Source organism: Mitsuaria sp. BK037 (genome assembly GCF_014193045.1).
In the GTDB taxonomy this organism is placed as follows: domain Bacteria; phylum Pseudomonadota; class Gammaproteobacteria; order Burkholderiales; family Burkholderiaceae_C; genus Roseateles.
The window spans coordinates 964,005-1,019,968 of sequence record NZ_JACHYS010000002.1 but is presented as its reverse complement, the minus strand read 5'-3'; the positions used below and the strand labels follow the sequence as shown (position 1 = coordinate 1,019,968).

The window sequence follows — 55,964 nt, the reverse complement described above, 5'->3', positions numbered from 1 at the left end:
GCCTGCACGCCGGCTACGGGCGCGCGGAGGTGCTCACCGGGCTGGACCTGCGGCTGCGCCAGGGCGAGGTGGTCACGGTGATCGGCCCCAACGGCGCCGGCAAGAGCACCACGCTCAATGCGCTGATGGGCGTGCTGCCCGCGCGCGGCCAGGTGCTGTTCGACGGCGAGGACGTCAACGCCCTGGGCCTGGAGGAGCGCGTGATGAAGGGCCTCGCGCTGGTGCCGGAGAAGCGCGAGCTGTTCACGACGATGTCGGTCGAGGACAACCTGGTGCTCGGTGGCTTCCGGCCGATGCGCCTGGGCCTGAAGGACTGGCGCGATGAACTGGAGCGCGTCTACGCGCTGTTCCCGCGCCTGAAGGAACGCCGCGCGCAGCTGGCGGGCACGCTGTCCGGCGGCGAGCGGCAGATGCTGGCCGTCGGGCGCGCGCTGATGGCGCGGCCCAAGCTGCTGATGCTCGACGAGCCCAGCCTCGGCCTGGCGCCGCTGATCGTCAAGGAGGTGTTCCGCATCGTCGCGCAGCTGCGCGAGGCCGGCGTGTCCATCCTCCTCATCGAGCAGAACGCCCGCGCGGCGCTCGAGGTCGCCGACTACGGGTACGTGCTGGAGACCGGCGAGATCGCGCTCGAAGGCAAGGCTGCGGACCTGGCCAAGGATCCGCGGGTCATCGAGACCTACCTGGGCGCGAGCCGCCAGGCGCACTGAGCCCGCCGCACTGAGCCCGCCGCACCTGGCCGGCACCGCGCGAGGCCGGTCGCGGCGCACGCCGGCGGGGCGTCAGCCCGGCTGGCCCTCGGCGAACATCCGGGCCATGCGCGCCTTGAGCTCGGCCTCGGAGACATCCTCCTTGTGGGTGGCGACCATCCACTTGTGGCCGAACGGATCCGCGATCACGCCCATGCGGTCGCCCCAGAACTGGTCGGCCACCGGCATCTCCACCTTGGCGCCGGCGCCCTCGGCGGTCTTCACCGTCGCGTCGACGTCGGGCACGTAGATCACCACCGTCGTGGCGCTGCCGTTCAGGCTCAAGGGGCTGAGCGCGCCGCAGTGCGAGCGCTCCTCGGTCAACATGAACTTCGCGCCGCCCACGCTCAGCTCGGCATGCATCACGCCGTCCGGCGCGTCGAGCCGCAACTCGAGCTTGGCGCCGAAGGCGCGCTGGTAGAAATCGATCGCGGCGGCGGCGCCACGGATGGTGAGGTAGGGCGTCGCGCCGGTCGCGGCGGGGACGGCGGATACGGAAGCAGTCATCGCAATCTCCTTCGGTCGAGGGTGGGTCACCTGCAGACGACGAACGGCGCCAGCCGGAATCGACACGCGTCGCGAAAGCCGTCGTCACCGCCGCGCCCACCCCGAATCGGGGGAGTGACGCGGGCTGGCCGGAACGCGCGCGGGCGGTGCCCACCATAATCCGCCGACTTCCCACCATGGCGCTCCTGTCCTCCCTCCGCAAACTGCTGTCCGGCTCCGGCGATGCCGCGTCGGCCGGCCGGCCTGCTTCCTCCGCTGACTCGACCGCGCGGCCGGCGGCCCCGTCCGCCGCACCGGCGGGACCGGGCGCGGCCGCCTCACCGCCGTCGCAGCCGTTCGCGTCGGCGCACTCGCACGGGCCCAGCCAGGTGTCGACCCAGACGGCGGTCTACACCGGCGGCGAGATCGTCTTCCCCGCGCTCGAGGCCTCGCCGGAGTGGTTGCAGTTCAGCGCGCGGCTGCTGGGGCTGTCGCGGCTCAAGGACGTGCCGCCGTCCGCCGGCGAGCAGGGGCTGATGCAGCGCCTGCAGGGGCAGCGCGGCTCGCAGTGGGCCGACCAGCTGCCGCGCCTGCCGGCGGTGCTGCCGCAGCTGATGCGGCTGGCGCGCCGGCCGGATGTCGCGCGGGCGGAGCTGGTGCAGCTGCTGTCGCGTGATCCCAGCCTGGTCGGCGAGCTGATGCGGCTGGCCAACTCGCCGCGCTACCGGCCCGAGCGCGAGATCACCGACCTGTCGGGCGCGGTGACGGTGCTGGGTCAGCAGGGCCTGGATCAACTGGTGATGGGCGCCGCGATGCGGCCGATCTTCCATCAGGGCAAGGGCCGCTACGGCAGTCGGGCCGGCACGCTGCTCTGGGACCTGAGCGAACGCACCGCCTTCGCCACGCGGCGGCTGGCCAACGCCGGGGACGATGAGTTCGCCGCCTACCTGGCCGGGCTCAGCTCGCAGCTCGGCCTGATGGCCCTGCTGCGCGTGCTGGATGCGATGTCGGCGCCCTCGGTGCCGCCGCTGGATCGGGAGGGTCTGCATCGCCAGCTGCTGCCGCTGACGGCCACCTGGTCCGCGCAGATCGTCGAGCACTGGGGCTTCCCGCCGCAGGTCGCCGAGGCGCTCGCGCCTCGCCCCGGGCGCGGCGCGGCGTCGGCGGTCCTGGCGGTGCTGGTGCGGCAGGCCCAGGCCGTCGCGCTGCGCCAGCTGATGCAGCCGGGGCTGCAGCCCGCGCAGCTGGGCGACTGGTCCGCCGCGCAGCAGCGCTGTTATGCGGCCATGGACAGCGAATTCGGCGCCGGCTCACCCACCTGAGCGCTCGGCCTCCAGGCCATGCCGCCGACGGCGTCAGCCGCGCCGGCGTCTCGCCAGCCACCAGCCCATCACGCCGAACGCGGCCTCGAGCACCAGCGCCAGCGCCGCCGCGGGCAGCGCGCCGGCGAGCAGCAGCGCCTGGTCGTTCAGCGCCAGGCCGGTGACGATGCGCTCGCCGTAGCCGCCAGCACCGATGAAGGCGGCCATCGTCGCGGTACCGACGGAGAGGCTGGTGGCCGTGCGCAGGCCCGCCAGCATGACGGGCAGCGCGAGCGGCAGCTGGATCGAGCGCAGCACCTGGCCGCGAGTGAGGCCGAGCGCTCGCCCCGCGGTGGTGAGCCCCTGCGGCACCTCGCTGAGCCCGACGGTGCAATTGCGCAGCACCGGCAGCAGCGCGTAGAGCGTCAGCGCGACCAGCGCCGGCACCGGCCCGATCCGGTCCATCGCCCAGATCAGCAGCGCGAGCATCGCCAGCGACGGCACCGTCTGCAGCAGCGCGCAGGCGGCCAGCAGCGCCTCGCGCCAGCGCGGCCATGGATGCAGCGCGACGGCGAGCGGCACGCCGACCAGCGCGGCCAGCCCGACGGCGCCCAGCACCAGCGTCAGATGCTGCGCGGTGAGCCGGCCGAGGTCGGGTCCCGCGATGCGAGCCCACAGGCCGGACGTCGAGCGCCCGACGCCCGGCTCGAGCCTGGGCGAGGACGCCGATGCGGGCGTTGATGCCGATGCCGACGCAGCGGCAAGCGCGCCGCCCGCCTGACTGCGCGGTTTGGCGAGGAAAGCTCGCGCGATCGCGTCGAACGGCTGCCGCTGGATTTCCGCTTGCGCGTTCATCGCGATCATCGCGGCCTCGTCGATGCGCCCGCGCAGCGTCTGCAGCGCTGCCCAGGCGCGCGGGTGCCGGCGCGGCAGGTCGACGCGATACAGCAGCACGGCGTCGTAGCGAGGGAAGAAACCGGCATCGTCGGCGAGCACCGTCAGGTCGAGCGCCGCGATCTGCGCATCGGTCGTGTAGACGTCGGTGACATCGATCTGGTCGTCGGCGAGCGCGCGGTACGCCAGCCCGTGATCGAGTCCGGTCGGCGTCTGCGGCAACGCATAGCGCCGCGAGAGCCCCGGCCAGCCGTCGGCACGCCCCAGGAACTCGTTGCTGAGCCCCAGCCGCAGCGCCGGCTGCCCCTTCAGCTGCGACACCGCCGTGAGCCCGAGCGCACGCGCCCGTGCCGACCGCATCGCCAGCGCGTAGCCGTTGTTGAAGCCCAGCGGCACGTCGATCGCCAACCCCAGCGGCCGCAGCTCGGCCTGCAACTGCGCCAGCGGCGCGCCGGTCGTCGCATGACCGAGGATCTCGCGCTCGATCGTGCCGAGGTATTCGGCGTAGACATCGATGCTGCCGGCCTTCAGCGCCGCATGGACGATGGCCGTGTTGCCCAGCCCCTGCTTCAGCTCGACCGCGGCGGCGGGGTCGCCGGCCCGCGCCGTCTGGGCGAGGATCTCGGCCAGGATGTAGCTTTCGGTGAAACGCTTCGAGCCGATCCTCAGCGGCTCGGCGGCCCAGGCGTGAGTCCCGGTCGCCAGCGCGACGCCGGCCAGCAGCAGGAGGAGGAGCGGCCGCAGCCCGCGGAGCAGCATCATCGGCGCAGCATAGTCGAGCCGCTGCGGCTGCGCGCCAGCGTGCGCAAGACCTGGCCCGCGAAGGCGTCCGCCGCCGCCGACCCGGCCGAGGCCTTGCTCCGCATCAGCACCACCGACATCGCCGGCAGCGAGGTGGCCGGCGGCATGCCATGGCGCTCGTCCAGCAGCTCCATGCCGTCCGGCACGCTGCAGCGCGTGAACAGCGCGATCGCCAGACCGCTTTCGACCGCCGCCAGCATGCCGGCGGGGCTCGCGCTGTCGCAGACGATGCGGTAGGGCCGCTTCAACGCGGCCAGCGCCGCCAGGGCCGCCTTGCGCGCGAGGCTGCCCGATTCGTAGACGGCCACTGGCAGCGGCGTCTGGCGCCAGGCCTCGAAACGCGGAGCGCCGAACCACGCGAGCGGCTCCTCGAACAGCGGCTGCCCGCGTCCGGCGCGATCGCGCGTGACCACGGCGACATCGACTTCGCCACGCGCGAGCCGCGGGATCAGCACCGTCGACTGCTGGCAGACCAGCGTCAGTTCCACCGCGGTGTGGCGCCCGGCGAAGTCGCGCAGCACCGGCGTGAGGTAGGGCACCGCGTAGTCCTCCGGCACGCCGATGGTGAGCCGCCCGTGCAGCGTCTCGCGCCGCAGCGCCTGCACCGCCTCGTCGTGCTGCGCGATCAGGCGCCGCGCATGGCCGAGCAGCTCGCGGCCCGCGGGCGTGAGGTCGAGCCGGCGCGGCGTGCGCACCAGCACGGGCTGTCCGACCGCGCGCTCCAGCTTCGCGATCTGCATGCTGAGCGCCGACTGCGAGCGATGCACCCACTGCCCGGCCGCCGTCAGCGAGCCCGCATCCACCGCGGCGACGAAGGCGCGCAGCCAGTCCAGTTGAAGGTCGGTCGACGACATCCCATCCTCCGCCGCCCGGGCGAGCATTCGAATCCGTGATGCTAAGCGTGAAAAGGATTCGCTTTGCTGCCGGTCGTCCTAGCCGCAGACTCGCCGCATGACTTCATTCGTCCCATCCCGTGTCGCCGTGACACCGGCCGGTGCCGACGCCGCCAGGCCCCTGTACGACTCCACGCCCGGCGTGACGCCGACGCCTACCGTGGCGTCCGCGATGGCACCTGCGATGACGCCTGCGATGGCGCTCGCAATGGAGTCCGCGATGACGCCCGGCACTGTCGCGAACCCCGGACTGGGCGCGCCCGTCAGACGGTTGCGCGAAGGCCAACTGCTCATGATCGGCGGCGGCCTGCTGCTCGGCACCATCGGCGTCTTCGTCGAAGAGGCGGCGCAGGACCCGGCCACGACCGTGTGGTTCCGCTGCGTGTTCGGGCTGGCCGCGTTGCTGCTCTGGGGCGCCGCGCGCGGCCGGCTGGGGGAGCTCTTCCGGCTGCGGGGGCGGCCGCTGGTCGCGGTGATCGCCGTCGGCGCGCTGACGGTGCTGAACTGGGGCTTGTTCTTCGCGGCCATTCCGCGCTGCTCGATCGCCGTGTCCACCGTGGTCTTCCACGTGCAGCCCTTCTGGCTGATGGCGATGGGCGCGTTCTGGCTGCGCGAGCGCGTGGACCGCGCCCAGTGGCTCGCCGCGGCGGTGGCGCTGTGCGGGCTGGCGTTGGCCACCGGCATCGCGGACGAGGCCTTCGGCGCCACCGCCGGCGGGCGCGCGAGCGAGCTGCCCGGCTACGTCTCCGGCGTGCTGATGTGCCTGCTCGGATCGATCAGCTATGCGGCCGCCAGCTTCATCGCCAAGGTCGAGGCCGATCGCGCCGGCTCCTTCGCCTTGTCGGCGGGGCAGTGCGTCGTCGGCGCGCTGGTGCTGCTGCCCTGGCCGCTGATGCACGGCTGGCCGGCCTGGGGCGCCGCCTGGGGGTGGCTGGCGGGGCTGGGCGTGCTTCACACCGGGCTGGCCTACGTCATGCTCTACGCCGGCATGGCGCGCCTGGGCACCGGCCGCATCGCGGTGCTGCAGTTCGTCTATCCGGGCACGGCGGTGCTGGTCGACTGGCTCGTCTACGGCCGCGCGCTGGGGCCGGCGCAGCTGGCGGGCGTCGGACTCATCGCCGCGGCGCTGTGGACGCTGCGCCGGCGCGGCTGAGTTCAGGCGGCTTGACGCGGGCCTCGCGTGGGCCTCGCATGGGTCTCACGGGGACCTCATGTGGACTTCATGCGGGCTTTCCTTCACGGCTGCGCTTCGTCCCGCCGGTCATGCAGTCCGTCGCCGCGGGGAGGCCGCGCGTCGCGTCGGTTCGTAGAGTGCGCCGCATTCAGCGAACCACGGAGCGCCCGATGTCCACCTCTTCCGACCGCCATACTGCGACCGGCCCCGCCGGCCGGCATCGTCGCAACGCGCTGCTGCTGTCGGCGATCACGCTGGCGCTCGGCGCCTGCGCTCAACCGGCGCCGCCACCGCCGCCGCCCTCGGAGGGCTTCAGCGCCGGCATCACCTTCGACGCGAAGGAGGCCGATGGCGTCGACCTCGAGACGCCGCTGTATCCGGGCGCCGTGCCCTACAAGGATCGCGACGAGGACAAGTCCGGCGTCCGGATGAGCCTGTGGGGCGGCCTCTTCGGCATGCGCCTGGCAGCGGGCAAGTTCCAGAGCCAGGACGACGTCGACCGCGTCGGCCGCTTCTACCGCCGCGCGCTCGCGCGCTACGGCACGCCACTCGACTGCGGCGCGGCCGATGCGCCTCGCGGCAAGCCCAGGGACGGCGGTCCGCTCACCTGCGACGACGACAAGCCCGACGCCGGCGGCCGGCTCTACAAGGTCGGCCTGCCGAAGGACTTCCGCGTCGTGGCGGTGAAGCCGCTGCCCGATGGCACGACGCAGATCAGCGTCGCCCGGGTGAGCCTGCGATGAGCCGCCCCGGCAAGACCGCCATCCGTCGCGGCCCGGGCCAGCTGTCCCACCGGATCCGCCCGCGGCCGGTTCAATCGCCGCCGACCGCGGCCGCGCCCGGCGATGCCGCCGCCGGCGCGCCCCAGGCCAGCGGGTCGTCCGGCTCCGCGACCAGGGTGCCGTCGAAGAGGATGTGACCGCGGCCCTCGGGCGCCTGGAGCGCCGGATCGTCGAAGCGCACGCTGCCGTCCAGCGCGAAGCTCGCGGCGATCGTGCCCTCGGGCGTGTCCAGCCGCACCGGGCCCGGCCGCAGGCGTCCCACGTGCGCCAGCGCGGCGAGCACCGCGACCAGGCCGTCCGGCGTCGGCGCCACCGGGCCGGTGGCCGCCAGGAACAGCACGCCCACCAGGCTGCCGGGCCGCTCGGGCTCGGTCAGCAGCGCGGCCTGCGTGCCGGGCGCGCTGCGCGGCGCACCGGTCAGCGCGCGCCGCCAGGCATCGTGGCCGGCGTTGAAGGTCGCCAGCCGCTCGGTCATCGACGTGCCGGCCAGCGCGGGACCGCCGCTGACGACGATGCGGGTCAGCACGCCGCCGACATGCGCGTCGACGAGCCGGGCCGGGGTGGGCAGGACATTCATGCGATCACCTGTTGCGTGAAGTTGCGCAAGTGCGCCATCAGGGCGTCGGAGGCCTCGGCGGCGGCCTCGCCGTCCCCACTGGCGATGGTCTCGGCCAGGCGCTGGTGGGCCCGGGCGCCGCTGGCGACGTCACCCAGGTGCCGGTACGCGTACCAGAAGCGCCGGCACTGGATGATCATGGGCAGCACCGCCGCCACCGCGTAGCGGTTGCGGCAGGCCGCATGGTTGACGCGGTCGAGCTGCTGGTCGACCCGCATGTAGGCCTCCAGGTCCTGGCGCTCGGCCGCCTCGGCCATGCGCCCGGCGCAGGCCAGCAGCGCCGAGCGCTGTGCCGGCGAGGCCCGTCGCGCCGAACAGCACGCGATCAGCCGCTCCAGCGGCCGGCGTGCCTCCAGCAGGTCCAGGTGCTCGGCCAGCGGGATGTCGCTCACCAGCAGGCCGCGGCGCGGCTGCTGCGCGATCAGGCCGCTGGCGACCAGCCGCATCAGCGCCTCGCGCGTGGGCGTGCGCCCCAGGCCGATGCGGGCGATCAGCTCCGACTCCACCACCGGCGCCCCCGGGCGCAACTGCAGCGTCGCGATCAGGGTCTCGATCGCGTCATAGGCCTGGTCCGCCTGGCGGCGTTTCTCGACGTCCTGCAGTTCGAGGGTGTCCGAAGTCATGGGTGCGGATCATCGCAGGTCCACCCGGCGGGCTTCCCGGGACGGTATTGGATTGACTTTGCGCAGGTCAACCCCAGTTAAATCCGCGTCCGGCGGGCGCCGGGCCGGCCGGACGGGCCGCATACAATCACCGGTTCTTCCGTACGTCCGGGCCTCGCGCCCGGCGGCGCTCCGGCTTCCGGGCTCGCGCCAACGCCTTTCCTGAGGGATATCGACGTGTTTATTTCCAACGCTTTTGCCCAGACCGCGGGCGCCGCCTCGGCCGACCCGACCAGCGGCTTCCTGCAGATGCTGCCCCTGGTGGCCGTGTTCGTCGTCATGTACTTCGTGATGATCCGTCCCCAGATGAAGCGCCAGAAGGAGCACAAGGCGATGGTCGAGGCCCTGTCCAAGGGCGACGAGGTCATCACCGCGGGCGGCATGCTCGGCAAGGTCAGCAAGATCGGCGAGCAGTACCTGACCGTCGAGATCGCCTCCGGCGTCGAGATCCAGGTCCAGCGCACCTCGGTCGTGCAGGTCCTGCCCAAGGGCACCGTCTCGAAGTAATCCGACAACCCGACCCGGGGCGGCCCGCGCGATCCGCTCGATCCGCGTGACCGCTCCCTGACGACCCGGCCCGTGCCCCGCACCGGCCGGGTCCGCTTTCAGTGGCGCCCGCCGGCCCGACGCCGAGCGCGGAAGGGCGAGGCGCCTGGTTTTCAGAGGATCTCCTCATGAACCGTTATCCGCTGTGGAAGTACGCGCTGCTCGTCGTGGCGCTGCTCGTGGGCCTGATCTACACGCTGCCCAACCTGTTCGGCGAAGCGCCGGCGGTGCAGGTGTCCAGCGCCAAGGTCACCGTCAAGGTCGACGACGCCGTCCGGCAGCGCGTCGAGCAGGCGATCCAGCAGGTCGGCGTCACGCCCGACTTCGTGCATCTGGAAGCCGGCTCCGTGCGCGCCCGCTTCCATGACACCGACGCCCAGATCAAGGCCAAGGACGCGATCGCCAAGGCCCTCAACGGCAACGAGACCTCCGACCCGACCTTCATCGTCGCGCTCAACCTGGTCTCGCGCAGCCCCGACTGGCTGACCGCGCTGCATGCATTCCCGATGTACCTGGGCCTGGACCTGCGCGGCGGCGTCCACTTCCTGATGCAGGTCGACATGAAGGCCGCGCTGACGAAGAAGGCCGAGTCGATGGCCTCCGACGTCCGCACCATGCTGCGCGACAAGAACATCCGCCACGCCGGCATCACCCGCGAAGGCAACGACGTCGCCATCAACTTCCGCGACGAGGCCACCCGCACGCAGGCGCTGAACCTGCTGCGCGAGCAGGTGCCCGACTTCGCCTGGACCGCCACCGGCGCCGGCACCGAGCTGCGCCTGAGCGGCTCGCTCACGCCCAAGGCCGAGATCGCCGTCCAGGACGCCGCGATCAAGCAGAACATCACCACGCTGCACAACCGGGTCAACGAACTGGGCGTGGCCGAGCCGGTGATCCTGCAGCAGGGCCGCGACCGCGTCGTCGTGCAGCTGCCGGGCGTGCAGGACACGGCCAAGGCCAAGGACATCATCGGCCGCACCGCGACGCTGGAGCTGCGCATGGTCGACGACAGTGCCGAGGCGCAGGCCGCGCTGGCGGGCACCGGCCCGGTGCCCTTCGGCACCGAGCGCTTCACCGAAAGAGATGGCGCCCCGATCATCGTCAAGCGCCAGGTGGTGCTGACCGGTGACAACCTCAACGACGCCCAGCCCGGCTTCGACGAGAACCACCAGCCCTCCGTCAACCTGAAGGTCGACGCCAAGGGCGCCCGCATCATGAAGGACGTGTCGCGCGAGAGCATCGGCAAACGCATGGCCATCATCCTGTTCGAGAAGGGCAAGGGCCAGGTCGTGACCGCGCCGGTCATCCGCGGCGAGCTGGGCAACAGCTTCTCGATCACCGGCGGCAACATGTCCGCGCAGGAAGCCAGCGACAGCGCGCTGCTCCTGCGCGCCGGCTCGCTGGCCGCGCCGATGGAGATCATCGAGGAACGCACCATCGGCCCGTCGCTGGGCAAGGACAACATCGACAAGGGCATCGCGTCGGTCACCTGGGGCTTCGTCGCCGTGGCGATCTTCATGTGCCTGTACTACATGATGTTCGGCGTGTTCTCGGCGGTGGCGCTGGGCTTCAACCTGCTGCTGCTGCTGGCGGTGCTGTCGATGCTGCAGGCTACGCTGAGCCTGCCCGGCATCGCGGCCATCGCGTTGGTGCTGGGCATGGCCATCGACGCCAACGTGCTGATCAACGAGCGGGTGCGCGAGGAACTGCGCGCCGGCATGGCGCCGCAGCAGGCGATCCACGCCGGTTACGAGCGCGCCTGGGCCACCATCCTGGACTCCAACGTCACGACGCTGATCGCAGGCCTGGCGCTGCTGGCCTTCGGCTCCGGCCCGATCAAGGGCTTCGCGGTCGTGCACTGCCTGGGCATCATCACCTCGATGATCTCGTCGGTGATGTTCTCGCGCGCGCTGGTCAACCTCTGGTACGGGCGTCGCAAGCGCCTGAAGTCCGTGTCCATCGGCACCGTCTGGAAGCCGGACGCCACCCCCGGCACGCCGGACGGCGACGCCCCGGCCGCCGAGGCGCGCTGAGCGCCCCGGCCCCCCGCAGAGAAGAGAGCGCACAACGCCATGGAATTCTTCCGAATCAAACGGGACATCCCGTTCATGAAGCACGCGTTGATCCTCAACGCCGTGTCCTTCCTCACCTTCGTCGCCGCGGTGTTCTTCCTGGTCACCAAGGGGCTGCACTTCTCGATCGAGTTCACCGGCGGCACGGTGATCCAGGTCCAGTACGCGCAGGCGGCGGACGTCAACCGGACCCGTCACATCGTCGAGCAGATGGGCTTCGGCGAGATCCAGGTGACCAACTTCGGCACCTCGCGCGACGTGCTGATCCGCCTGCCGGTGAAGCCCGACGTCAAGCAGACCGAGCTGGTCGACCGCGTCTTCGGCGAGCTGTGCAAGGCGGAGCAGGGCAAGGTCGTGGCCCACCAGGAAGTCACCCCGCAAGGGGAGTCGGTGAGCAAGCAGGCCTGCGCGGTCAACGGCGCCGAGCCGCTGAAGCTGACCAGCAGCGAGGTCGTCGGCCCGTCCGTCGGCGCGGAGCTGGCCCACGACGCCGCGATGGCGCTGGGCTTCACCGTGATCGGCATCATGCTGTACCTGGCCTTCCGCTTCGAGTGGAAGTTCGCCGTGGCCGGCATCATCGCCAACCTGCACGACGTGGTGATCATCCTGGGCTTCTTCGCCTACTTCCAGTGGGAGTTCTCGCTGGCGGTGCTGGCGGCGATCCTGGCGGTGCTGGGTTACTCGGTGAACGAGTCGGTGGTCATCTTCGACCGGATCCGCGAGGCCTTCCGCAAGTACCGCAAGCTCAACACGCACGAGGTCATCGACCACGCGATCACGTCCACGATCAGCCGCACGATCATCACGCACGGCTCGACGCAGATGATGGTGCTGTCGATGCTGCTGTTCGGCGGCCCGACGCTGCACTACTTCGCGGTCGCGCTGACCATCGGCATCCTGTTCGGCATCTACTCGTCGGTCTTCGTCGCGGCGGCGATCGCGATGTGGCTGGGCGTCAAGCGCGAGGACCTGGTCAAGGCCGGCCCCGCCAAGCAGGGCGATCCGGACGACCCCAACGCCGGCGCGGTCGTGTAGTAGAGTCGTCCGCACTCCTCAACCTCACGCTCGATGACCGCCGCCGACGCAAGATCCCAGGCCCTGGCTTCGCAAGCGCGGCGCGTCCACACGGAGGTGCTGCTGCGAGGGCTGCCCGCCATGGTGGCGGTCCTGACCACGGCGGTGCAGGACCTGCTCTCGCAGCCGGCCGAGCACTCGCTGCAGATGGCCCGCCGCGATGCCTACGACGCCTGGCAGCGCGCCTCGACGCCCTGGCATGCGCGGCTGGGCAAGTCGCTGCGGCATGCGTACCACCACGGCACCGGCGATTCGCGCTCGGCGTCGCTCTCCTCCCGCCCCCAGAACCTGTCCCTGGTCAGCGACGACACGATCGAGCGCGAGATCATCGCCTCGCGACTCGCGCTGGCCATGATGGACAAGGCCAGCTGGGAGTTCAGCGACCTGCGCAACCGCATGCAGTCGCTGGAGCGCGTCGAGGACCTGGCCCAGCAGGACCTGCTGCGCGCGCAGGTGCTGTCACGGCTGGTGCTCGATGCCTGGTTCGAGGCGGGGCTGAGCAGTTCCGTCTGGCAGATGCTGCAGCGCTGGCTGCACCACGAGTTCTCCCAGCTGCTGAACGAGGCCTATCACGAAGCCAACCACTGGCTGATCCAGCAGGGCGTGATGCCCGAGGTGGACCTGCGCCCCTTCATCCGGCGCAACGCGCCGGCCGGCGGGATGACGCAGGCCGCGCCGCTGGGGCCGGCCACCGCGCATGGCGGCATCGCGCCGCAGGCGACGGCCCATGGCGCCCCGCTGGGTGCGCAGGCCGGCGGCCCGGCGGTGCCTGTCGGCACCCCGGCCAGCCAGTCGGCCCAGCAGGTGATGGCGCAGCTGCAGCGGGTGCTCGCGCGCCACGTGCCGGAGCTCGCGCAGGCGCCGGCGCGGTCCGGCATGCCCATGCCGGGACCGGCGACCCGCAGCGGCCTGCCGGCGGCGCCGGTCGGTGCGTCGGGCATGTCGGGCGCCGGCCCGGTCACTCGGGGCGGTTCACCGCGCCTGAGCGCCGCAATCAATCATGCCCAGGAAGCGGTGCAGCGCCGCGCCGACCAGGTCGCCACGGTGGACCAGCAACTGACGGCGCCGCAGGCGCTCGACGAGATCCGCCATCGCAACCAGGCGCTGAAGCAGGTCCTCAAGAGCGCCGCCGACACGCCGGCCGAGCGCGCGACCATCGAGCTGGTCGCCTTGCTCTTCCAGGCCATCCTGCAGGAAGAGCGCATCCCGCCGGCGATCCGGGTCTGGTTCGCGCGGCTGCAGATGCCGGTGCTGCGGGTGGCCGTGGGCGAGCCCGACTTCTTCGCCACCGACGACCACCCCGCGCGGCGCCTGATTGACCGGATGGGCTCCTGCGTCATGGGCTTCAGCACGTCCACCGCCGAGATCGGCGACGCGCTGGAGCGCGAGATCAAGCGCGTCGTGCAGGTCGTCGAGGCCTATCCCGACACCGGCCGGCGCGTGTTCCAGACGGTGCTGACCGAGTTCGAGAAATTCCTCGACCACTACTTCGAGCAGGAGAACGAGGTCTCGAAGAAGGGCGTGTCGCTGGCGCAGCAGGTGGAGCAGCGCGAGACGCTGGCGATCCAGTACACGATCGAGCTGCGCAAGATGCTGTCCGAGGTGCCGGTGCAGGACGGCGTGCGCGACTTCCTGTTCCAGGTCTGGGCCGACGTGCTGGCGGTGACCGGCGTGCGCTACGGGCCGCAGGCCGAACAGACCAAGGCGATGAAGCGCGCCGCGGCCGACCTGATCTGGTCGGCCAGCGCGAAGGTGTCGCGCGAGGACCGGGCCGAGGTGATCCGGCGCCTGCCGCCGCTGCTCAAGACGCTGCGCGACGGCATGGGCCACGCGGGCATGGGCCATGAGCGCCAGGATGAGCACATCCGTTCGCTGAACAATGCGCTGGCGGCGGCCTTCACCGCCAAGACCGCCGCGATCCCGCGCGAGCGCCTGGACGACCTGATGAGCCAACTCGAGACGCTGGAGGCGATGCTGCCGTCGCCCGAGGCGGGCGAGATCAACGAGACGCTGGTGCGCGACCTGTCCAGCCACGAGTGCGACGGACTGGAAGTGGTGGCCGAAGGCGGCGCCGCGCCGACGCCGGCGATGCTGGCCTGGGCGCGCGAGCTGCAGGTGGGCAGCTGGTACATGCTGGACTACCGGGGCCGGGTGGAGCCGGTCCAGCTGGTCTGGCGCGGGCTGCGGCACCACCTGATCCTGTTCGTCTCGCCGCAGGGGCGGGGCGTGCTGTTCCAGCTGAGCCGCCTGGCGGCTTTCCTGCAGGCCGGGCTGATGCTGCCCGCCCAGGATGAATCGCTGACCGTCAAGGCGACGCGCAACGCGCTGGCCAAGCTCGAGGTCGATCCGAGCCGGCTGCTCGCCTGAGGGCGGGTGAGGGCGGGGTGGGGGCGGGGCGCTGTTGCCGGCGCCCTAATGAAAAAAACCGGCGCCGCGAGATGCGGGGCTGGTTTCTTTTTTGAGCGCTGGCGCCCGGTTCAGTGGATCAGGCGCTCTTCGGGCGCGACGAACAGTTCGTCGAGGATCAGCGCGTCGGGCTCCTCGCCCAGGCTCCAGAACACCATCAGCACGATGATCTTCAGGTCCTCGAGGTCCAGCGGGCCGCCGGGGATCGCCATCGCGCGGTCGATCACCATTTCCCGCATCGCGGTCGGCAGCACGCCGGCCGAGGCCAGGAAGCTGATGAAGCCGACGGAGCTTTCGCCCAGGTGCTCCTGCTCCTCGCGGGTATAGATGCGCAGGCTGCGCTCGCCGGGCTCGCCGTGGTGCGACTGGGCCGAGGCGGCCAGGCCGTCCAGCCAGGACAGCGCGTCGCGGATTTCGTCATCCTCGAAGCCGACTGCCGACAATTTCCGGGTCAGCTGGGCGTGATCCGGGCAGGCGTCGGGCCGCCAGTAGGTTTCGTACAGATAGACGAGCACGTCGAACATGGCGGGCACTATAACCGACCGCCCGAAAGCCCTTCCGGCCGAAATGAGCCCCGGCGGAGGTCGACATCCACGGATGCTTCAGGCCCGGCGACGGCGCTGGAACAGCGCGCCGGGGAGGCGGGCGACGAGGCCCTCGAGCTCCAGGTCCAGCAGGGTGGCGTTCAGCTCGTCCTGCGGCCAGCCGCTGCGCTGCGACAGCTGCTCGAGCGAGACGGTGTCCCGGCCGATGGCCCGGAGCAGCGGGTGGTCGTCCTGGACTGCGGAGGGTTCTGGCGTTGCCTCGGCGTCCGCTTCCGGCTCGGGGTCAATCGCCGCCTCGCGTGGCGAACCCCGCGCCGGCAGCTCGGCGAGCAGGTCGTCCAGCTCCTGGACCAGGCAGGCGCCCTGCTTGAGCAGGTGGTGGCAGCCCTTGGACTGGGGAGCATGGATCGGTCCGGGGATCGCGAACACCTCGCGGCCCGCTTCCGAGGCCTGCCGCGCGGTGATCAGCGAGCCGGACTTCAGCGCCGCCTCCACGACCAGGCAGCCCTCAGACAGGCCCGCGATGATGCGATTGCGTTGCGGAAAGTTCGGCGCCATTGGCGGCGTGCCGACGAAATACTCGCTGACCAGCAGTCCGCGGCGGGCGATGTGGCGGGAAAGTTCGGCGTGACCGAGCGGGTAGACCTGGTCCGGCCCGGTGCCGAGCACGGCGATCGTCCCGCCGGGCGTGTGCAGCGCCGCCTCATGGGCCGCGCCATCGATGCCTTGCGCGAGGCCGGACACAACGCAGAACCCGGCTTCTCCCAGGCCCGCGGCGAAGTGGCGCGCGTTTTCGTCGCCCTGGGGGCTGGGCCGGCGGCTCCCGACCACGGCGACGCAGCGCTGCCCCAGCAGCTCGCGTCGGCCGTCGAGGTACAGCATCAGCGGCGGGTCGGCCGTGTTGAGCAGCGCGAACGGGTAATCGGTGTCGCTGAGCAGCAGGATCGAGCGCCGCTCGCTGCCGGAGAGCCACGCCTGGGTCCGGCGCACGAGGCGGTCCAGCTCGGTGGGCGGGCTGCGCAGCCGCTCAGCTTCCTCGGCCGAGAGCGCCTGCCCCCAGCCGGCCTGACCGGCCGCCAGGGCGGCGCCTGGACCGCCATGGCGCGCCAGCAGCCGGCGAGCGGCGCCGCGTGAGACGCAGGACAGCAGCCGGAGCCAGTCGCGCAGATCGTCTGGGCTCATCCGTTCGGTCCTGACTGCGACCTGGTCCGGAGAGCCGCACGATCACGGCTGGGTGAAGCGGTCGCCCGGGACGACCGGTTCCTGGACCGACAGGATCAGCGCGTACGACACCCGGTCGAAGACCTGGAAGACGAACAGCTGGCCGTGACGCTCGTCGGGGAGCTTCACTTCCTCGCGGCGGGGCGTCGTCGGATCGCGCACGACACGGCCGCTGTGCCAGAGCGCCAGCACATGGCCGCGCTCCAGGCCATCGCGGCTGCCCTTGTTGAGCGCGACGATCTGGTTCTGGCCCGCGGTGATCGCGTCGCCGTAGATGGACACGATGTAGCCATCGATCGCGCCAGCCGGCGCGTGCGGCACATAGCTCGTGTAGGAGCGCGGCGGAATCGGCGCGATCCGGTCGCCGGGCTGCGCTTCCAGGCGGTTCAGCGTCAGCGTGAGCGTCGCGGGGACTTCCTTGGTGCTGGCCGTCGCGGGCGCGCCGGCGCGGGTCAGGTCCGCGGTGCCGACGTAGACGGCCTCGTAGCCCAGCACTTCCTTGGACACCGGGTCGCGCAGCGGGCGCGGCTCGCGGAACACGCGGTAGGCATCGATGTCGGGCGTCAGGTTGCCGCGCACATAGGCCCGGTCGCCCTTGGTCATCCAGACGCGGTTTTCCTGCGCCGAGACGATGCGGGGGGCCGTCGCCAGTTCGTTGCCGTTCAGGACGACCGCCTCGTTGAGGAAGGGCTCGATCAGGTGCTGCGGGATCGCGGCGATGGAGCCGTCGTACAGCGACTCGGCGCGCACGCGCGGCGAGAGCTTGACCGTGCCGCCGGCCGCGCCGCCGACATCGCGACCCACCTGCAGCCGCGCGCGGCCGTCGGACTTGATCAGCATCAGCACCTGGCCCGGGTAGATCAGGTGGGGGTTGCGGATCTGGTCGGTGTTCATGCCCCAGAGCTCAGGCCAGCGCCACGGGCTCTTCAGGAACAGGCCGGAGATGGCCCAGAGCGTGTCGCCCGACTTGACGGTGTAGGTGTCGGGCGCGTTCGGCGCCAGCTCCGACAACGGCACACCGGCCTGCGCGACCTGCTGGGCGGTCTGGCGCTGGTCGGGCGTGATGGGGTAGTTGCCTGCCGCGAAGGACGTCGTGGCGGCAGAGGCCGCCAGCAGGGCTGCAAAAATCGTCGTCAAGCCCAGCGGCCGCCTTTGCGTCATTACTTGTTCTCCCGCGCCGAGATCGAAGGCCCCTCGTGGCCAATGGCGCTTTTGTGACGAGGGCCGTGCAGTCCGCCAAATCGGCGAAAATCGACCTTCTCGCTGGCGGCGATTCTGCCCCGGTTCAGGGGCACCCGCAATGAAGGTGCCCGCCGTCCCTTGCAAGCCCTTACAAACAGGCGTTGTGCGCCGTCCACAGCGGTCCACCACCCTCCGCGTCCCCACCATGGCGAAACTTTCCATTCTTCGATACCCCGATCCGCGCCTGCACACCGTCGCCAAGCCGATCACCGCCGTCGACGACCGCATCCGCGCGCTGGCTGACGACATGCTGGAGACGATGTACGACGCTGACGGCGTCGGCCTCGCCGCCACGCAGGTGGACGTGCACGAGCGCCTGCTGGTGATGGACGTCTCCGAGGAACGCAACCAGCCGCTGGTGCTGATCAACCCGGAACTGGTCGCGCGCAGCGAGGAAATGATGGAAGGCGAGGAGGGCTGCCTCTCGGTGCCGACCATCTACGACAAGGTCATGCGTCACAAGAAGGTCACCGTGCAGGCGCTGGACCGCGACGGCCACACCTTCCAGTTCGACGCCGAGGGCCTGCTGGCCGTCTGCGTGCAGCACGAGATGGACCACCTGGCCGGCAAGGTGTTCGTCGAATACCTGAGCCCGCTCAAGCGCGAGCGCATCAAGACCAAGCTGGTGAAGAAGGCCCGCGAGGACGCCAAGCGCTGATGGCCGACGCCCCGACCCCCGGCGGCCTGCGCGTCGCCTTCGCCGGCACGCCCGAGTTCGCGGCCGTCGCGCTGCAGGCGCTGCTCGACGCCCGCTTCGAGGTGCCGCTGGTGCTGAGCCAGCCCGACCGCCCCGCCGGTCGCGGCATGAAGCTGCAGGCCTCGCCGGTGAAGCAGCTTGCGGTGGCGCACGGCCTGGCGGTCGCGCAGCCGCGCAGCCTGCGGCTGGACGGCAAGTTCCCGGGCGAAGCCCAGGCCGGCCGCGAGGCCTTGCTGGCGGCCCGGCCCGACGTGCTGGTGGTGGCCGCCTACGGGCTCATCCTGCCGCGGTGGGTGCTGGACCTGCCGCGCCTGGGCTGCCTGAACATCCACGGCTCGATCCTGCCGCGCTGGCGCGGCGCGGCGCCCATCCACCGCGCGATCGAGGCCGGCGACACCGAGACCGGCATCACCATCATGCAGATGGACGAGGGCCTGGATACCGGCGACATGCTGCTGATCGAGCGGCTGCCGATCGCCGCGGCGGACACGACCGCCACGCTGCACGACAAGCTGGCGACGCTCGGCGGCCGCATGATCGTCGAGGCGCTGGAACTCGCCGCCTGCGGCGGTTTCCACCCGGTGAAGCAGCCCGAGGCCGGCGTCACCTACGCCCACAAGATCGAGAAGGCCGAGAGCCAGATCCGCTGGTCCGACGACGCCGCGCAGATCGCGCGGCGGCTGCGCGCCTTCGATCCGTTCCCCGGCGGCGTCGCCCAGCTGGACAGTGAGCCGCTCAAGGTCTGGCGCGCCGAGGTCGTCGACACCGACGGCGTGCGCGGCGAACCGGGGCGGGTGCTGGCGGTGTCGGTCGATGGGCCGGTCGTGGCGTGTGGGAGCGGCAGCGTTCGCTTGACGGAGCTCCAGCGCGCCGGCGGCAAGCGGCTGCCCGCGGCAGCCTTCCTCCAGGCGCGGCCGCTCCAGGTGGGTGAATCGCTCGGGTGAGCTTCGCCCCTGCGGCGACCGAGCAGCTCGCGGGCAATGCCCATGCCCCTTTCCGCTCAATCGCCTCCGCACGCTCGGCATTCGCTTCAAGGGGCATGGGCATCGCCCGCGAGCGAGACACCGAGTCGGGGCTGGCGGTGGGGTGGGGCAGTTCGCTTATTTCTGGCTGAAGGCGTGGGGAAACCGGCTTGAATGCGCCGACCCCGCCGTCAGGTGGGACGACCTGGACGGTGTACCGTTCAGACTGATTTCCGATCGCGGCTCCGGCCGCAGTTCTCCGAGGAGTGATTGCATGTTCAACCTGATGAAGACCGCCATCCTGATGGCCGCCATCACCGCGCTGTTCATGGCGATCGGCTCCGTGCTGGGCGGCCAGACGGGCATGCTGATCGCGCTGGTGATCGCGGTGGGCATGAACTTCTTCAGCTACTGGTTCTCCGACAAGCTGGTGCTGAAGATGTACAACGCCCAGGAAGTCGACGAGCGCAGCGCGCCGCAGTTCTACAACATGGTCAAGGAGCTGGCCCAGCGCGCCCAGCTGCCCATGCCCAAGGTCTACCTGATCCAGGAAGACGCACCCAACGCCTTCGCCACCGGCCGCAACCCGGACCACGCCGCGGTCGCCGCGACGACCGGCATCCTGCGCGTGCTGTCGGAACGCGAGCTGCGCGGCGTGATGGCCCACGAGCTGGCCCACGTGAAGCACCGCGACATCCTGATCTCCACGATCAGCGCGACGATGGCCGGCGCGATCTCGATGCTGGCCAACTTCGCGATGTTCTTCAGCCCGCGCGACAGCGAAGGCCGGCCCGCCAACCCGATCGTCGGACTGCTGGTGGCGATCCTGGCGCCGATCGCGGCCTCGCTGATCCAGATGGCGATCAGCCGCGCCCGTGAATTCGAGGCGGACCGCGGCGGCGCGGAGATCTCCGGCGACCCGCAGGCATTGGCCTCGGCGCTGGACAAGATCCACCGCTACGCCCAGGGCATCCCGCTGGAGACGGCGGAGCGCCATCCGGAGACGGCCCAGATGATGATCATGAATCCGCTGTCCGGCGGCGGCCTGCGCGGCCTGTTCAGCACCCATCCGTCGACCGAGGAACGCATTGAGCGCCTGATGGCGATGTCCCGCCGCTGAACGCGGGACCCGCGGCCCGGCCGGGCGATCCGGCGCGCCGGCCAGACGAAACACCGCCTCCGGGCGGTGTTTTTCATTCGACCGGGGCGGGCGGAGGCGACGGCACAATGGCCCGTTCCGCCGGCCTGCCTGATTCAAGCGTTCGCCCCGGCGGCCGATAAAGGACAGCATGAAGGCTTCCCTCCGCTCCCTGACCGCCTCGGCGGCGCTGCTCGGCGCCGTCGCGCTGCTGGCCGGCTGCGACCAACTCGGCATCGAGGACCCCGCCAAGGTGGCGGCGGCCAAGCAGGCCGAGGGCAAGGCCATCGGCGGCGCCTGCCGCAACGCGCTGCGCGCCATCGAGGACTGCTACGCCCTGAACCCCAAGGCCCAGAAGGCCGCGGTGTACGACGGCTGGCGCGAGATGGACGAGTACATGCGCGAGAACAAGCTCGAGGGCACCCGCCCGCTGGTGGCGAATCCGCAGGCCAGCCGGCCGGCCGCCGAGGAGGAGGAACCGTCGCCGCGCTCCGCCAAGGGGCAGGTGGGCACGTCGGACAAGGCGGCGGAGAAGAGCTCGGAGAAGGGTTCCGAGAAGGGCTCGGACAAGGACAAGGCCGGCGAGAAGGGTGGCCACTGAGCCCGGCTCGGTTCGGTCGGGCCATCGGACCGCCGCGCAGTTGATCCCCCGGAGGGTGCAGTTCGTCTTGCCCCGGTCGCCGGCGCGGGTCGTCGCGACGAAGATGCGATCATCCGAAAGATCAGGAGATCGTCCATGACCACTTCGTCCTTCCGTGCTTCCCGTCGTCTGTTCGCCGTCGCCGCGCTGGGCCTGGCCGCCGCCGCGACGGTCGGCACCGCCCATGCCTGGTCGCTGAGCTTCGGCAGCTCGCAGCGCATCGAGGGCAACGGCGAGGTCGCCGCCGAGGCGCGCGACGTCGGCGCCTTCGACGCGGTGGCGCTGTCGGGCGATTTCAAGGTCTTCGTGCGGTCGGGCGCGTCCGACAAGGTCGAGGTGAAGACCGACCGCAACCTGCTCGCCTACATCGAGACCAAGGTCGTCGACGGCAGCAAGGGCCGCACGCTGGAGATCTCGCCCAAGCGCGGTTACAGCCTGAACGCCAAGGGCTCGCCGGTGATCACGCTGGACATGCGCCAGCTGCGCGGCCTGTCGATCGCCGGCTCTGGCGACATCCGCGTCGAGCCGATGAAGACGAGCAACCTGGAAGCCAGCATCGCCGGCAGCGGCGACCTGCGCATGCAGGGCCTGGAGGCCGACCATGTGACGCTGCGCGTGGCCGGCAGCGGCGACATGCAGGTCCACGGCAAGGCCAATGCGCTGTCCGTGACGGTGGCCGGCAGCGGCGACGTCAAGACCCGCGAGCTGGTCGTGGACGAGGCCAAGGTCAGCATCTCCGGCAGCGGCGACGTCACCGTGGCGCCGACCCGCAAGCTGGACGTGCGGATCGCCGGCTCCGGCGACGTCGGCTACGTCGGCAGCCCCGAGATCAGCCTGTCCAACGCCGGATCGGGCTCGGTCCGCAAGCTGAAGTAAGCCCCCCGGGCGCCGGCTGCGCCGGGCGCTCTGTGGACGCCCCTCGCCGCGGCAGCGGCCGAGGGGCGCTTCGTTTCCGGACCACGCCGACGACAATCGCGGCCATGGTGGAAGGACTCGCGGCGCTGGTGCGCCATCCGGAATTCAAGCGCGGCTCGCGCGACATGCTCGGCATCACGCTGGGCATCTCGGCCTGGGGGCTGGTGACCGGCGTGGCCATGGTCAAGAGCGGCCTGGGCGTGGGGCTGTCGCTGCTGATGAGCCTGGTGGTCTTCGCAGGCAGCTCGCAGCTGGCGTCGCTGCCGCTGCTGGCCAGCGGCGCGCCGCTGTGGGTGCTGTGGGCCACCGCCTTCTGCGTGAACCTGCGCTTCGTCATCTTCAGCGCCCAGTGGCGCCTGTACTTCGAGCCGCTGCCGCGCGCGCAGCGGCTGTTCATCGGCTACTTCGCGGCCGATCTGAACTACGTCGCCTTCCTCAAGCGCTTCCCGGACCTAAAACCTGATCCCGCGAACCAGTTGCCGTACTTCTGGGGCGGCGTCGCGACCAACTGGGTCGCCTGGCAGGCGCCGGCCATCGCCGGCATCCTGCTGGCCGACACCATTCCCACCACCTGGGGCCTGGGTTTCGCCGGCGTGCTGGCGCTGCTGGGGCTGAGCTACTCGCTGCTGAAGGACCGCAACACCTGGGTCTCGGGCGCGGTGGCCGGCTGCGCGGCCGTGGCCGCGTATGCGCTGCCGCTGCGGCTCAACATCCTGGTGGCGATCGCCGCCGCGGTGGCCGTGGGCCTGCTGATGGAGAAATGGCTGCCGCCTCCGACCCCGGCCGCCGGCGGGAGGTCGGCATGAGCCTCTGGGAAGCGGTGCTGGGCATCCTTGGCATGGGCGCGATCACGGTGGTCACGCGCAGCTTCTTCATGATCCCGGACCGCGAGATCCCGCTGCCCCAGTGGGTGCGCGACGGCCTGCGCTACGCGCCGCTGGCCGCGCTCGCGGCGGTGATCGTGCCGGAGATCGTCATGACGCAGGGCGAGCTGATCCACACCTGGAAGGACGCCCGGCTGTATGCGACGGCCGTCGGCACCGCCTATTTCTTCTGGCGGCGCGGCATCCTGGGCACCATCGTCAGCGGCACGGCGGTGATGCTGGCGCTGCGGGTCGGCCTGGGCTGGTAGACCCGGCCGGGCCCGTCCTGACGCCGGTTCCAGCGGCGTTTCGTAACCGTCCCGGACAGGGCCGCGCCCGGCCGGCTGGTAAGCTGCGCCCCGATTCGCCGGGCCCGCCCGCAGTGCCCGGACACCCGCTTTCCAACTACTCGAAGCTCATCCCATGAACGTCCTGCGATTCGCCGATCTGATCGCCGCCGGCAAGGTGGCCGACCAGCGCGTGTTCATCCGCGCCGACCTGAACGTGCCGCTCAACGACGCCGGCCAGATCACCGAGGACACGCGCGTGCGCGCCTCCATCCCCGCGATCGAGATGGCGCTGAAGGCCGGTGCCGCGGTGATGGTGACCTCGCACCTGGGCCGCCCGACCGAGGGCGAGTTCAAGCCCGAGGATTCGCTCGCGCCGGTCGCCAAGCGCATGGGCGAGCTGCTGGGCCGCGAAGTGCCGCTGGTGGCGAACTGGGTCGATGGCGTCGACGTGAAGCCGGGCCAGGTGGTGCTGCTCGAGAACTGCCGCGTCAACAAGGGCGAGAAGAAGAACAGCGAGGAGCTGGCGAAGAAGATGGCCGCGCTGTGCGACATCTTCGTGCACGACGCCTTCGGCACCGCGCACCGGGCCGAGGCCTCGACCTATGGCATCGCGCAGTTCGCCAAGGTCGCCTGCGCCGGTCCGCTGCTGGCGGCCGAGATCGATGCCATCAGCAAGGCGCTGGCCAACCCGAAGCGCCCGCTGGTGGCGATCGTGGCGGGCTCCAAGGTGTCGACCAAGCTGACCATCCTGCAGTCGCTCTCCAGGAACGTCGATGGCCTGATCGTCGGCGGCGGCATTGCCAACACCTTCATGCTGGCGGCCGGCCTGAAGATCGGCAAGTCGCTGGCGGAGCCGGACCTGCTCGGCGAAGCCAAGGCGGTGATCGAGTCGATGAAGGCGCGCGGCGCCGCGGTGCCGATCCCGGTGGACGTGGTGACGGCCAAGGCCTTCGCGGCCGACGCGCCGGCGACGGTGAAGGCCGCCACCGAGGTGGCCGATGACGACCTGATCCTGGACATCGGCCCGAAGACCGCGGCGCTGCTGGCCGAGCAGCTGAAGGCGGCCGGCACCATCGTCTGGAACGGCCCGGTGGGCGTGTTCGAGTTCGACGCCTTCGCGCACGGCACCGAGACCATCGCCCGCGCGATCGCGGCGTCGGACGCGTTCTCGATCGCCGGCGGCGGCGACACGCTGGCCGCGATCGCCAAGTACGGCATCGAGCAGGACGTGGGCTACATCTCCACCGGCGGCGGCGCCTTCCTGGAAGTGTTGGAAGGCAAGACCCTGCCGGCCTTCGAGATCCTGTCCAAGCGCGCGCAGGGCTGAGCGCGGCAAGGCGAGGAGCGGTGGCGACGAAAGCCGCCGCGTGACGCAAGGGGCGCCTCGGCGCCCTTTTTCATGCTGATGACAGCGACCGCCACGCAGCGGTCGCACGGTGAGGACCGGCCGACGGCGCGCAGACCGCCGCGGCGACACAGGGGGATGGATGGACACCCAGGCTCAAGCGCAGTCGGACCGGCAATCGGACCGGCAGGGGACGGTACACGCGGAGGGAGCGGCAGCCGTGGCGCTGGACCGGCCGTCGTCCGCGACGAGAGAGGACCAACGGACGCTCGACGATCCCGCGCCACCGCGCTGGTTGCTGGCGACGGCTGCGGTGGCCGCTGCCGCCTTCTTCCAGCTGATGCTGCTGCTGCCCTGCGCGGTGGTGATGGCCGTCCCGATCTTCTTCTATGGCGCCAACACGACGGTGCTGGTCTGGGGCGGCCTGGGCTTCCTGATCCTGGCCTGGCTGGTCCAGCCGGACTGGCGGAGTGCGCTGAAGACGCTCCCCCGCGACCAGGCGAGTGCGCTCTACGCGAAGGTGGACGCGCTGACCGATGCCCTGCAGGCGCCGCGTGTCCACGAGATCGCGCTGGACGACTCGATCAACGCCGGTGCGTTCGAGCGCCATCGGGGCCTGTCGCTGCGACCGACGCGGCGCGTGCTGGTGCTGGGCCTGCCCTTGCTGCGCCTGCTGGACACCGCCGCGGCCGAGGCCGTCATCGCGCATGAGCTGGGCCACTTCTCGCGGCGTCACGGCCGGCTCGGTCACTGGATCTATCGAACGCGCGCCGCCTGGATGAGCTGGGCGAGCGCCGAGGGCCTGGGCGGGCACGACGACGTCGAGAGCACCTCGCCGTGGGAGCGCGCGGGCCGCAACTTCGCGGCGATGTTCCTGCCGTGGTTCCGGCGCGCCAGCGAGGCCCATTCGCGCCGCTGCGAGTTCGAGGCCGACGCGCAGGCCGCCCGGCACGCCTCGCCGGCGGCCCTGGGCCGCGCGCTGTTGCTGATCGAGCGGGCATCGCAACGCCAGGAGGAATCGCTGGCGGCGATGGTGCGCGAGCGCTTGGCGCTGGACGCCGAGCCGCCGTCCGACTGGGTCGAATGGACACCGAGCCTGCTGGCGCAGTCGCCGGTGACCGAGGCCGAGCGCGAGGCGCTGCTGCGCCACCGTCAGCCGCGTGGCAGCCATCCGCCCCACGCGGCGCGGCTCGAGGCGCTGGGGTGCGATGCATCGCGCCTGGCGCTGACGCCCGCGGCCTTCGAAGATTGCGCCGCGGCGCGCTGGTTGAGCCCGGCGCAATGGCAGGCGCTATGCCGCGAGCACTCGCCGTGGGCCGGGGCATCGCAAAGGCTGCGCTGGGCGATGGGGCATGCGGCGCTGGCCGGCACGGATCCGGCGCAATGGCCGGTGGCCGCGATGGCGCCGCCGCGGCGCGACGAGGCCTCGCGGCGGCGTCGCCAGCGGCGGCTGTGGGCCGCGGGCGAGGCCCTGGAGCACGGGCGGGTGCGTCCACACACGCTGACGTCCTGGCAACGGGACGCGCTGGTGCAGGCGCTGACGGCGAATCCGCTGATCGGCCAGGCCTGGGCCTTCGACGCGACGCTGCCCGAGTCGGACGGCGGTGGCGCGATGCTGTGCCTGGTGATGCGTATCGACCCGGTGGGCCTGCGCGAACGTCACCTGACCGAGGACGACGTGCTGGATCAGGTCCAGTCGACGGCGGACCTGCTGTGGCCCGCGGGCATCGAGTGGGGCGCGCGCCTCAGCTACCTGACCGAGGGGCTGCCGCCGGAGTTGCAGGCGCGCGTCGACGCGACGCCGCGCCTGAAGGGCTGAGCGCTCGGACGCCCGGTCCGACGCCCAGCGCAGACGGCTCGCTCACCGGTCCAGCTCAGACGCCCAGATAAGCCGGCAGCTTCCCGTCCGCCGGCTTGACCGCCGCGAAGCGCGGCCAGCTTGGGCTGCAGCGTCACCGGCAGCGGCGCGAAGCCGATGCCGCGGGTCAGGACGTCGTTGCCTTCGGCGGCCTCGATGTCGCCGGGCCACTTCGGCTGCGAGCTGGCGCCGACCTCTTTCTAGTGAGCGCGTTCCTCGCACGCCGTGAGCGCGGCAACCTGAAGTGCAATTGGGCACGGTTCTCGGGTGAAGGCTCTAACTTGCGGGCAAATCCCGATGCGGACCTTCATGGCGCGCATGAGCGATTGCCATCTTTGCATGGCAGTTAAAGCTGAATTCATCGCGCCGCGCGAGCCGGAGGATTAAGCTTTGCGCCCCCCGGGCCCCTGTTACCGGGCGATTACGGCACCGGTTCGTCGCCGCGATCGCATGCCGGAAATGGCGCCGGGCCCCCTTCATCGCGACGGAGATTTGCATGACCGACAAGAACGACGGCCTCGGCCTGAGCCCCGCCGAAGCCGCCCTGCGCGAGGCGGCGCTGGACTATCACCGCACCCCGACGCGCGGCAAGATCGCCGTCACCCCGACCAAGCCGCTGGCCAACCAGCGCGACCTGTCGCTGGCCTACTCCCCGGGCGTCGCCTATCCCTGCCTCGACATCGAGAAGGACCCGACGCTGGCCGCCGAGTACACCTCGCGCGGCAACCTGGTCGGCGTGGTCACCAACGGCACCGCGGTGCTGGGCCTGGGCGACATCGGCCCGCTGGCCGCCAAGCCGGTGATGGAAGGCAAGGGCTGCCTGTTCAAGAAGTTCGCCGGCATCGACGTCTTCGACATCGAGCTGGCCGAGCGCGACCCCGACAAGCTGGTCGAGATCATCGCGGCGATGGAGCCCACGCTGGGCGGCGTGAACCTCGAGGACATCAAGGCGCCCGAGTGCTTCTACATCGAGAAGCAGCTCAGCGCGCGGATGAACATCCCCGTCTTCCACGACGACCAGCACGGCACCGCGATCATCTCCAGCGCCGCGCTGCTGAACGGGCTGGAACTGGTCGGCAAGGACATCGGCGCGGTGAAGGTCGCCGTGTCGGGCGCCGGCGCCGCCGCCATCGCCTGCCTGGACGTGATGGTCGGCCTGGGCGTGAAGCGCGAGAACGTCTTCGTCGTCGACTCCAAGGGCGTGGTCCAGAGCGAGCGCGCCGATGCCGCCAAGCTCGACGAGTCCAAGCGCCGCTATTGCCAGATCACTCCGGCTCGCACGCTGGCCGACGTGGTCAAGGACGCGGACGTGTTCCTGGGTTGCTCCGCCGCCGGCGTGCTGACCGGTGAGATGGTCAAGACCATGGCGCGCCAGCCCATCATCCTGGCGCTGGCCAACCCCGAGCCGGAGATCCGTCCCGAGCTCGCAAAGGAAGCGCGCCCGGACTGCATCGTCGCCACCGGCCGCTCGGACTATCCGAACCAGGTCAACAACGTCCTGTGCTTCCCCTACATCTTCCGCGGCGCGCTGGACTGCGGCGCGACCAAGATCACCGAGGCGATGAAGCTGGCCTGCGTGCGCGAGATCGCCGCGCTGGCCAAGGCCGAGACGCCGCCGGAAGTCGCCGCGGCCTATCCGGGCCAGGACCTGGCCTTCGGCCCGGACTACCTGATCCCCAAGCCCTTCGACAACCGGCTGATCCTGCGCATCGCGCCCGCGGTCGCAAAGGCGGCGGAGGACTCCGGCGTCGCGACGCGTCCGATCACCGACATGGCCGCGTACCGCGAGCAGCTCTCGCGTTTCGTCTACCAGACCGGCATGTTCATGCGCCCGGTCTTCGCCGAGGCCAAGGCCCATCCGGCCCGCGTGATCTACGCCGAGGGCGAGGACGAGCGCGTGCTGCGCGCGGTGCAGGTGGCGCTCGATGAAGGCCTGGCCAAGCCCACGCTGATCGGCCGCCCCGAGGTCATCGCGATGCGCCTGAAGCGCGCCGGCCTGCGGCTGAAGCTGGGCGAGGACGTGGCCGTCATCGACCCCGAGAACGACCACCGCTTCCGCCAGTACTGGGAGGCCTACCACCAGGCGATGGGCCGCAACGGCTTCACGCCGGAGATGGCCAAGTCGGCGGTGCGCCGCTCCAACACGACGATCGGCGCGCTCGCGATCCAGCTCGGCGACGCCGACGCGATGATCTGCGGCATGGTCGGCCGCTTCGACTCCCACCTGGAGCACATCCAGAACCTCATCGGCCTGAAGGCGAACGTCTCCAACTTCGCGACGATGAACGCGCTGATGCTGGAGCAGCGCACGCTGTTCATCGCCGACACCTTCGTCAACGAAGACCCCAGCGCCGAACAGCTCGCCGACATCGCCTGGCAGGCCGCCGAGGAACTGCAGCGCTTCGGCCTGCCGCCGAAGGTGGCCTTCCTCTCGCACTCGATGTTCGGCAGCAGCAAGCGGGCCTCGGCGGTCAAGATGCGCAAGGCGCGCGACCTCTTCGCGGCCGCCCATCCCGAGGTCGAATGCGACGGCGAGATGCATGGCGACGCGGCGTTGTCGGAGGACGTGCGCAACAACTTCCTGCCCGACTCGACGCTGTCCGGCTCCGCCAACCTGCTGGTGCTGCCGACGCTGGATGCCGCCAACATCCTCTTCAACGTGCTGAAGGTCGTGGGCGGGCAGGGCGTGACCGTGGGACCGATCCTGCTGGGCGCCCAGCGGCCGGTGCACATCCTCACGCCGTCGGCGACCGTGCGCCGCATCGTCAACATGACGGCGCTCGCCAGCGCGGACGTGAAGGCCTCGCAAGGCTGATCGGACGCTCCGGGAGTCGCGGCGTTGGAAACTTCGCCGTAACTCCCGGAAACTGTGCCGAGGCCCCGAGAGCCCCTCATAATCGGCGGCTGTAACTAAATTTCAGACAGAGACAAGTCATGTCCCGTGCCACCAAGATCGTCGCCACCCTCGGTCCCGCTTCTTCGTCGCCGGAGGTGCTGGAACAGATGATCCAGGCCGGCGTCGACGTGGTGCGGTTGAACTTCTCGCACGGCAAGGCGCAGGATCACATCGACCGGGCCCGCATGGTCCGCGAGGCCGCGGCCCGCGCCGGCAAGCAGGTGGCCATCATGGCCGACCTGCAGGGCCCCAAGATCCGCGTTGGCAAGTTCGAGAACGGCAAGATCGAACTGGTGAACGGCACGCCCTTCGTGCTGGACGCCGACCGCACCGAGCCCGGCAACGAGATGGTCGTGGGCCTGGACTACAAGGAACTGCCCCGTGACGTGAAGCCCGGCGACACGCTGCTGCTCAACGACGGCCTGCTGGTGCTGACGGTCGAGGCGGTGCGCGGCTCGCAGGTCCACACGATCGTGAAGCAGGGCGGTGAGCTGTCCAACAACAAGGGCATCAACAAGCAGGGCGGCGGCCTGACCGCCCCCGCGCTGACCGGCAAGGACATGGAGGACATCAAGACCGCGATGTCCTTCCAGTGCGAATACCTGGCGGTGAGCTTCCCCAAGAACGCCACCGACATGGAGATGGCCCGCCAGCTGGCCAACGTCGCCGGCGAGCCCTACCGCCACAAGCCGGGGATGATCGCCAAGATCGAGCGCTACGAGGCGATCCCCCACCTGGAGGCCATCCTCAAGGCCTCCGACGGCATCATGGTCGCCCGCGGCGACCTGGCCGTCGAAGTCGGCAACGCGGCGGTGCCCGCGCTGCAGAAGCGCATGATCAAGATGGCGCTGGAGCTCGACAAGGTCTGCATCACCGCGACGCAGATGATGGAGTCGATGATCGTGAACCCGGTGCCGACCCGTGCCGAGGTCTCCGACGTCGCCAACGCGGTGCTCGACGGCACCGACGCGGTGATGCTGAGCGCCGAGACCGCCGCGGGCCGCTTCCCGGTCGAGACCATCCAGCAGATGGCCGCGATCGCACGGGAGGCCGAGAACGCCGAGTTCGTGACGCTGGACACTGACTTCGCCAACCGCCAGTTCGGCCGCATCGACCAGTCGATCGCGATGGGCGCGCTGTTCACCGCGCATCACCTGGGCTGCAAGGCGATCGTCGCGCTGACCGAATCCGGCTCCACCGCGCTGTGGATGAGCCGCCACCGCATCCATGTGCCGATCTTCGCGCTGACCTCGCAGACGCTGACGCACCGCAAGATGGCGCTGTATCGCAACGTCACGCCGCTGCTGATGCCCAACTTCAGCGATCGCGACCAGGCGCTGCAGGCCGCCGAGGACCTGTTGATCGAGCGCGGCGTGCTGATGCCGGGCGACACCTACGCCATCACCTGCGGCGAGCCGATGGGCTACCCGGGCGGCACCAACATGCTGAAGGTCTGCCGGGTCGCCTGAACCCCGGTCCGTTCGCATGAAGCCGCTGCGCCGCCGTGAGTTGCTGATGGGCGTGACGGGCGGCGTGGGCCTGGCGACGGTCGCCGGCGGCGCGCTGGCCAAGCCCGACGCGGCCGCGGTCGGTGCGCCGGGGCCGATCCGGCTGGCCATCAGCGAACAGACGCACAAGCCCTTCATCCTGCCGCTGCTGCGGCTGATCGCCGAGGCAGCCGGCCTGCAGTGGCAACTGCAGCTGCTGCCCTGGCCGCGCGCGCTGCTGGGCGCGGAACTCGGCCAGCACCTGACCTTCGGGCTGTCGCGCAACCCGGCGCGGGACAAGGTCTTCGCCTACAGCCAGCCGGCCTTCGTCAGCCGCGGTTGGCTGGTGGTGCCCAAGGCGCGGCCGATCGCCTTCGAGCGGCTCGAGGACCTGCGCGGCCTGACGTTGTGCGTGTCGCGCGGTGCGACCTATGGCGCCGCCTTCGAGGACGCCCGCCGGCGGCTGTTCCGCGTCGAGCACGGCGGCAATGACCTCGAGGGCCGCGCGCGCATGCTGGTGGCGGGACGCTGCGATGCGATGCTCGCCACCCACCGCGGCAGCGCTGCCGCCCTGGAGCGGCGCCTGCGCCCGCTGCGGGATGGCGCCCAGCTGCAGGTGCTGCCCCGGCCGCTGGTGGAGGAGGGCATCCTGTTCGCCGCCGCCAAGGGCAGCGAGCCCGCCTCGCTGCTGCCACGGCTGGACGAGGCCATCCAGCGCAGCCGCGCCGCAATCCAGGCGCTGGTCGACAGCGATCTCTGACGGTCACCGGCCACGGGCCGGGCCTCAGGCGTTGCGCGCGGCCTGCACCAGCGCGGCGATGCGCGGCGTCATGTTCAGGGGCACGAGTTCCACGTCCTGGTGCGCCCGCGCGAAGACCCGGAACAGCTCGTCGGCAAAGGCATGGCCGACATCGGTGACGCCGGCGAAATCGACTTCCGCCCGCTTGAACTGCGGCAGGCGCGCCGCCACCCGACGCGCCTGCGCCCGCGAGTCCAGCATCTGCCCCGCGCCGACGACCAGGTTGAGCATCACCCGCGTCTGGTCGAAGGCAATGCCGCTGCCGTCCACGCTCCACTGCTCCAGCACCTGTTCCAGCGTGCGGGTGCTTTCCAGCGCCATGGCCATGTAGATCGAGCTGCCCTGGCGCGGCAGGCCCTTGCCGTCCTTCCACGCATTGCCTTCCCAGGCCCGGCGCTGGAAGGCCTTGCCGTTGGCGTGGATGTCGAACACGTCCGCCAGCTGCGAGCTGAAGAACAGCCCGCGTCCGGTGTGGGCCTGCGGCTGCGTCGTCAGCCGGCCTTTGCTCAGCTCCAGCATCGCGTGGCGGGCGTCGGTCAGTTCGTAGGTGTCGCAGATCTTGTCGAAGACGCCGCAGCCGTCGTCGGAGACCAGCAGCTGCGCGTGGGTCGGCGTCTGGCGCAGCGACACGGTGACGCTGGTGCCGCCGCTGTGGTCGATGGCGTTGTTCACCAGCTCGGTGAAGCCGTGCTGGACCATGCGCGCGACATGCCGCGGCAGCTGGAAGTGGGGTGCGAAGTCGCGTTGCCAGACCACGTCCTCCATCAGCCCGTGCAGCGTGTAGCTGCGCGCCACCTGCCGCAGCGCGCCCGGCCCGAAGACCGGCCGGCGCGTGGTGCCCGACCGGGTCAGCCACTGGGCGTCGACCAGCCGGCGCAGCGCCGCCAGCGTCGCGCGATGGCTGGCGCCGGTGCGTTCCTCGACGTAGGCGGGCAGGTCCAGCGAATGCTCGTTGGCGGCGGCGGTGATCCACAGCGTCAGCTGGTCGATCGCGAGACGGGTCATGAAGGTCCTGGCGGGCGCGACGCGTCGCGCGAAGGGAAGTCGCGGGCGATCCGCGCCGGTGGCGACCGGACAAGGCACGAGGCTTGCTCCCACCGGAGCCGGGCCGCCCGGGCAAGAGCCTACCGGCCGCTTCCGCCGCCGCGCAAGCGCATTCACCCCTGTCCGAGTGGGCGAGGCGGCCTGCCCGGGTTCCGGCGGGGCCGTCCCTCCGACGGGTGCTGGTATGGCACCAGTTCGGGGGGAGCCCCAGGTTGGTTACAGAGCCGGTCATGGGGGCTGGCTAGAATCCCGCCAAGTTACGGCGCGGTTACGGCATGGTGTTGGCGCCGGTCCGCGGCCCAAGGATTTTTCACTTCCTCGGAGAACTCTCATGGCACTCGTCTCGATGCGCCAGCTGCTGGACCACGCGGCCGAACAGGGCTACGGCATTCCAGCGTTCAACGTCAACAACCTGGAGCAGGTGCAGGCCGTGATGGCCGCGGCCGACGAGGTCGGCGCCCCGGTCATCCTGCAGGCCAGCGCCGGCGCCCGGAAATACGCCGGCGAACCCTTCATCAAGCACCTGATCCAGGCCGCGGTCGAGGCCTACCCGCACATCCCGCTGGTGATGCACCAGGACCACGGCACCAGCCCCAAGGTCTGCGAGGGCGCGATCAACCTGGGCTTCGGCTCGGTGATGATGGACGGCTCGCTGATGGACGACGGCAAGACGCCCGCCAGCTTCGACTACAACGTGGACGTGACCCGCCGCGTCGTCGAGATGGCGCACAAGGTCGGCGTCACCGTCGAGGGCGAACTGGGCTGCCTGGGCAACCTGGAAACCGGTGACGCGGGCGAGGAGGACGGCATCGGCGCCGCCGGCAAGCTGGACCACAGCCAGATGCTGACCGACCCCGAGGAAGCCGCGGTCTTCGTGAAGGCCACGCAGCTGGACGCGCTGGCCATCGCCATCGGCACCAGCCACGGCGCCTACAAGTTCTCGCGCAAGCCCACCGGCGACATCCTGGCGATCTCCCGCGTCAAGGAGATCCACAAGCGCATCCCCAACACCCACCTGGTGATGCACGGCTCGTCGAGCGTGCCGCAGGAGCTGCTGGCGATCATCAACCAGTACGGCGGCAAGATGAAGGAGACCTTCGGCGTGCCGGTCGAGGAGATCCAGGAAGCCATCAAGCACGGCGTGCGCAAGATCAACATCGACACCGACATCCGCCTGGCGATGACCGGCGCGGTGCGCAAGTTCCTGGCCGAGAACCCGGACAAGTTCGATGCCCGCGAATGGCTCAAGCCGGCGCGTGAGGCGGCCAAGCTGGTCTGCAAGGCGCGTTACCTGGAATTCGGCTGCGAAGGCCAGGCCTCGAAGATCAAGCCGCGTCCGCTGACCGAGGTGGCGGCCGCCTACGCGCGCGGCGAGCTGGCGCAAGTCGTCCAGTGATCGATCCGGACCGGCCTCGCGCCGGTCCTTTTCCGTCCGCTTGCCCATCCGGATGCCATGGCCCATCTCTTCACCTACGGCACGCTGATGTGGCCCGACATCATGGCCCGCGTCTGCGGGCCGGCCTGCGCGCCGCTGGCGACGCCGCAGGCTGCGACGCTGGCTGGCCATGCGCGCCGCCCGGTGCGCGGGCAGGACTACCCGGCGATGGTGCCGGCGGATGGGCATCAGGTCGTCGGCCGCCTCTACCTCGATCTGCCCGAGGCCGCCTGGGCGCGGCTCGACCTGTTCGAGGGCGACGAGTACGAGCGCCACGAGGTGCTGGTCACCCTGGCCGATGGCCGCTGGGAGCGGGCCTGGACTTACCTGCTCAAGCCGGGCCTGGCGGGGCGTCTCGACGCCGGTGACTGGGACGAGGCCGCCTTCGAGCGCGAAGGCAAGGCGCGTTTCGTGGCGCGCTACGTCGGGTTCGACGCGATCTGAAGCGGTCGGAAGCGACCGGCGCCGCGCCGGCGCGGCGTGAAGCGGATGGCGGGGGCGCTCCTGGAGCAGGGATTTCCCCTGCCGCCTCTAGAATCCCCTCTTTGCCGTTCCGTCCGACCGCACGCCCATGACCGCCGCCCTGCACACCTCGTCGATCACCTCCCTTCCCCTCCTCGCGCGCGGCAAGGTGCGCGAGAACTACGCGGTCGGCGAGGATCGCATCCTGATGATCGCCTCGGACCGCATCTCGGCCTTCGACGTCATCATGAGCGAGCCGATCCCGGGCAAGGGCGCGCTGCTGACCAAGATGGCGCTGTTCTGGTTCGACAAGCTCGACGGCATCGTCCCCAACCACCTGACCGGTGACGATCCGTTGTCCGTGGTGAGCGATGCGGAGAAGGACCAGGTGCGCGACCGCGCGATGCTGGTCAAGCGCCTGAAGCCGCTGCCGATCGAGGCGGTGGTGCGCGGTTACCTGGCCGGCAGTGGCTGGTCCGAGTACAAGGCCGGCGGCAAGGTCTGCGGCGTGGAACTGCCGGCGGGCCTTCAGAACGCCAGCAAGCTGCCGCAGCCGATCTTCACGCCCGCCACCAAGGCCGAGATGGGCGATCACGACGAGAACATCGACTTCGAGCGCTGCGCGCAGATCATCGGCCGCGAGCTGGCCGAGCAGGTCCGCGACATCGCCATCCGCCTCTATCAGCGCGCGGCGGACTATGCGCTGACCAAGGGCATCATCATCGCGGACACCAAGTTCGAGTTCGGCCTCGATGCCGACGGCACGCTGACGCTGATGGACGAGGTGCTGACGCCCGATTCCTCGCGCTACTGGCCGGCCGAGAGCTACGCGGTCGGCAGCAATCCGCCGAGCTATGACAAGCAGTTCCTGCGCGACTGGCTGGAGCAGGCCACGGTCGACGGCCAGCCCTGGGGCAAGGTTGCGCCGGCGCCGACGCTGCCTGCGGACGTGATCGCCAACACGGCGGCGAAGTACCAGGAAGCGCTGGACCGCCTGACGCGCTGAGGCCGGCATGCAAGACGCCTCGCCCGACGCGACGCCTTCCCCGGCGATCAAGTCGCGTCTGCTCAAGCAGCTCGAGAAGGAGATCGCCGCCGCCGCGTCGCCGATGGCCTCCGCCGGTGCGCGGGCCAAGCGCGCGATGCTGCTGGCGCGGCACGGCGCGGTGGGCGAGGCCCGCGAGGCGCTGACCGCGCTGCACCAACTCTCTTTCCAGCATCCGCATCCGGAGATCGGCGCCTGGCTGCACATGGCCGAAGGCCTGATGAGCTACTACAACGGCTTCGTCGCGCAGCAGGCCTGGGACCGCATCCAGCGCGCGCAGGCGATCGCCGGCAGCGCGCCCGCGCTGGTCGAGGTGCGCGTGCTGGCCGCGGCCTGGCTGGCGCAACTGGCCTTCATCCGGCACGACCCGGCCGCGCTGGTCGAGCACGCGCGGCGCTGCCTCGACGAAGCGCGACCCGACCACCACGTCGCGCTGGCGCGCGTGGCGATGGCGATGGGCGTGGGCTGGCACTACGCCGGCGATGTCGAGTCCGCGCAGCGCTGGTACATCCGCGCGCGGCACCATGCCGCGGTGGAGGGCGACGATGCGTCGCTGTCGGCGCTGATGTTCAACATGGCGGGGATGCGCGCGTCGCAGCTGCGGCGCGAGAGCCTGTGGGCCCATGCGGCCCGCGGGCCCGAGCTGCTGTTGACCGTCGACTCGATGCATCACTTCGACGAGGCCGTCGGCGCGCAGATGATGGGCGAGCTCAGGCCGGTGCTGCGCGCGCAGGTGCTGACGATGCAGGGCGGCTTCGACGAGGCGCGCCAGCTCTACGAGGAGCACCTGCCGCAGGCGATGTCGCTCGGGCTGGAGCGGCTGGGCAGCAGCCTGCTGTCGGACCTGGCCTGGTGCCGGGCCAACCTCGGCCAGCACGAGCATGCGCTGCATCAGGCGCGCGAGGCCGAGATCGAGCTCGATCCCGATTGCGAGCTCGACGACCGGGCGATCACCCACAGCCGGCTGGCGCAGACCTTCCGCCTGCTGGGCGAGATCGCCGACGCCGACCGTCACCAGGCGCTGGCCGACGAGGCCTGGCAGCAGTTCGCCGACCAGCAGCGCCAGTGGCGCGATCTGCTGGGGGCCAGCGGGCTCACGCCTTGAGGGCCAGGCGCTTCGCGACGAAGCGCCAGATCATCGCCGTCGCGTCCGGCCCGGCCGGGTCGCTGAAGGGCTCCTTCGCGGCGCCGCCGCTCCACGCATGCGCCAGGCCGTCGATCTCGACGAGCGTGGCCGCGACCGCGCGGCCGCGCTTGAAGTCGACCACCGTCATCGGCCAGCGACGACCGCGCTGCACGACGCGCGCGGGCGCCGCCTTGGCGCCTGCCGCCTCGGCCCATTGCCGCGCCGCCTCGTAGGCATTCGACGCACCGACCACGCGATCCCGCGTGCCGTGGATCACCAGCAGCGGTGGCCAGGCGCCGGTCGCATTCGACGTGGACGTCGATGCCGATGCCGATGCCGATGTCGATGTCGAGGGCAGTGCCGAGCCGCGCATCGCGCGCAGGGCATTCGTCGCCGACGTGGCCATGCCCGGCGGGACGCCGGAATGCATCGCGACGGCCTTGAAGCGCGAGGGGTGCATCGTCGCGAGCAGCGCGGCCATGCCCGCGCCCGCGGAGAGTCCGACCAGGGCGACGCGTTCGCGGTCGGCGCCGTGGAGCAGGCAGACTTGATCGACGGCGGCGAGGATCAGCGCGGCCTCCGCCTGCGCGCGACCGGACTCGGTGTCGAACCAGTTCCAGCAGCGCTGCGGGTTGGCCAGGCGGCTCTGTTCCGGATAAAGCACCAGGAAGCCCTCGCGCGCGGCGAGCCGGTTCATCCGCGTGCTGCGCGCGAAGCCGGCGGGATCCTGCCCGCAGCCGTGCAGCATCACCACCAGCGGCAGGCGCTCGCCCACCGCAACCCCCGACGGACGGAAGAGCCGGAATCGACGCATGCCCGCGCGGCCCGAGGCGATCCCGGCAACCCAGTCGCCGAGTCCGGGCGAGGGATGCGCCGGCGTCTTGCGCATCCCGTGCACCAAGTCGGGCCTCAGATCGGAGGAACCGGTGCGCCTGGCTTGGTGCGCCGCGTCGCGGGCGCTGCGCAAGACCTGGCCCGTGACGGCGCTCAGGCCCTTGCGCCAGGCCCGGCGCAAGGAGGCGGCAGCGGACGGACGTTTCGGCATCACGCCAGCCTAACGGCTTTTGATGGCAGGCGTACGACCGCGTGTCCATCGTGTATTTGACGCGTGAAGGACACCGACGAGGGGGCAGACGACGAACCTCCCTCCGCACACCGATTGCCGCGACTCGCGGCATGATCGCCACCATGTCCCCGACGCCCTGGTCGCTCTCCGACCTCCAGCTGTCCCGCATCGACACCAAGCTCGTGCGCGAGCACGACGCGCTGTTCCTGCTCGTGTGCAGCGCCTCCTTCATCGAGAGCGGCAGCGACACCTACACCCGCAACCTGATCGAGCGTTTCGACGATGACCCCGAGGTCGCCGCCTGGCTGCGCGACCACTGGGAGCCGGAGGAGCTGCAGCATGGCGCCGCGCTGCGGGCCTATGTGGAGGCGGTGTGGCCGGGCTTCGACTGGGCGAGCGCCTACGCCGCCTTCTTCGAGGAGTATTCGCGGCTGTGCACGATGGACCAACTGGAGCCGACGCGCGGCCAGGAGATGGTGGCGCGCTGCATCGTCGAGATGGGAACGACGACGTATTACCAGGCGCTGCACGAGGCCTGCGACGAGCCGGTGCTGCGCGACCTGTTCTGGCGCATCCGCTGCGACGAGGTGCGGCATTACAAGCATTTCCTGTCCTACTTCATGAAATACCGCGGGATCGAGGGCCTGCATCGCGGCCGCGTGCTCACCGCGCTGGTGCGGCGCGCGCTCGAGCTGCGCAAGGAGGACGCGTCGATCGCGCTGCGGCACGCGGTGAACGGGCGCCTGCGCAGCGGCGCGCCGGATGGCGGCCCGGCGCCGATCGCGCAGGCCGATGCGCTCGCGCGCGAGGCGATCGCACTGGTCGGCGCGCACCTGCCGATGGACCTCGCGGTGCGCATGACGCTCAAGCCGCTGATGCTGGGACCGGCGCTGCAGCGCGCGGTGGAGCGGCCGCTCGCCGCGCTCGGGCGGCGCGTGCTGCTGACCTGAGGCGGCGTCGCGTCGCGCGATTCAGATCTCCGAATCCCACGGCCGCGAGAGCCGCATCGCGCCATTGATGATCCCCACCATCGAGTAGGTCTGCGGGAAGTTGCCCCACAGCTCGCCGGTGACCGGATGGGTGTCCTCGGACAGCAGGCCGAGGTGGTTGCGCGAGGCGAGCAGCGCTTCGAAGAGCTCGCGCGCCTGGCCGTAGCGGCCGATGCGGGCGAGGGCGTCGATGCGCCAGAACGCGCAGATGTTGAACGAGGTCTCGGGCTTGCCGAAATCGTCGGGCGCCTCGTAGCGGCGCATGTAGGGACCATCGCACAGCGTGGCCTCGAGCGCATCGACGGTCTTCACGAAGCGCGGATCGCGCGGGTCGATGAAGCCCACCTCCGTCATCAGCAGCACGCTGGCGTCCAGGTCCTTGCCGCCGAAGCTCTCGACGAAGGCCTGTCGGTGCTCGCTCCAGGCGTGGTCCAGGATCTTGCGCTTGATCAGGTCGGCCCGCTCCTGCCAGAGCGCCACGCGCTGCGGCAGGCCGAGCACCCGCGCGATCTTGGCCAGGCGATCGCAGGCGGCCCAGTTCATCAGCACCGACGAGGTGTGGACCCGGGCGCGCGTGCGCAGCTCCCACATGCTGGCGTCGGGCTTGTCGTGGATCGCGAAAGCCTGCTCGCCGGCGCGCTCCAGCAGCGCGAACTCGTCGATGCCGGCGCGCTGGTGCAGCCGGTGATCGAAGAAGGCCTGCGCCGAGCCCAGCACGATGTTGCCGTAGACGTCGTGCTGGAAGTGCTCGAAGGCCTGGTTGCCCGCGCGCACCGGGCCCATGCCGCGGTAGCCGCGCAGGTGCGGCACCAGGTACTCGGTGAGCTTGGCCTCCAGTCCGATGCCGTAGAGCGGCTGCACGTGGCCGTCCTGGGACTGGCCGATGATGTTGCGCATCCAGCGCAGGTAGTCCTCCATCGTGCCGGTCTCGGACAGGCTGTTGAGCGCGCGAACGACGAAGAAGGCATCGCGCAGCCAGCAGTAGCGGTAGTCCCAGTTGCGCTGCGTGTGGGGCGCCTCCGGCACGCTGGTCGTCATCGCGGCGACGATGGCGCCGGTCTCCTCGTAGAGGCACATCTTGAGCGTGATCGCCGCGCGGATCACCGCTTCCTGCCACTCCAGCGGGATGGCCAGGCGGCGCGTCCAGTCGCGCCAGTAGCTGATGGTCTTTTCCTCGAGCAGCCGCGCGGTGTCCTCGACGGCGCGGTCCAGCGTCTCGTCGGGGCCGAAGATGAAGCTCATCGGCATGTCCAGCGCGAAGGCGGTCTCTTCCTGGACGTAGGTGAGCGGCGCGTTGGTGGTCAGGCGGATGGTGCCTTCCGGGCCGACGAAGCGCAGGTGGTTGCTGCCGCGCGTGCGCGCCGGATGCGCCGAGCCCCACTGGATGACCGGCCGCAGGACGACGCGGATGCGCGGATGGCCCTGCAGCGGCCGCATCCGGCGCACCAGCATCATCGGCCGGTAGGGTCGGTCGTTGAGGAAGAAGCGCGGCATGAAATCGGTGATCTCGATCGCATTGCCGTGGGAGTCGTACAGCCGGGTGCGCAGGACCGCGGTGCCATGGTCGTAGGACTGCTCGCTGCGGGCGAAGTCCTCGAGCACGACCTGAAAGGTGCCGTCCAGGCCGATGCCGTCGGGCGAGTCGATCAGCGCGTGGAACACCGGATCGCCGTCGAAGCGTGGCGCGCAGCACCACACGACGCGGGCGCGGTCGTCGATCAGCGCGCTGACGGCGCAATTGCCGACGAGACCGAGTTTGAGCGAGGCGGCGTCCATCGAGTCCTCCTTCTTCGTCGTTCTGGCGATGTTGCTCGGGACGGGGTCAGGGCTCAAGGCAAAACCCGTTCCCGAGGCGGGGTGCTCGCGGGGGCGAACCGCTTCGCTGCGATGGGACGAGATGGCAACAGAATGTGGGTCTGCCCACTGCACCGCTTTGCCGCTCCATATGACCGCATCGGACCTGCGCGCCCACGCGCTCGATCAACTGAACCGCTACCTGGAGGTGCATCCGCAGGAGCGTGAGGCGAGTCGCACGCGATCCGCGCCAACCCCGCGAAGGGCGAGGGCGACCATGTCCACCACGACTTCATCTATCTTTTCGCGGCCGATTCCACGCAGCCGGTGCAGCCGGTGCAGCCGGAATTGGCGGAAGTGAAGGGCGTGCTCTGGATGCCGCGGGCGGATTTCGCCGCGCTGCCGAGCGCGCGCTTTGCGCGCATGAGCGAGAAGCTGCTGGCTTTGGCACCGGCCCGGACTCCGGCGGACCTGGCGCCGTCAAGCTGAACTCCAGGCGCCCGTCCGTGGCCGACGGCGGGTGCGAATCGCAACGGGTAGCCGTCTGTCCACGCGCTTGCGGGGCGACGCCAACGCCGCCGACTAGTCGTCGATCCAGCGCAGCGCCGCCTCGGCGATGGTGAGCCGGACTTCGCCGCCGGGCGCGAGGTCGGGGTCCTCATGCCGGCGCCACAGCGTCAGCCCCTGGCCGCCCGGGCCTTCGAGCTCGCAGGTGACACGCTGCTGCCCCGGGTAACTCGCGCGCACGGACGCGCGCAAGTGCAGCCCATCGCGGCGCGGATCCTCGGGATGGGCATTGGTCGCTTCCGACAACATGAGCGCGTCCACCGGCGCGATCCAGTGGCCGCTGTCGCGCCGCCAGGCGCCATCGAGCGTCCGCGCGTCCAGGCGGTTGAACAGGCCGAGGAAGTCGGCGACGCGCCGGTTGGCCGGCGCGCGGCGCAGCTCGCGCGGCGATGCGCATTGCGCGATGACGCCGTCGACCATGACCGCGACGCGGTCGGCGATCTCGAACGCCTCCTCGCGGTCGTGGGTCACGATCACGCAACTCTGGCCGAGCGCCCGCTGCAGCTGCCGGAACTGCCTCCGCAGCGGCAGGCGGAAATGCTCGTCGAGCGCGGAGAAGGGCTCGTCCATCAGCAGCAGCATGGGCTGCGTCGCCAGCGCCCGCGCCAGGGCCACGCGTTGCCGCTGGCCGCCCGACAGGGCCGGCGGCAGCCGGTCGGCGAGCGCCTGGAGCTCGACCAGCGCCAGCAGTTCCTCGGCGCGGGCATCGGCCACCGCGGGCTCCTCGCCCCGCGCGAGCGGACCGAAGCGGATGTTCTCGCGCACCGTCAGGTTGGGGAACAGCGCGTAATGCTGGAAGACCATGCCGATGTCGCGTTGCTGCGGCGGCAGCGACTGTACCTGCTGCCCGCTCATCGTGAGCGTGCCGGCATCGAGTCGCTGCAGCCCGGCGATCGCGCGCAGCAGCGTCGTCTTGCCGCAGCCCGAGGCGCCCAGCAGCGCGACCACCTCGCCGCGCGCCAGCGACAGATCGATGCCGCGCAGCACCGGCCGGCCGCCCAGGGCCAGGCGCGCATCACGAATGGAAAGTTGGGGCATCAGGTCCATCGGCGAGAGAGTCTTGAAATGGCCACCACGACCGCGCCGACGCCGGCGAAGGTCATCACCATCAGCGCCGCGGCCTGATGACCGTCGGCATTGCGCAGGCTGTTCATCAGGGGCTGCAGCAGTTCCAGCTGACCGCCCAGCAGCAGGTTGGCGATCGCGAATTCCATCGCGGCCGTCACCCAGGCCAGCAGGAAGGCGGCCAGCAGCGCGGGCGCCAGCATCGGCAGCAGCACGCGGCGCAGCGTGTGGCCGTCGCTGGCGCCGAGCGTGCGGCCGGCCTCGATCAGCGCTGCGGCGTGGAGCTGCGCGAGCGCCGATTGCAAGGTCTTGTGCACCAGCGGAAACAGCGTTGGCGCCACGACCGCGACGTACACCAGCGGCAGTGGCAGCCAGCCGCCCCATTGACCGACGAACAGTTCCAGCGCGCTGATCGCGATCACCACCGGCGTGATCGCGAAGGGCAGCAGCGCGAGCAGGTCCAGCAGCTGCGTCAGCCGGGCCGTGCGCGCGGCGCCGTCGACGGCGTCGAGCTTGTCGAGTTGCGCGGCGATGGCCGTCGGGATCGTCGCCATCGCGCCGCAGACCAGGGCGAGCGCGGCGCTGGCCAGCGCGAGCACCGCGGTCCGCAGCAGCGCGGCCTGCACGCGAGGGTCGAGAGCCGCCTCGGCCATCCAGCGCAGCGTGGGCCCCTCCGGCCACCAGTGACGATCCCAGCGCGTGCTCGCGCCGTAGAGCAGCAGCGCGAGGATCGGCATCAGCACCACGACGAGCAGCGCCGCGAGTGCGAGGCCCGGGAAGGTCGGGCGAAGCGATCGCAGCCGTGAGCGTGAGGGCACGCGGTCCGGCGAGTGCCCTGGTCTCGCGGCGCTCATGCCGATCCTCCGGACACGGCTGGGCGTGAGGGATCGCCGGGCGCGCGGCGCAGGTGGGCGGCGATGCCGCGCGTGAGCCCGATCACGACGGCCAGCATCGCGAAGAGCAGCAGCGCGAGCAGCGCGGACAACTCCGGCTGCGCGAAGATGTCGCCGCTGACCAGCGCGGCGATGCGCACCGCCAGCACATGCGCCGCCGTGCCGCTGAGCGCGAAGGGCGTGGCGAAGGCCGCGGCCGCGTTGGCGAAGAGCAGGCCGAAGACCTCGACCAGGCTGGGCAGCAGCAGCGGCAGGCCGACCCGCCGCCAGTACATCGCCGGGCTGGCGCCCAAGGTGGCGGCTGCGTCGGCCAATGTCGCGTCGAGCATCCGCACCGGCGCGACGAGCAGCAGGGCCGCCAGCGGTGCCTGGAAGCAGACGTAGGCGAGCAGCAGCCCGCCCAGTCCCTGCAGGTCGATCCAGGGCGACAGCCCCAGCGCCTGCAACGAGCCGGTCACCACGCCCTGCGCGCCGAAGAGCAGCAGCAAGGCCACCGACAGCGGCACGCCCGAGAAGTTGGAGCCCAGGCTGGCCAGCAGCGTCACGGGGCGCTCCAGCCGCGGCAGGCGCAGCAGCGCGATCGCCGCGCCCGTGCCGATGACCAAACCGATCAACGCAGATGCGCTGCTCAGCCACCAGGTGTTCCAGGCGGCCTCGAGGTAATAGCTGTCGGCGGTCAGCTCGCCGAGGGCGCAGCCGTCGCCGCGGCCCAGGCAGGCACCGAGCACCGACACCGCGCGCCAGCCGAAGGGCAGGACCAGCGCCAGGCCGGTGAGCAGCAGCAAGGGCCAGGCGCAACGCCAGGCGCTGCCCGCGTTCAGCGTCATGCGGCGGGGTCCTCGCGATGCGCGCGGCCGTCGCGGCCGCCCAGGCCGAGCCGCTCGAGGATCCAGCCGGCGACCTCGGTCTGCCGCTCGGGCAGCGGGAGGTCGGCCGCGCCGTCATGCGGCGCCCAGACCAGCGGCACCTCGCGCTCGACAGGCAGCGGGCCGCCATGCATGCGGTCCGCGTGCATGCCGTGGTCGCTGGTCAGCAGCAGATCGAAACCCGCCGCGTGCCAGCGCGGCAGCAACTGTGCCAGCAGCATGTCGAGCTTGCGCGCGCTCATCGAATACTGCGTGGATTCGCCGCCATGCAGATGGCCCGCGAGGTCCGGACCCATCGGATGGATGAACAGCAGGGACGGCCCCTCCGGCGGCAGATGGGCGCGGCGCAGCGCCTCGGCGTCGGCCAGCAGGTGGCTGTCGGGGTAGTCGTCCTCCCAGTACCAGCGCGCGGCGGCGATGCCGCAGCCCGCGGGCACCGCGTCGCGATGGCGCAGCGGGTCGAAGACCTCGCCGGCCAGCAGCTCGTAGAACCAGTGGTAGGCGGCCACGGCCGCCGGCACCTCATGCGCGTCCAGCGAATGGAACAGGTGGCGCGCCAGCCGCTGACCCGCTTGACCATTGCCCAGGATGCCGTGCGTCAGCGGCGTCTCGCCGTTGATCACCGTCGCGTAGAGCGGGCGCGAGAGGCTGGGCAACTCACTGCGCAGCGAGCGCCATTGCGCGCGGCCCGCTTCGTTCAGCGCCTGCAGATAACCCATGTAGTCGCGCGCCGTGTCGGCGCGCAGGCCGTCGGCCAGCAGCACGACCAGCCGCCGTGAAGCGGCAGTGGGCACGCGGGCCCCGACCGGCTTGCTCATCGCGCCGCTCCCAGCACCTCGCGCTGCCACGCGCGCGGCAGCTTCTTCACTTCCTCGGTCCACACCGCCGGCTTGAGCGCGCGCGCGTTCGCGTACTGGGCCTCCGGCACCAGCAGCGCCTTGAGGTCCGGCGCCAGCTTCAGATGCGCGACGCGGATCGGCCGCGCATGGCCGCGCGCCAGGTTCATCTGCCCGGCGTCGCTGAAGATGTACTCGCGCGCCAGCATCGCGGCGTTCGGATGCGGTGCCCAGCGGTTGATGATCGTCGTGTAGCCGCTGGTCACCGAGCCGTCCGAGGGGATCAGCACCTCGTAGTCCGCCGCGTTGGGCAGCTTGGCGCGGTAGGACAGCGCGTTGAAATCCCAGAGCAGGAAGACGTCGGCCTCGGCGCGCTCCATCAGCGCCGGCGTGGCGTTGGTGCCGATCAGGCGTCGGTCCTTGGCCAGCTGCGCGAAGGCGGCTAGCGCCGGCTGCAGGCGTGTCTCGTCCCCGCCCAGCGCCACCGCCGCCGCCAGCACCGCCGCGTTGGACTGCGCCGCGCGGCCGACCTCGCCGATCATCACGCGCGCCTTCGACGCGAACAGCGCCTGCCAGCTGCGCGGCACGTCCTTGAGCCGCCGGCGGTTCACCGCGAACGCGATCGTGCCGGTGTAGGCCAGCGCCCAGTGGCCTTCGGGATCCTTGGCCCAGTCCGGCACCTGCGCCCAGGTCGTCGGCTGGTAGGCCTGCGTGAGGCCACGCGCCTTCGCGATCGCGCCGAACTCGAAGCCCACGTCGCCAATGTCGGCGCTCGCGTTGCCTTTCTCGGCCTCGATCTTGGCGATCTCCTCGGCGCTGCTCATGTCGGTGTCGACATGGGCCAGCGCGTAGAGCCGCTGCAGATCGGCCCAGGTGGCGCGCCAGTTGGCCCAGTCGTCGGGCATGCCCAGGCTGTGAACGCGGCCCTCCTTGCGCGCCGCGGTCATCAGCGCGTCGAGCGCCGGCGTCGCCGGCATGCCGCCCTGGGCCAGGGCGTCCAGGGCAAAAGGCCCGCACAGGGCGGGCAGGGTCCGGAGCAGGGCGCGTCGGGACAGGGTCATGCGGTCTTCTCCTTGGCGTGGCGACGCAGGTCCGACAGCAGCAGGTCCTTCGTCACCTTGGCCTTTCCATTCACGTCGCACAGCGCGAGGCGAAGTCGCAGATCATCCTCTCCTTCGGTGACGGGCTCGATGTCCACGATGCCGAAGTTCACTTCCGCCATCACCGCCGAGCGGCGGTTGCGGTTGGGCGTGGGAATGTCCCAGACCTCGGTCAGGCCGCTCGAGGTCGCGTCCCACAGCGGGTAGCCGCCTTCGACCTCGACGCTGGACAGCTCCGCGTAATGCATGTCGCCGCTGAGGAACACCACGCCCTGGGCGCCGGTCGTGCGGATCAGCTCGATGAGACGCGCCCGCTCGCGCGGGAAGTTGGCCCAGCATTCCCAGCCGCTGCCCTCGGCCGCGAACTGCACGCTGGACCCGATCAGCCGCACGTCCGCCGGCACGCGCAGCTGCGCTTGCAGCCATTGCCATTGCGCCTCCCCGAGGATGGTCGCCTCCGGCCGCGGATCGGGCACGTACCAGCCCGTCATCGGCTGGCCGCTGAGCTTGGCCCGCAACACCATCGCGGCGTAGCTCGATTTCAGCGCTGGATCCGCCGTCAGCATCGTGCGGTTGAAGCGCAGGTCCGGCAGGATCACCTGGATGCGGCGGCCGAAGGCCTCGAACACCTGGCTCGTGTAGACGCCGTCCGCGCGGCGGCGCGGCGAGTCCGCCGGCTCGCCCCAGGCATCGCAGAACAGCTGCTGCGACAGCTGCTTGAGCGGGTAATCCGCGCCCTCGTCGTCATCGCCGAAGTCGTGGTCGTCCCAGATCGCCAGATGCGGCGTCGCGCGGCGGAAGGCCTGCAGCGGCTCCACCGCCATGAACTCGGCATAGCGCTGGCGCAGCGTGGCCTCGTCGCGCGCATCGGCATACAGGTTGTCGCCGAGGAACAGGAAGAGATCCGGCTTGGCCGCACCGATGGCGCGCCAGATCGGCTGCGGCTTGGACTGCTTCGCGCAGGAGCCGAACGCGACACGGAAGCGCCGCGCCGCGGCCGTGCCGGCCGGGACGTCCGCGGAGGACGGTCCCTCCGCGGCCGGCGCCGCGCAGCCCGCCAGCGGAACCGCCAGCGGCGTGGCCAGCGATCCCGCCAGGAGCAGCTGGCGGCGCGTCAGCGCGGGCTCGCGTCTCTCTCGGCCGCGCTGGCGGTCGTTCGTGCGGTCGCTCGTGCGGTCGCTCGTGCGGTCGTTCTCGCGGTCGGCCATGGCGTCAGAACTTGCCGGTCAGCGTGACGTAGAACTGACGCGGCGCGCCCGGCAGCAGCGTGGCGTAGGTGCCGTCCTTGTCGCTGTTGGTGAAGCCGTTGGAGCCGATCGTCGAGATGTAGTGCTTGTCGAACAGGTTGCTCACGCTGGCCTGCAGGCTCAGCTCGCGCAGCATCGACACGTTCTTCATCTTGTAGCCGGCGCTGACGTTGACCAGCGTGCGGTCCGGCACCGAGGCGTCGTTGGTGTACGAGTAGTAGCGCTTGGACATGTAGTCCACGCCGATGCTGCCGAACAGCGCGCCGTCGTCGTAGCCGAGCTGCGACTTGACCATGGTGTCGGGCGCGTCGGTCACGCGCTTGCCGCGGATCGCCACCGGCGTGCCGCCGCTGACGACGTCGTCGCGGTAGGTCGACTTGGACAGGCTCACGCTGTTGTACCAGGTGAGCGTCGGCGCCAGGCGGAAGGACAGCGCGCCTTCCACCCCGGTGGCGCGCACGTCGCCGACATTGGACAGCACCACCGGATTGCCCTGGATGCCGGAGCCGCTCTGCACGCTCAGCAGTCGGTCCTTGAAGTTGACGAGATAGGCGCTGACCGAGCCCTCGTAGCCGCGGCCGCTGGTGCGCCAGCCCGCCTCGATGGTGTCGGAGGTCTCGGGCTTGAGGCTGCCCTTGATCGCGTCGAAGCCGACGGCGTTGGTCGCGAACGGCGAGGTGCCGGTGGCCGCGCCCTGATACGCGCGCATGTTGCGGGCGATGGTGCCGTAGAGCTCGTTGCTGGCCGACAGGCGGTAGTTGATGCCCAGCTGCGGCAGGAAGTTCTTCTGCGCGGTGATCGAGCCCGAGGGCATGTCGTTGCCGACCTCGCGGTTGCCGTCGATCTTGACCTTGAGCGACTTGAAGCCGGCGCCCACGGTCAGGTCCTTGGTCACCGACCAGGTGTCGGACAGGGAGAACTGCGTGGTCTTGGTGTTGAACGCGTACTGCCACTGCGTGGCCATCGGGTTGCTGGGGAACTGGTAGATGCTGGGCAGCGCGTTCGGGCGCACCGCGTAGAAGCGGCGCGCCTGGTCGAAGTCGTTGTCCTCGAACCAGACGCCGACCTTGAGCAGGTGCTCGCCCAGCTCGACCTCGGCGTTGGAGACCACGCCCCAGCGGTGGATGCCGTACTCGGTGGTGCGCTCGGCGATCGGCGAGCCGGTGCCCGGGATGTCGTTGCCCTGTGAATCCTTCAGCGCCGGCGTCGCGGTGTACGGCGTGAACCACAGGCCCATGCCCTTGTTGTGGTGGTAGTACGCGGTGGTCTTCCAGGTCGCGTTCGTGGCCAGGCGCAGGTCGGCGGTCGCGCCGGCCAGCTCGTCGTTGCGCAGGCCCGCGCCGGCGTAGTACTGGTCATCGCAGGCGGCGACGTAGTTGCTCGGCTGGCACAGCGTGTTGGCGGCGTTCACCGCGGCCGCGAAGTCCGGATAGAAGTTGTCCAGCGTGTCGCCGCGGCGCTTGATCAGGTCCAGCGACAGGTCCTGATAGTCGACCTCGCGGCGGCGCGAGGTGTTGGCGAAGGCCGACAGGCGGCTGTCGCCCACGGTCTTGACCCACTTGAAGTTCCACTGCTCCAGCTTCTGCTGGCCGGCACCCTTCCACTTGTCGGCCTCCTGGTTCGTGTAGCTCAAGTAGACCTGGCCCAGCGAGGACGCGCCGCTGTCCACGCGCAGGAAGGTGCGGGTGGCCGAGTCGCTGCCCAGCGTCTGCGAGGCTCGGAAACCGAACTGGCCGGTCGGGTCGTTCGAATAGAACTGCAGCGTGCCGCCCAGGTTGCTCGAGGACGCCGCCTCCAGCGCGCCCGCGCCCTGCGACAGCGAGGCGCGGCCGACGTTCTCGCTCGAGATCGCGCGGCTGATGTGCAGGCCGTTGAAGTTGCCGTAGGACATGTCGCCCAGCGGCACGTCGTCGAGCGTGAAGCCGAGCTGGTTCTGCGAGAAGCCGCGCACGGTGAAGCGCGTGGACCACTCGTAGTTGCCCAGGCCGTCGGCGGCCTGGAAGTTCACGCCCGGCAGGCGCGCGACCGTCGCCAGCGGGCTGGTGCCGGCCGGCGCGTTGTCGAATTCCGCCTGGCTCAGGCTCTGCACTGAACGCAGCTGGCCGCGGCCGACGGAGACCGTGACGCGCTCCAGTTCGGCGCGGTCGGCGGCATCGGAGGACGGGGCGGTCGATTGGGCGGAGACGGGAAGGGCGTAGGCCAGGCTCAGCGCGAGGGCCAGGGCGCAAGGCATCGGGTGCTTCATGGGTGGACTCGGTGCGGTGAAGGGGTCGGTTTGAGGATCGAACGCCCCGCACTGTCACAACCGTCCACGACAAGACAACGACGAACACGAGAAACCACAGCTCTGCCCGCTCTCGCCGCTGTAAATCCACAACATCACAAATGAATCCTCAAACTGTCACGACATTGAGGCTCGGGTCTGGATGAATGCGGGAGCCGCCAGGCGAGGCAGGTGTCGCCAGCGGCAGTCATCAGGGAGAACAACCGAGCCATGTGGTCTCAGGAACGACACGACAAGATCCTCTTGCTGCTGCGCGAGCGTCACCGGCTGACGACGGACGAGGCGGCGCGCGAACTCGGCGTGTCGCGCGAGACGGTGCGCCGCGACCTGATCGAGCTGGAGCAGGGCGGCAAGCTCGCGCGGGTGCACGGCGGCGCGGTGCCGTCCGAGGTGCCGGCCGAGGCCAGCTACGCGGAGCGGGCGCAGTCGCGCCGGCGGCAGAAGCAGGCGATCGCGCGCCAGGCGGTGACGCTGGTGAAGCCGGGCATGAGCCTGTTCATCGACGCGGGCTCGACGACCCATGCGCTGGCGCAGGCGCTGGCCCAGGCGCAAGGGCTGCGGGTGATCACGAATTCCGTCGCGGTGTGCGACGCGATGGCGGGCCGGCAGGGGCACGAGGTGCTGATGCTGGGCGGCGAATTCGTTCCGGAGACCTCGGCGACCTTCGGCGGGTTCACCGTGGCCGAGATCGCGCGGCATCGCGTGGACATCGCGCTGGTGTCGCCGACCGCGCTCGACGCGCGCCAGGGCGCGATGAGTTACTTGTGGGCCGAGGTCGCGGTGGCGCAGGCGATGCTGGCGCGCGCGCGCCAGCGGGTGCTGCTGGCCGATGCCAGCAAGCTCGGCCAGAGCAGCCGCATGCAAGTCTGCGACTGCGCCGACATCGACGTGCTGGTCACCGACAACGAGGCCGATCCACAGGAGCTGGACCGGCTGGCCCGCGCGGGCGTGGGGCGGGTCCTGTTCTGATCAGTGATCAGAACAGCGCCATGCTCAGCTTGCGGCGGTACTGGTCCACCAGCGGATCCGCCGGCGCCACGACGCTCGGGCCGGACAGCTGCAGGCCGCCCGCGCCGGCCTGCGGGGCCGCGGCGCCATGCGCCGGCTGGGCGGGCTTGGTCATGATCTCGAGGATCGCGACATAGGTCTTGCGCGCGAGCTGCTCGTTCCAGGTCTTGTCGCGCATGATGATTTCCAGCAGCTCGTCCATCGCGCCGGTGAAGTCGCGGCCGGCGAAGAGCCCCTGCGCCAGCGCGAAGCGCGCCTCGAAATCGCGCTTGTTGGCGGCGATGGCCGACTGCAGCGCCGCCGGGTCCAGGCCCTGCTCGGCGCGTTCCGCCGCCGCGATCCAGGCGGCCAGCGCCTGGAAGCGCGCATGCGGGGTGATCGTGTCCGCGGCCAGGTGCGCCACCGGCGCGAAGGCGGCCTTGGCGTGCTCCAGCTGGTCGTCCTCGAGCAGCGCGCGGATCAGGTCGAAACGCGCCACCTCGTTCGAGGGATCGGCCTGCACCGCCGCCTGCAGCTTCTGCAGCGCGCCGTCGGCATCGCCTTCCTCCAGCAGCGCCTGCGCCTCGGCCAGGTCCTCCTCGGCCTCGAGCGCTTCGCCGGTGGGCACGTGGCGGTCCAGGAACTCGCGGATCTGCGCCTCGGGGATCGCGCCGACGAAACCGTCCACCGGCTGGCCGCCGACGAACATCACGCAGAACGGGATCGAGCGCACGCCGAAGGCCTGGCTCAGCTGCGTCGCGATCTCGGGCTGGTCGTCGCTGTTGAGCTTGGCCAGCTTCCAGCGGCCGGCATAGGCCACCTCCAGCTTCTCCAGCATCGGGCCGAGCGTGCGGCAGGGGCCGCACCACGGCGCCCAGATGTCCAGCAGCACCGGTTGCTGCATGGACGCCTGCAGCAGGTCGGCTTCGAAGTTTTGGAGGGTGATGTCGGTCATGGTGGGGGAGAACGGAACAGGCCGGCGACGCTCGCCAGGCGGCAAGAACGGCACCTGAGGCTGCCCGCCTACAATTCAAGGTTTCACGATTTGACAGATCGAGGACCGACCCGTGAGCAGCGCCACCACTCCCGACATCGCCCCCGTCATCGGCGTGGTCATGGGCTCCAGCAGTGACTGGGAGACCATGAAACACGCCGCCGACATTCTCACCGAGTTCGGCGTGCCGTTCGAGGCGCGGGTGGTTTCGGCCCATCGCATGCCCGACGAGATGTTCCGCTACGCCGAACAGGCCGAGGCCCGCGGCCTGAAGGCCATCATCGCGGGCGCCGGCGGCGCCGCCCACCTGCCGGGCATGCTGGCGGCCAAGACGCTGGTGCCGGTGCTGGGCGTGCCGGTGGCGAGCCGCCACCTGCAGGGCGTGGACTCGCTGCACTCGATCGTGCAGATGCCCAAGGGCATCCCGGTGGCGACCTTCGCGATCGGCACCGCGGGCGCGGGCAACGCGGCCCTGTTCGCCGTGGCCGTGCTGGCCCGGGACAATCCCGCGCTGCGCGACCGGCTCGACGCGTTCCGCCAGCGGCAGACCGCCGCCGCGACCGCGATGACCGAGGAGCTGCGCTGATGCCGCTGCTGCCGGGCGCCGCCACGCTGGGCGTGCTGGGAGGCGGCCAGCTGGGCCGCATGTTCGTCCATGCCGCGCAGGCGCTGGGCTACCGCTGCGTCGTGCTGGACCCGGACGCGGCCAGCCCCGCCGGCGCGGTCGCGCAGGACCATCTGAAGGCGGACTACCTCGATGCCGCCGCGCTCGAGGAACTGGCCCGCCGCTGCGACGCGATCACCACGGAATTCGAGAACGTCCCGGCCCGCGCGCTGGAACAGCTGGCGCGCACCCGCGTGGTCGCGCCGGGCGCTGCGGCGGTGGCGATCTGCCAGGACCGGGCGCGCGAGAAGGCCCACTTCGACGCCAGCGGCGTCGCCTGTGCGCCCTATGCGGTGCTGCGCGCGCCGGCCGACCTGGCCGCCGTGCCGGACGCGCTGCTGCCGGGCATCCTGAAGACCGCCCGCCTGGGCTACGACGGCAAGGGCCAGCGCCGCGTGGCCGACCGCGCGCAACTGGCCGCCGCCTTCGACGAGCTCGGCCGCGTCGACTGCGTGCTCGAGCAGATGCTGCCGCTGGCGCTGGAGCTGAGCGTGCTGGTCGTGCGCGGCGCGGGCGGCGAGGTCGTCACCTATCCGGTCCAGCAGAACTTGCACCGCGACGGCATCCTGGCGGTCACCGAGGTGCCGGCGCCGGACGTCGATGCCGCGCTGCAGACGCAGGCACGCCGTTCCGCCGCCGCGATCGCCGCCGGCATGGGCTACGTCGGCGTGCTGTGCGTCGAGTTCTTCGTCTTGAAGGACGGTCGCCTGGTGGTCAACGAGATGGCGCCGCGGCCGCACAACTCCGGCCATTACACGATGAACGCCTGCGACCTGTCGCAGTTCGAGATGCAGGTCCGCGCGATGGCCGGGCTGCCGCTGCGCGAGCCGCGCCTGCATTCGCCGGTGGTCATGCTGAACCTGCTGGGCGACCTGTGGTTCGACGCCACCGGCCGTGAGCGCGCGCCCGACTGGGCCGGCGTGCTGGCGCTGCCCGGCGCCGAGCTGCACCTGTACGGCAAGGCGCAGGCGCGCCCGGGCCGCAAGATGGGCCACCTGAACGTGATCGGCGCCACCGCCGAGGAAGCGCGCGAGTACGCGCGCCGCGCCTGCGCGCTCCTCGGCCTGCCGGACACGTGGTGACGGAGGCGGGCGTGACGGTGCTCGACGGCCAGTCGCCCGAGGCGGTGCGCGAGACGGCGCGGGTGCTCGCCGCCGGCGAGCTGGCCGGCGTGCCGACCGAGACCGTCTACGGCCTGGCCGCGCGCGCCGACCGCGACGACGCGGTGGCGAAGATCTTCGCGGCCAAGGGCCGTCCCAGCGACCATCCGCTGATCGTCCATGTGCTCGACGAGCAGGGCGCGCGCGTGTTCGCGCAGGACCTGCCGCCGGTCGCGCACCGGCTGATCGAGGCCTTCTGGCCCGGTCCGCTGACGCTGATCGTGCGGCGTGTCCCCGGCATCGCCGCGGCGGCGGCCGGCGGGCAGGAGTCGGTCGGGCTGCGCTGCCCGTCGCATCCGGTCTTCCGCGCGCTGATGGCGCAGTGCCGCGCCCTGGGCGTCGAAGGCCTGGCCGCGCCCAGCGCCAACCGCTTCGGCCGCGTCAGCCCCACCACCGCCGCGCATGTCGCCGGTGAATTCGAGCCGGGCCTGACCGTGCTCGACGGCGGGCCCTGCGAGGTCGGCATCGAATCGACCATCGTCGACGTCAGCCGCGGCGGCCTGGTGCTGCTGCGGCCCGGCGTGCTGACGCCGGCGCAGCTGGAGGCCGCGGCCGGCATGGCTTTACACGCCCCCGACGCCCAGGCGCCGCGGGCCTCGGGCACACTCGCGGCGCACTATGCGCCGCGCGCGACGGTGCGGCTGATGTCGACCGACGCGCTGCGCGACGCGCTGGCGGGCGGGTGTCCGGCAGGGCTGGCGGTATATTCCCGAACGTCCTTCGCAGGGACGGACGTGGCGCCGGCGCTGCAGCGGGCGATGCCCGCGCAGGCGCGGGCCGCGGCGCGGCAGCTGTTCGCCGTCCTGCGCGAGCTGGACGCGGCCGGCGCGACCGAGATCTGGATCGAGGCGCCTCCGCAGGAGGCTGCCTGGGATGGGGTGCGGGACCGCTTGTCCCGCGCGGCGGCGGCTTTTTCGCCCCGCTGAGTTTTCGAGATTTGGAGAGTTCATGAAGAGTCTGAAGCGCCACCTGGCCGTGCTGCTGGGTGCGACCGCGATGCTGGCGGCCTGCGGCGGCGGCGGCCAGCAGATCGACCCCTTCCGTCCGACGCGGATCATTGCCTTCGGTGACGAGGCCAGCGCGCTGCGCAGCGATGGCAGCAAGTACTCCATCAACGGCACCGACACGACCACCGGCGCAGTCACCTGCGGCCTGAATCCGGTCTGGACCCAGTCGCTGGCCACCTTCTTCGGCCTGGTGTTCGGCGAGTGCAACGCCGACAAGCTCGCCACGCCGACCGGCCGCATGTATGCCGCGGCGGGCGCCAAGGTCGCCGACGTCGCCGCGCAGATCGATCGCCAGTTCGCGCTCGATGGCTTCAACAGCAAGGACCTGGTGACCGTGCTGGCCGGCGCCAACGACGTGCTGGAGCTCTACGCGCAGTACCCGGCGCAGGACGCTGGCACGCTGGGCAACGCGGCGCAGGCCCGTGGCGAGCAACTGGCCGCGCAGGTCAACCGCATCGTCGACGCCAACGGCCGCATCATCCTGTCGACCACGCAGGACATGGGGCTGTCGCCGTTCGCGCTCAAGGAGAAGGCCGCCAACGCCGACACCGACCGCGCCGCGCTGCTGACCGAGCTCTCGCGCCGCTTCAACGCCGGCCTGCGCCTGAAGATCCGCAACGACGGGCACTACATCGGCCTCATCCTGACCGACGAGCTGATGGGCACGATGAGCCGGTTCCCGTCGATCTACGGTGCGTCCAACTCGACCGACGCCGCCTGCCTGGCGACCTCGCTGCCGCCGGTGTGCACCGACAAGACGCTGGTCGCCAACGCCACGGCCACGTCCCACATGTGGGCGAGCGACCGGCTGATCGGGCCGCTGATGCATTCGCAGATGGGCTCGCAGGCCGCCACGCGCGCGTCGAACAACCCGTTCTGACGCCGTGCCGCGCCGGCGGGATGCCGGCGCTTTCCACGCTTCACGCCACGTTCACCCGGCCCTGACGCGCGATTCGCGCGGAGCGCCGGGTGACCCTCGGCCAGGGCGCCGCTGGCGACCGGCTCCGATGCCGGCCATCCGCCCCGGCGCGTCGTACCGCGCCGCGCACGCACCCGTCGACAGCCGCCTCAAGACCTGGCCCCACGCCAGCGCTGCGCACGGTTCGCATCGCGTCGACCTTGGCAATTCCGATGCCTGTTGCCCCGCGTGAACAGGCGGCCACGCTTTCGCACAGCCATGACACAAGTGTTGCGGCCGCGCCGCGCCCAGGGGCAGGTTGTGCGTCCCGCAGCGTCGTGACGCTGGCATGCTGGCACCTGTCAGGGTTTTCCTTTTGCGTTCGCCTCGTATCGAGCGCTTACAGTGATCCCTGAGAAAAACGAACGACCGTTCGATTTAATGCCGACCGCGATCGCCGGGACGGTGTGAACGACGGAGACAACCCCTGGAGAAGTCCGAATGAACAGCCAATTCAAACTGGCCAGCCTGACCCTGGCCGCCGCGGCCATGCTGAGCGCCTGCGGTGGCGGCAGCTCCGCTGCGAGCGACGATCCCCCGCCCGCGCGCGGCGCGGTGCAACTGGGCGTCGTTGCCTCGACGACCCCGGTGACCAAGGCGCAGATCGACGCGGGCACCGCGGCCAAGGGCATCGGCGCGCTGGCCGGCGCGGCGCAGTGCGACGTCGAGATCCGCTACGTCTACTACTCGACGCGTGATCCGCAGGGCGTGATCGCGATGGCCTCGACCGCCGTGTTCGTGCCGACCGGCAGCGGCGCCGCCTGCTCGGGCAACCGCCCGGTGGTGCTGTACGCCCACGGCACGACGACCGACCAGACCTTCAACATGGCCCAGGTCGACAAGAACGCCGAGGGCTCGCTGGTGATGGCCTTCTACGCCGCCCAGGGCTTCATCGTCGTGGCACCGAACTACCTCGGCTACGACCGCTCCGGCCTCCAGTACACGACCTACCTGAACGCCGAGCAGTCGGCCATCGAGATGGTCGACGGCCTGCGCGCCGCCAAGACCTACCTGAACGCCGACA

General features: G+C 70.8%; 52 protein-coding genes (2 of these 52 cut by a window edge). 33 read left to right on the top strand and 19 right to left on the bottom strand.

Annotated elements, in window-relative coordinates; genetic code table 11:
• Positions 1-707: the 3' portion of an ABC transporter ATP-binding protein gene (locus FHT37_RS16555; RefSeq protein ID WP_091728011.1), read on the top strand. Its footprint begins 25 nt before the window's first position; only the last 707 of its 732 coding nucleotides appear in the window; its start codon lies beyond the left edge, outside the window; it ends in the stop codon at positions 705-707.
• Positions 708-779: 72 nt separating this feature from the next.
• Here the strand turns inward: FHT37_RS16555 and FHT37_RS16550 are convergent, their stop codons facing one another.
• Positions 780-1,253 carry a VOC family protein gene (locus tag FHT37_RS16550; RefSeq protein ID WP_183482952.1) on the bottom strand — a complete coding sequence of 158 codons (474 nt, stop codon included), beginning with the start codon at positions 1,251-1,253 and terminating at the stop codon, positions 780-782.
• A 176-nt stretch (positions 1,254-1,429) separates the two neighbouring features.
• On the opposite strand from FHT37_RS16550, the gene FHT37_RS16545 reads away from it, so the two are divergent.
• On the top strand, positions 1,430-2,554 hold the full coding sequence (locus FHT37_RS16545; protein WP_183482950.1) for an HDOD domain-containing protein: 1,125 nt from the start codon (positions 1,430-1,432) through the stop codon (positions 2,552-2,554).
• 33 nt (positions 2,555-2,587) lie between these two features.
• Here the strand turns inward: FHT37_RS16545 and FHT37_RS16540 are convergent, their stop codons facing one another.
• Positions 2,588-4,189: a glycine betaine ABC transporter substrate-binding protein gene (locus tag FHT37_RS16540; protein WP_183482948.1), complete on the bottom strand. Its 1,602-nt coding sequence runs from the start codon at positions 4,187-4,189 to the stop codon at positions 2,588-2,590.
• A complete protein-coding gene (locus tag FHT37_RS16535) occupies positions 4,186-5,082 on the bottom strand; it encodes a LysR family transcriptional regulator (protein WP_147242263.1) in 897 nt (298 codons plus the stop codon). The genes FHT37_RS16540 and FHT37_RS16535 overlap by 4 nt, the downstream gene beginning before the upstream one ends.
• 259 nt (positions 5,083-5,341) lie before the next feature.
• On the opposite strand from FHT37_RS16535, the gene FHT37_RS16530 reads away from it, so the two are divergent.
• Together FHT37_RS16530 and FHT37_RS16525 are read left to right on the top strand one after the other, a co-directional pair.
• Positions 5,342-6,274: a DMT family transporter gene (locus FHT37_RS16530; protein ID WP_255489712.1), complete on the top strand. Its 933-nt coding sequence runs from the start codon at positions 5,342-5,344 to the stop codon at positions 6,272-6,274.
• A 191-nt stretch (positions 6,275-6,465) separates the two neighbouring features.
• Complete coding sequence (locus FHT37_RS16525; protein WP_183482944.1) at positions 6,466-7,038, top strand: hypothetical protein; 573 nt, start codon at positions 6,466-6,468, stop codon at positions 7,036-7,038.
• Positions 7,039-7,108: 70 nt separating this feature from the next.
• On the opposite strand, the gene FHT37_RS16520 is transcribed toward FHT37_RS16525, so the two are convergent.
• Together FHT37_RS16520 and FHT37_RS16515 are read right to left on the bottom strand one after the other, a co-directional pair.
• On the bottom strand, positions 7,109-7,654 hold the full coding sequence (locus FHT37_RS16520) for a proline racemase family protein (RefSeq protein ID WP_091727988.1): 546 nt from the start codon (positions 7,652-7,654) through the stop codon (positions 7,109-7,111).
• Positions 7,651-8,316 (bottom strand): GntR family transcriptional regulator, encoded by a 666-nt coding sequence (locus FHT37_RS16515; RefSeq protein WP_091727985.1) that lies wholly within the window; start codon positions 8,314-8,316, stop codon positions 7,651-7,653. The genes FHT37_RS16520 and FHT37_RS16515 overlap by 4 nt, the downstream gene beginning before the upstream one ends.
• Positions 8,317-8,532: 216 nt before the next feature.
• Between FHT37_RS16515 and yajC the strand changes: the two genes are divergently transcribed.
• The 4 genes from yajC to FHT37_RS16495 all read left to right on the top strand — a co-directional run bounded on the left by yajC (position 8,533) and on the right by FHT37_RS16495 (position 14,414).
• Positions 8,533-8,862 (top strand): preprotein translocase subunit YajC, encoded by a 330-nt coding sequence (gene yajC, locus FHT37_RS16510; RefSeq protein WP_183482943.1) that lies wholly within the window; start codon positions 8,533-8,535, stop codon positions 8,860-8,862.
• Positions 8,863-9,029: 167 nt separating this feature from the next.
• Positions 9,030-10,934 (top strand): protein translocase subunit SecD, encoded by a 1,905-nt coding sequence (gene secD, locus FHT37_RS16505; RefSeq protein WP_183482941.1) that lies wholly within the window; start codon positions 9,030-9,032, stop codon positions 10,932-10,934.
• A gap of 39 nt (positions 10,935-10,973) precedes the next feature.
• Complete coding sequence (gene secF, locus FHT37_RS16500; RefSeq protein ID WP_091727976.1) at positions 10,974-12,008, top strand: protein translocase subunit SecF; 1,035 nt, start codon at positions 10,974-10,976, stop codon at positions 12,006-12,008.
• A gap of 33 nt (positions 12,009-12,041) precedes the next feature.
• Entirely contained in the window at positions 12,042-14,414 is a 2,373-nt protein-coding gene (locus FHT37_RS16495) for a DUF1631 family protein (RefSeq protein WP_183482939.1), read from the top strand.
• Between the two features lie 110 nt (positions 14,415-14,524).
• Here FHT37_RS16495 and FHT37_RS16490 read toward each other — a convergent pair whose 3' ends face one another.
• The 3 genes from FHT37_RS16490 to FHT37_RS16480 all read right to left on the bottom strand — a co-directional run bounded on the left by FHT37_RS16490 (position 14,525) and on the right by FHT37_RS16480 (position 17,380).
• Entirely contained in the window at positions 14,525-14,977 is a 453-nt protein-coding gene (locus tag FHT37_RS16490) for a DUF494 family protein (RefSeq protein ID WP_091727970.1), read from the bottom strand.
• Between the two features lie 78 nt (positions 14,978-15,055).
• The gene (dprA, locus tag FHT37_RS16485; RefSeq protein ID WP_183482937.1) at positions 15,056-16,180 is read right to left on the bottom strand and encodes a DNA-processing protein DprA; all 1,125 of its coding nucleotides are present in this window, start codon (positions 16,178-16,180) and stop codon (positions 15,056-15,058) included.
• Positions 16,181-16,222: 42 nt separating this feature from the next.
• Positions 16,223-17,380, bottom strand: a complete 1,158-nt coding sequence (locus tag FHT37_RS16480; RefSeq protein WP_183482935.1) for a LysM peptidoglycan-binding domain-containing protein — start codon at positions 17,378-17,380, stop codon at positions 16,223-16,225.
• A 226-nt stretch (positions 17,381-17,606) separates the two neighbouring features.
• Here FHT37_RS16480 and def point away from each other — a divergent pair, with 226 nt between their 5' ends.
• From def to FHT37_RS16415, 13 genes are all read left to right on the top strand, one after another.
• The gene (def, locus tag FHT37_RS16475; protein WP_091727960.1) at positions 17,607-18,119 is read left to right on the top strand and encodes a peptide deformylase; all 513 of its coding nucleotides are present in this window, start codon (positions 17,607-17,609) and stop codon (positions 18,117-18,119) included.
• A gap of 26 nt (positions 18,120-18,145) precedes the next feature.
• The gene (gene fmt / locus FHT37_RS16470; RefSeq protein ID WP_183483076.1) at positions 18,146-19,102 is read left to right on the top strand and encodes a methionyl-tRNA formyltransferase; all 957 of its coding nucleotides are present in this window, start codon (positions 18,146-18,148) and stop codon (positions 19,100-19,102) included.
• Positions 19,103-19,394: 292 nt separating this feature from the next.
• Positions 19,395-20,240 (top strand): zinc metalloprotease HtpX, encoded by an 846-nt coding sequence (gene htpX / locus FHT37_RS16465; RefSeq protein WP_183482933.1) that lies wholly within the window; start codon positions 19,395-19,397, stop codon positions 20,238-20,240.
• A 169-nt stretch (positions 20,241-20,409) separates the two neighbouring features.
• Positions 20,410-20,859, top strand: coding sequence for a hypothetical protein (locus FHT37_RS16460; protein ID WP_183482931.1), 450 nt, complete (start codon positions 20,410-20,412; stop codon positions 20,857-20,859).
• Between the two features lie 135 nt (positions 20,860-20,994).
• Positions 20,995-21,774 (top strand): head GIN domain-containing protein, encoded by a 780-nt coding sequence (locus tag FHT37_RS16455; RefSeq protein ID WP_183482929.1) that lies wholly within the window; start codon positions 20,995-20,997, stop codon positions 21,772-21,774.
• A gap of 104 nt (positions 21,775-21,878) precedes the next feature.
• Positions 21,879-22,619 (top strand): AzlC family ABC transporter permease, encoded by a 741-nt coding sequence (locus tag FHT37_RS16450; protein WP_091727947.1) that lies wholly within the window; start codon positions 21,879-21,881, stop codon positions 22,617-22,619.
• Positions 22,616-22,945 (top strand): AzlD domain-containing protein, encoded by a 330-nt coding sequence (locus FHT37_RS16445; RefSeq protein WP_183482927.1) that lies wholly within the window; start codon positions 22,616-22,618, stop codon positions 22,943-22,945. Before FHT37_RS16450 ends, FHT37_RS16445 begins: the two co-directional genes overlap by 4 nt.
• Positions 22,946-23,099: 154 nt before the next feature.
• Entirely contained in the window at positions 23,100-24,293 is a 1,194-nt protein-coding gene (locus FHT37_RS16440) for a phosphoglycerate kinase (protein WP_091727944.1), read from the top strand.
• 160 nt (positions 24,294-24,453) lie between these two features.
• Entirely contained in the window at positions 24,454-26,130 is a 1,677-nt protein-coding gene (locus tag FHT37_RS16435) for a M48 family metallopeptidase (protein ID WP_183482925.1), read from the top strand.
• A 95-nt stretch (positions 26,131-26,225) separates the two neighbouring features.
• Positions 26,226-26,519: a hypothetical protein gene (locus tag FHT37_RS16430; RefSeq protein WP_183482923.1), complete on the top strand. Its 294-nt coding sequence runs from the start codon at positions 26,226-26,228 to the stop codon at positions 26,517-26,519.
• Positions 26,520-26,665: 146 nt separating this feature from the next.
• A complete protein-coding gene (locus tag FHT37_RS16425; RefSeq protein WP_091727937.1) occupies positions 26,666-28,984 on the top strand; it encodes an NADP-dependent malic enzyme in 2,319 nt (772 codons plus the stop codon).
• A gap of 119 nt (positions 28,985-29,103) precedes the next feature.
• A complete protein-coding gene (pyk, locus tag FHT37_RS16420) occupies positions 29,104-30,534 on the top strand; it encodes a pyruvate kinase (protein WP_091727933.1) in 1,431 nt (476 codons plus the stop codon).
• Positions 30,535-30,550: 16 nt separating this feature from the next.
• Positions 30,551-31,312, top strand: a complete 762-nt coding sequence (locus FHT37_RS16415) for an ABC transporter substrate-binding protein (protein WP_183482921.1) — start codon at positions 30,551-30,553, stop codon at positions 31,310-31,312.
• Positions 31,313-31,336: 24 nt separating this feature from the next.
• Here FHT37_RS16415 and FHT37_RS16410 read toward each other — a convergent pair whose 3' ends face one another.
• Positions 31,337-32,356: an STAS-like domain-containing protein gene (locus FHT37_RS16410; RefSeq protein ID WP_091727924.1), complete on the bottom strand. Its 1,020-nt coding sequence runs from the start codon at positions 32,354-32,356 to the stop codon at positions 31,337-31,339.
• A 370-nt stretch (positions 32,357-32,726) separates the two neighbouring features.
• On the opposite strand from FHT37_RS16410, the gene fba reads away from it, so the two are divergent.
• From fba to FHT37_RS16390, 4 genes are all read left to right on the top strand, one after another.
• A complete protein-coding gene (fba, locus tag FHT37_RS16405; RefSeq protein WP_091727920.1) occupies positions 32,727-33,791 on the top strand; it encodes a class II fructose-bisphosphate aldolase in 1,065 nt (354 codons plus the stop codon).
• A gap of 57 nt (positions 33,792-33,848) precedes the next feature.
• Entirely contained in the window at positions 33,849-34,274 is a 426-nt protein-coding gene (locus tag FHT37_RS16400) for a gamma-glutamylcyclotransferase family protein (RefSeq protein WP_147242287.1), read from the top strand.
• 127 nt (positions 34,275-34,401) lie between these two features.
• Positions 34,402-35,298, top strand: coding sequence for a phosphoribosylaminoimidazolesuccinocarboxamide synthase (locus FHT37_RS16395; protein WP_183482919.1), 897 nt, complete (start codon positions 34,402-34,404; stop codon positions 35,296-35,298).
• 7 nt (positions 35,299-35,305) lie between these two features.
• Positions 35,306-36,442: a hypothetical protein gene (locus FHT37_RS16390; RefSeq protein WP_091727907.1), complete on the top strand. Its 1,137-nt coding sequence runs from the start codon at positions 35,306-35,308 to the stop codon at positions 36,440-36,442.
• On the opposite strand, the gene FHT37_RS16385 is transcribed toward FHT37_RS16390, so the two are convergent.
• Entirely contained in the window at positions 36,432-37,352 is a 921-nt protein-coding gene (locus tag FHT37_RS16385; RefSeq protein WP_255489710.1) for a PHB depolymerase family esterase, read from the bottom strand. The two genes, FHT37_RS16390 and FHT37_RS16385, sit on opposite strands and share 11 nt — an antisense overlap.
• Before the next feature lie 299 nt (positions 37,353-37,651).
• Here FHT37_RS16385 and FHT37_RS16380 point away from each other — a divergent pair, with 299 nt between their 5' ends.
• Positions 37,652-38,479 carry a ferritin-like domain-containing protein gene (locus FHT37_RS16380; protein ID WP_183482915.1) on the top strand — a complete coding sequence of 276 codons (828 nt, stop codon included), beginning with the start codon at positions 37,652-37,654 and terminating at the stop codon, positions 38,477-38,479.
• Positions 38,480-38,500: 21 nt separating this feature from the next.
• Here the strand turns inward: FHT37_RS16380 and FHT37_RS16375 are convergent, their stop codons facing one another.
• Complete coding sequence (locus tag FHT37_RS16375) at positions 38,501-40,294, bottom strand: glycoside hydrolase family 15 protein (protein WP_183482913.1); 1,794 nt, start codon at positions 40,292-40,294, stop codon at positions 38,501-38,503.
• A gap of 345 nt (positions 40,295-40,639) precedes the next feature.
• Here FHT37_RS16375 and FHT37_RS16370 point away from each other — a divergent pair, with 345 nt between their 5' ends.
• Positions 40,640-40,801, top strand: coding sequence for a hypothetical protein (locus tag FHT37_RS16370; RefSeq protein ID WP_183482911.1), 162 nt, complete (start codon positions 40,640-40,642; stop codon positions 40,799-40,801).
• Positions 40,802-40,894: 93 nt separating this feature from the next.
• Here the strand turns inward: FHT37_RS16370 and FHT37_RS16365 are convergent, their stop codons facing one another.
• Genes FHT37_RS16365 through FHT37_RS16335 form a run of 7 tightly spaced genes read right to left on the bottom strand, consistent with a single transcriptional unit; the run spans position 40,895 to position 49,131 of the window.
• Positions 40,895-41,917 carry an ABC transporter ATP-binding protein gene (locus FHT37_RS16365; RefSeq protein ID WP_183482909.1) on the bottom strand — a complete coding sequence of 341 codons (1,023 nt, stop codon included), beginning with the start codon at positions 41,915-41,917 and terminating at the stop codon, positions 40,895-40,897.
• Complete coding sequence (locus tag FHT37_RS16360) at positions 41,917-42,798, bottom strand: ABC transporter permease subunit (RefSeq protein ID WP_183482907.1); 882 nt, start codon at positions 42,796-42,798, stop codon at positions 41,917-41,919. Before FHT37_RS16360 ends, FHT37_RS16365 begins: the two co-directional genes overlap by 1 nt.
• Complete coding sequence (locus tag FHT37_RS16355; protein ID WP_183482905.1) at positions 42,795-43,664, bottom strand: ABC transporter permease; 870 nt, start codon at positions 43,662-43,664, stop codon at positions 42,795-42,797. The genes FHT37_RS16360 and FHT37_RS16355 overlap by 4 nt, the downstream gene beginning before the upstream one ends.
• On the bottom strand, positions 43,661-44,521 hold the full coding sequence (locus FHT37_RS16350) for an alkaline phosphatase family protein (RefSeq protein ID WP_183482903.1): 861 nt from the start codon (positions 44,519-44,521) through the stop codon (positions 43,661-43,663). The genes FHT37_RS16355 and FHT37_RS16350 overlap by 4 nt, the downstream gene beginning before the upstream one ends.
• A complete protein-coding gene (locus FHT37_RS16345) occupies positions 44,518-45,600 on the bottom strand; it encodes an ABC transporter substrate-binding protein (RefSeq protein ID WP_255489708.1) in 1,083 nt (360 codons plus the stop codon). The genes FHT37_RS16350 and FHT37_RS16345 overlap by 4 nt, the downstream gene beginning before the upstream one ends.
• Entirely contained in the window at positions 45,597-46,847 is a 1,251-nt protein-coding gene (locus FHT37_RS16340) for an alkaline phosphatase D family protein (RefSeq protein ID WP_183482901.1), read from the bottom strand. The genes FHT37_RS16345 and FHT37_RS16340 overlap by 4 nt, the downstream gene beginning before the upstream one ends.
• 4 nt (positions 46,848-46,851) lie before the next feature.
• Positions 46,852-49,131, bottom strand: a complete 2,280-nt coding sequence (locus FHT37_RS16335) for a TonB-dependent receptor (RefSeq protein WP_183482899.1) — start codon at positions 49,129-49,131, stop codon at positions 46,852-46,854.
• Between the two features lie 249 nt (positions 49,132-49,380).
• Here FHT37_RS16335 and FHT37_RS16330 point away from each other — a divergent pair, with 249 nt between their 5' ends.
• Positions 49,381-50,139: a DeoR/GlpR family DNA-binding transcription regulator gene (locus FHT37_RS16330; protein ID WP_183482897.1), complete on the top strand. Its 759-nt coding sequence runs from the start codon at positions 49,381-49,383 to the stop codon at positions 50,137-50,139.
• 7 nt (positions 50,140-50,146) lie between these two features.
• Here the strand turns inward: FHT37_RS16330 and FHT37_RS16325 are convergent, their stop codons facing one another.
• Positions 50,147-51,112 carry a tetratricopeptide repeat protein gene (locus tag FHT37_RS16325; RefSeq protein WP_091727864.1) on the bottom strand — a complete coding sequence of 322 codons (966 nt, stop codon included), beginning with the start codon at positions 51,110-51,112 and terminating at the stop codon, positions 50,147-50,149.
• A gap of 136 nt (positions 51,113-51,248) precedes the next feature.
• Here FHT37_RS16325 and purE point away from each other — a divergent pair, with 136 nt between their 5' ends.
• The 5 genes from purE to FHT37_RS16300 form a co-directional block, all read left to right on the top strand.
• Complete coding sequence (purE, locus tag FHT37_RS16320) at positions 51,249-51,737, top strand: 5-(carboxyamino)imidazole ribonucleotide mutase (RefSeq protein WP_091731619.1); 489 nt, start codon at positions 51,249-51,251, stop codon at positions 51,735-51,737.
• Complete coding sequence (locus tag FHT37_RS16315) at positions 51,737-52,897, top strand: 5-(carboxyamino)imidazole ribonucleotide synthase (protein WP_183482895.1); 1,161 nt, start codon at positions 51,737-51,739, stop codon at positions 52,895-52,897. Before purE ends, FHT37_RS16315 begins: the two co-directional genes overlap by 1 nt.
• Before the next feature lie 11 nt (positions 52,898-52,908).
• The gene (locus tag FHT37_RS16310; protein WP_183482893.1) at positions 52,909-53,901 is read left to right on the top strand and encodes an L-threonylcarbamoyladenylate synthase; all 993 of its coding nucleotides are present in this window, start codon (positions 52,909-52,911) and stop codon (positions 53,899-53,901) included.
• Positions 53,902-53,923: 22 nt separating this feature from the next.
• Positions 53,924-54,862, top strand: coding sequence for an SGNH/GDSL hydrolase family protein (locus tag FHT37_RS16305; protein WP_091727856.1), 939 nt, complete (start codon positions 53,924-53,926; stop codon positions 54,860-54,862).
• 519 nt (positions 54,863-55,381) lie between these two features.
• Positions 55,382-55,964, top strand: the start of a protein-coding gene (locus tag FHT37_RS16300) for a lipase family protein (protein WP_183482891.1). It continues 821 nt past the right edge of the window; only the first 583 of its 1,404 coding nucleotides appear in the window; the start codon lies at positions 55,382-55,384; its stop codon lies off the right edge, out of view.

Coding starts and splice junctions, on each gene's coding strand:
- secD (WP_183482941.1), top strand. CDS start 9,030: ATGAACCGTTATCCGCTGTGGAAGTACGCGCTGCTCGTCGTGGCGCTG.
- FHT37_RS16365 (WP_183482909.1), bottom strand. CDS start 41,917: ATGCCCCAACTTTCCATTCGTGATGCGCGCCTGGCCCTGGGCGGCCGG.
- htpX (WP_183482933.1), top strand. CDS start 19,395: ATGTTCAACCTGATGAAGACCGCCATCCTGATGGCCGCCATCACCGCG.
- FHT37_RS16395 (WP_183482919.1), top strand. CDS start 34,402: ATGACCGCCGCCCTGCACACCTCGTCGATCACCTCCCTTCCCCTCCTC.
- FHT37_RS16445 (WP_183482927.1), top strand. CDS start 22,616: ATGAGCCTCTGGGAAGCGGTGCTGGGCATCCTTGGCATGGGCGCGATC.
- FHT37_RS16380 (WP_183482915.1), top strand. CDS start 37,652: ATGTCCCCGACGCCCTGGTCGCTCTCCGACCTCCAGCTGTCCCGCATC.
- FHT37_RS16360 (WP_183482907.1), bottom strand. CDS start 42,798: ATGAGCGCCGCGAGACCAGGGCACTCGCCGGACCGCGTGCCCTCACGC.
- FHT37_RS16460 (WP_183482931.1), top strand. CDS start 20,410: ATGAAGGCTTCCCTCCGCTCCCTGACCGCCTCGGCGGCGCTGCTCGGC.
- FHT37_RS16375 (WP_183482913.1), bottom strand. CDS start 40,294: ATGGACGCCGCCTCGCTCAAACTCGGTCTCGTCGGCAATTGCGCCGTC.
- fba (WP_091727920.1), top strand. CDS start 32,727: ATGGCACTCGTCTCGATGCGCCAGCTGCTGGACCACGCGGCCGAACAG.
- FHT37_RS16450 (WP_091727947.1), top strand. CDS start 21,879: ATGGTGGAAGGACTCGCGGCGCTGGTGCGCCATCCGGAATTCAAGCGC.
- FHT37_RS16400 (WP_147242287.1), top strand. CDS start 33,849: ATGGCCCATCTCTTCACCTACGGCACGCTGATGTGGCCCGACATCATG.
- FHT37_RS16490 (WP_091727970.1), bottom strand. CDS start 14,977: ATGTTCGACGTGCTCGTCTATCTGTACGAAACCTACTGGCGGCCCGAC.
- FHT37_RS16355 (WP_183482905.1), bottom strand. CDS start 43,664: ATGACGCTGAACGCGGGCAGCGCCTGGCGTTGCGCCTGGCCCTTGCTG.
- def (WP_091727960.1), top strand. CDS start 17,607: ATGGCGAAACTTTCCATTCTTCGATACCCCGATCCGCGCCTGCACACC.
- FHT37_RS16410 (WP_091727924.1), bottom strand. CDS start 32,356: ATGACCCGTCTCGCGATCGACCAGCTGACGCTGTGGATCACCGCCGCC.
- FHT37_RS16540 (WP_183482948.1), bottom strand. CDS start 4,189: ATGATGCTGCTCCGCGGGCTGCGGCCGCTCCTCCTCCTGCTGCTGGCC.
- FHT37_RS16350 (WP_183482903.1), bottom strand. CDS start 44,521: ATGAGCAAGCCGGTCGGGGCCCGCGTGCCCACTGCCGCTTCACGGCGG.
- FHT37_RS16545 (WP_183482950.1), top strand. CDS start 1,430: ATGGCGCTCCTGTCCTCCCTCCGCAAACTGCTGTCCGGCTCCGGCGAT.
- FHT37_RS16480 (WP_183482935.1), bottom strand. CDS start 17,380: ATGACGCAAAGGCGGCCGCTGGGCTTGACGACGATTTTTGCAGCCCTG.
- FHT37_RS16345 (WP_255489708.1), bottom strand. CDS start 45,600: ATGACCCTGTCCCGACGCGCCCTGCTCCGGACCCTGCCCGCCCTGTGC.
- FHT37_RS16340 (WP_183482901.1), bottom strand. CDS start 46,847: ATGGCCGACCGCGAGAACGACCGCACGAGCGACCGCACGAGCGACCGC.
- FHT37_RS16530 (WP_255489712.1), top strand. CDS start 5,342: ATGACGCCCGGCACTGTCGCGAACCCCGGACTGGGCGCGCCCGTCAGA.
- FHT37_RS16330 (WP_183482897.1), top strand. CDS start 49,381: ATGTGGTCTCAGGAACGACACGACAAGATCCTCTTGCTGCTGCGCGAG.
- FHT37_RS16315 (WP_183482895.1), top strand. CDS start 51,737: ATGCCGCTGCTGCCGGGCGCCGCCACGCTGGGCGTGCTGGGAGGCGGC.
- FHT37_RS16390 (WP_091727907.1), top strand. CDS start 35,306: ATGCAAGACGCCTCGCCCGACGCGACGCCTTCCCCGGCGATCAAGTCG.
- FHT37_RS16435 (WP_183482925.1), top strand. CDS start 24,454: ATGGACACCCAGGCTCAAGCGCAGTCGGACCGGCAATCGGACCGGCAG.
- FHT37_RS16385 (WP_255489710.1), bottom strand. CDS start 37,352: ATGCGCAAGACGCCGGCGCATCCCTCGCCCGGACTCGGCGACTGGGTT.
- FHT37_RS16525 (WP_183482944.1), top strand. CDS start 6,466: ATGTCCACCTCTTCCGACCGCCATACTGCGACCGGCCCCGCCGGCCGG.
- FHT37_RS16325 (WP_091727864.1), bottom strand. CDS start 51,112: ATGACCGACATCACCCTCCAAAACTTCGAAGCCGACCTGCTGCAGGCG.
- FHT37_RS16425 (WP_091727937.1), top strand. CDS start 26,666: ATGACCGACAAGAACGACGGCCTCGGCCTGAGCCCCGCCGAAGCCGCC.
- FHT37_RS16335 (WP_183482899.1), bottom strand. CDS start 49,131: ATGAAGCACCCGATGCCTTGCGCCCTGGCCCTCGCGCTGAGCCTGGCC.
- FHT37_RS16515 (WP_091727985.1), bottom strand. CDS start 8,316: ATGACTTCGGACACCCTCGAACTGCAGGACGTCGAGAAACGCCGCCAG.
- dprA (WP_183482937.1), bottom strand. CDS start 16,180: ATGAGCCCAGACGATCTGCGCGACTGGCTCCGGCTGCTGTCCTGCGTC.
- secF (WP_091727976.1), top strand. CDS start 10,974: ATGGAATTCTTCCGAATCAAACGGGACATCCCGTTCATGAAGCACGCG.
- FHT37_RS16535 (WP_147242263.1), bottom strand. CDS start 5,082: ATGTCGTCGACCGACCTTCAACTGGACTGGCTGCGCGCCTTCGTCGCC.
- FHT37_RS16520 (WP_091727988.1), bottom strand. CDS start 7,654: ATGAATGTCCTGCCCACCCCGGCCCGGCTCGTCGACGCGCATGTCGGC.
- FHT37_RS16415 (WP_183482921.1), top strand. CDS start 30,551: ATGAAGCCGCTGCGCCGCCGTGAGTTGCTGATGGGCGTGACGGGCGGC.
- FHT37_RS16550 (WP_183482952.1), bottom strand. CDS start 1,253: ATGACTGCTTCCGTATCCGCCGTCCCCGCCGCGACCGGCGCGACGCCC.
- FHT37_RS16455 (WP_183482929.1), top strand. CDS start 20,995: ATGACCACTTCGTCCTTCCGTGCTTCCCGTCGTCTGTTCGCCGTCGCC.
- FHT37_RS16440 (WP_091727944.1), top strand. CDS start 23,100: ATGAACGTCCTGCGATTCGCCGATCTGATCGCCGCCGGCAAGGTGGCC.
- FHT37_RS16495 (WP_183482939.1), top strand. CDS start 12,042: ATGACCGCCGCCGACGCAAGATCCCAGGCCCTGGCTTCGCAAGCGCGG.
- FHT37_RS16305 (WP_091727856.1), top strand. CDS start 53,924: ATGAAGAGTCTGAAGCGCCACCTGGCCGTGCTGCTGGGTGCGACCGCG.
- pyk (WP_091727933.1), top strand. CDS start 29,104: ATGTCCCGTGCCACCAAGATCGTCGCCACCCTCGGTCCCGCTTCTTCG.